Below are 57,671 nucleotides of genomic sequence, written 5' to 3' on the forward strand. Positions count from 1 at the left end.
ATTGCCCTGATCTTTATCTCTGTGTTCTTTCAAATTCTGACGGACGGCATTCTGCTGAAGCCGCTGAACGTCACCAACCTGATTCTGCAGAACAGCTACATTCTGGTGCTGGCCATCGGGATGGTGCTGGTCATCATCACCGGTCATATCGACCTGTCGGTCGGTTCGGTGGCCGCCTTCATCGGTGCATTGTCCGCGATCATGATGGTCGATATGGAGATGAATCCGGTCCTGGCAGTAGTAATCTCACTGCTGATGGGTGCGCTGGTCGGGGCCTGGCAGGGCTTCTGGGTTGCTTATATCAAAATCCCGGCGTTCATCGTCACCCTGGCGGGGATGCTGCTGTTCCGCGGATTGACAATGATCGTGCTGAACGGTCAGTCGATTGCCCCGTTTCCTAAGTCATTTCAGAAGATCAGCTCCGGCTTCATTCCAGATGTCGCCAGCGGCGGCTCGCTGAACATCCTGACGCTGATTATCGGCGTTGTCCTGTCGCTGCTGGTGATCTATCAGGAAATCCGCAGCCGCCGGGTTACGGTGAAGTACGGCTTTGACCAGTCTCCGGTCTGGATGTCCGTAGCCAAGGCTGCCGCGCTGGTGATCGTCATCAATCTGTTCACCTATGTTCTGGCGCAATATAACGGAATTCCGAATATCCTTGTGATTCTGCTGGTGCTGATCGTGATCTACTCCTTTGTAATGAACCATATGACGATGGGCCGGCATATCTACGCACTGGGCGGGAATGAGAAGGCGGCAAGCCTCTCCGGCGTCAAAACCAAACGTGTGACCTTCTGGGTCTTCGTCAACATGGGTGTCCTGGCCGCCCTGTCCGGTCTGGTGTTCGCAGCACGCCTGAACTCGGCGACACCTAAGGCCGGAACCAACTTCGAGCTGGATGCCATCGCCGCCTGCTTCATCGGCGGAGCCTCGGCCTCCGGCGGCATCGGGACCGTGGTCGGCGCTATTATCGGCGGGCTGGTCATGGGGGTCATGAACAACGGGATGTCGCTTGTCGGCCTCGGCGTTGACTGGCAGCAGGGCATCAAGGGACTGGTGCTGCTGCTGGCGGTGGGCTTTGATATCTATAACAAGTCGAAGACGGCGTGAAAATATTAGCGAGCCGGACCGGGACTGCGCAAGCAGGAGCGGCTCCGGCTTTTTTCGTCGCAGCTTGCAGCATCCGCCCGGGATATGGATAATAGCATCAAAGGTGCATTACCATTCTATGACGGATTCAGGAGGAAACAGATGCAGATTATTGCCATGCTGACGATGCTGATTGACCATGTCGGCCTGATTTTTTACCCGGGTGAGCTGGCCTGGAGATATGTGGGGAGAATTGCCTTCCCGATCTACTGCTACGCGCTGGTGCAAGGGCATATCCATACGTCCTCCCGGCCCCGTTATCTGCGGCGGCTGCTGGTTATCGCGGTGCTGGCCCAGATTCCGTATAACCTGGCGATTGATCCTGGCGGCTGGAATGTAGTATTCACGCTGCTGTTCTCTGCGCTTGTCCTCACGGTGCTGGATCTGCTGCCCAAGCTGTGGATGGGCATTCCGGTCGTAGTGGCGGCTGTGCTGCTGACGGATGCGCTGCCGCTGGATTACAACGCCTACGGGCTGCTGCTGGTGCTGATCTTCCGGTACACCCGCTCCTACTGGCTGGTGCTGGCGCATATGGCGCTGAATGTATTTTATCTCTTCTATTATAATTGGCTGGTGCAGCTGGCCAGTATTGTGCCGACGATTCTGATTGCGCTGACGCCGGGCTTCTGGACGCTGCTGGAGAAGAGACGCCTGCCGCGCTGGGTCTGGTGGAGCTTTTATCCGGCACATTTAGCTGCTCTTGCTCTGGTAAAGTTTCTCATGTTCGAAGATTGGGTATTTATAGATTGGCGGAGTTTATTCAGCGTGTAAGGTGTCAATGATTTCCTGCGCTGTATTTACAAATCCCCTCTCCTTTGAGATGATGGATACGTTGCCAAATTATGAGCTAGAGGAGACATGCTATGAAGAAAATGAAAGCAAGAACCAAATGGCTGGTGCCGATTCTCGCCCTGCTGCTGATTCTGTCCGGCTGTCAGGCCGTCGGCGGTTTCGATGTCAATAAGGCGTTGCTTGGGGATATCGATGTGAAATCGTCGGAATCCAGCACTACGATGAGCCTAAGCGCTGTACCGGCAGCAGGCATCAGTGCAGAGGACCAGGAAGTTGTCGATCTTATTAATTCTTTATCCCTTACACTCGGTCATGTGAAGATGCAGGATAACACGACTCTCTCAGCAACAGGAGTTGTCGGTTATAAGGAACTGAAGATTCCGTTCTCCCTCTACATGGACCAGAAGAACATGGTCTTTACTGCAGAAGGCGCGAAGCAGCCGTTCTATATCCCGCTGGCGAGCAATGAAATGCTGCTTGGCCTGGAAGTTACTGATCCTGCCAAGACCATGGAATTCTCCAAGCTGGTCTCCCAGTTTGTGGTCAAGAATCTGCCGAATCCGGGTGCGATCAATGTATCGTCCGTATCGGAAGCGGTGTATGGCCAGCAGACCAGCTTGACGAAGCTACATACAGAAATAACCGGCGAAGAGTTCCCGGTATTGCTGAAGAGCTTCCTGAGATCGGTGTCCAAGGATACCGAAGGCTTCACTGCCCTGATCAGCGGATTCTATGATTATATGTATCCATTGCTCAAGGACAGAGCGGAAGATCTGAACAGCATCGGTCTGGGCGATATTCCGCTGGAAGACAAAGAAGGGGTAGTTACCGTAGTACATGATGCGGCCAAACTGGCTGTGGATGCCCTGCTGCTCGTCTATGACAAGCAATTGGAGAATCTGTATGAACAGACCCCTGAACTCAAGACTGTACTTGGCAAGGATACGAAGCTGAGTGTGGATATCTTCGTGGACAGCGGCTTCCATGTGCGCAAGCAGAACATGGAACTGAACGTGGCCCTGCCGTCCAGCAGTGACCTGCCGCTGCAGAGCATTAATCTGAAGGCAGCATCGGAGACCTGGAATGTGAACGGCTCTGTAACCGCAGATCCGATCTCTACAACCGGAGCCATCGATGCCACCAATCCGGAGATGACTCCGGGTGAGACCCTGAGAAACTTCGAGCCCGGCTCAGCGATGCATAAGATGCTCAAAGATGAGATGAAGATCACCTCCAAGAGCCTGATGATCGCGCCGGATGATGATTATTATTATCCGATCGTAGAAGATGGCACCACCTACGTACCGCTGCGTTATGTGGCCGAGGATATGGATGCCAAGGTGGAGTGGGATGCCCCTAACCGTGCCATCAAGGTAACCGATGATGTATACGGCGATCAGCTTGTATTCAAAATCGGTTCAGCCCAGGCAGTGATTGCCGGGACAACCGTGAAGCTTCCGCAGGCAGTATTTGTGGATGAATACGGAGATGCCTATGTGCCGCTGCGTGTACTGGCCCAAGGCCTGCACGCCACGGTGGAAGTGGATGAAGACGGTTATATCTGGATTGACCGTCCATAAGCTGTAAGCACTACAGGAAGACCGGAGCCCCTGAACGATCAGGCGGTTCCGGTTTTTTGGCGTAGACGGGAGTTAACAATTTGGTATGTAGATTAGGCTTGACATAATAGGTTTACTGCAATAGACTTAATTATAAGTAGAGGTCTATTGCAGTAAACTTATTAAGCACAAAGGCGGGATGAACGAAGTGGAGACCTATAAACTTTTCGATGCTGAATACAAATTTGCTTGCCTGGTCTGGGATCATGAGCCTATTAATTCGACAGAGCTGGTGAAGCTTAGCCTCTCCACCCTGGGCTGGAAGAAGTCTACGACTTATACCGTGTTAAGGAAGCTATGTGAACGAGGTGTTCTCAGGAACGAGGGTGCGATTGTTACGGCTATTATTCCGAAGGCGGAGGCCCAGCGCTATGAGAGTCAGACGGTGGTGGAGCGGACCTTTGGCGGGTCTTTGCCGCAGTTTTTGACGGCCTTTCTTGGAGACAAGAAGTTATCTGCGAAGGAGGCAGCGGAGCTGAAAAGGATTATTGAGGAGGCTTCCGAAAGACGATGACCCACTTGTGGATAAATATTCTGAATATGAGTATTACCGCCAGTTATGTGGCCGTTGCGGTGATGCTGGCAAGGATCATCCTGAAGCGTGCGCCCAAGCTCTTCTCTTATCTTCTGTGGTCGGCAGTAATCATCCGGCTGCTCCTTCCGGTCAGCTTCACCTCAAGCTTCAGTATTCTGGGGCTGGTGCAGCCCGCAGGCCATACGGGTACAGGGGTGATGGAATTCGTTCCGAAGAATATCGGATTTCAGCTACAGCCTGCGGTGGACACAGGGATTGGCGGTTCAGACAGCCTGATTAATAACCTGCTTCCCGCTGCGGCGCCGGCGGCAAGTGCTAACCCCGTGCAGCTTCTCCTGTGGGGCGGGAGCATCGTCTGGCTGACAGGCGTTGTAGCCTTGTTAATGTACAGCGTTATCTCTTACTTACGGATTGTGCGCAGAATCCGTACGGCAACCTTGGTGAGCGGCAATATTTACGAGAGTGACCAGATTGCTTCACCATTTGTGTGCGGATTTGTGAAGCCGAGAATCTATATTCCTGCGGGTCTTAGCGTACAGGAGCTGCCCTATATTCTGCTGCATGAGCAGACTCATATCCGCAGACGGGATTATCTGATTAAGCCCCTAATGTTTCTGCTGGTGATTCTCCACTGGTTTAATCCGCTGATGTGGCTGTCTTACCGGCTGATGAGCAAGGATATGGAAATGTCCTGTGATGAAGCGGTCCTCAGGAAGCTGGGTCCGCAGATCCGAAGCAGCTACTCCAGCTCTTTACTGGCCCTGGCTGTGCACAGAAGCGGTCTGGCCACCGGCAGCTCGCTGGCTTTTGGGGAGGGCAGTGTGAAGGCCAGAATCAAGCATGTTCTTGCCTACCGCCAGCCGACTTCGGCAAGTATCACAGGCTCCATCCTGGTGCTTGCCCTTATCATTGCAGGCTGTACGGCCAATCCTCAGCCGCTGGAGCCGCCGAAGCTCTATTCCGGTTACGCAGTGAAGCAGCTTCTGGAGAGCCAGACCCCATATGTCGGTAATAACAGCAAGGTATCTGAGCTGGTTGCCGGAATGCCGCTGCCGGATGGGCTGGAAGGGGCAGGTATTGAGCTGACCACGGGCTCCCGCCCTTACGGATTAACGGTCAATTACCTTATGAACGATAAGACAGGCATGTGGAACGAGGAGCTGGGGGCGCTAACCCGCGAGCCGCTGCTCAGCAATTCGGTGCTGCTCTTCAGCCTGATTGATAATGTAGATATCATCAACTACAGCTTAGCGGATGACGGAGTCTCGTACAGCTTCACCTTCACAAGAGAAGAGGCAGATGAACTTATCGGGGAAGACGTGCGGCAGTATGCCGGTGATGAAGCGGGACAGCGCAAGCTGATTGAGCGGCTGGCCAGCGTGTCTCTTGATGCCCAGCCGGCTGCGGTAGGTGAACAGATCTGACGGGAATTTTTACATGATGTCTGATTTCGGTTAATCCGGTTCTCCATCATAGAGGGTATACTGGTGGAACGTGAGCATGAAGCGGCTTACAGTTCAATAATAAGGGAGAAGGCGGGAATGCGGACAGAATCGCAGGCAGTGCCCGGGATGACACGGAAGGGCAAGGCCGGGGCCTTGCTGGAGGTGCTGCTTGTATCGGTTAAGCTCGGCCTGACCTCATTCGGCGGTCCCATTGCCCATCTGGGCTACTTCCACAATGAGTATATCCGCCGGCGGCGGTGGATGGATGAACGGAGCTATGCCGATCTGGTTGCACTGTGCCAGTTCCTCCCCGGTCCGGCCAGCAGCCAGGTGGGTATTGGCATAGGCATTGTACGGGCAGGCCTGCTGGGGGGCGTGGTGGCCTGGCTGGGCTTCACGCTGCCTTCGGTCCTGGCGCTGGTCGCCTTTGCAATCCTGCTGCAAGGCATGGATATTGGCCAGGCAGGCTGGATTCACGGGCTGAAGATTGTGGCTGTAGCAATAGTAGCCCAGGCTATTCTGGGCATGGGGCAGAAGCTGACTCCTGACCGGAGCCGGGTGACCCTGGCGGTGCTTGCCGCATCCGTTACACTGCTGTGGCATACTCCTTACAGTCAGGTGCTGACCATCGCCGCAGCCGGGATCGCCGGAATAGGGTTATACCGCTCACAGAAGCTGGAAGAGGCAGCTAAGCTTGATATCCCGGTCCGCCGGACTGTTGCAATTGCCTGTTTAGCTCTGTTTGGCGGATTGCTGATCGCACTGCCGCTCTTTAGGGGATCGGCGGAGGCGGGGGGACTGGCCATGTTTGACAGCTTTTACCGTTCCGGTGCGCTGGTCTTCGGGGGCGGGCATGTGGTGCTCCCGCTGCTGGAGCAAGAGGTTGTACCCCCGGGCTGGGTTAGCCGGGCCGACTTCCTGGCCGGATATGGCGCTGCGCAGGCGGTTCCCGGTCCGCTGTTCACCTTTGCCGGTTATCTTGGAGCGATGACAGCGGGAGTATCCGGGGCCATCGTGGCTATACTCGCCATCTTCCTGCCAGCCTTCCTGCTGGTAACAGGCGCACTGCCGTTCTGGAATGGGTTACGGCAAAGCCCGAAAGTCCAAGGTGCACTGATGGGCATCAACGCCGACGTGGTCGGAATTCTGCTGGCCGCCTGGTATGACCCGCTGTGGACCACAGCAATTCTGGCACCGGTGGACTTCGCCCTCGCAGCGATCCTGTTCGTCATGCTGGTGTTCTGGAAGCTGCCGCCTTGGGTGGTGGTTGTAGCGGGTGCAGCGGGCGGAGTGGTGATTGGCATGTTGTAAGCAAAAAAAGGCTTTTCCAGTAAGTCATTCATGACTGCTGAAAAAGCCTTTTTGTATGCACATTTTTTTCAAGACCTAATTCAACATAATAACAGAGCGCAAAGAAACAGTCTATATTTTTTTCGGGAGATAGAATACAGTGGGGTAGCCGGCAATACAAGAAGAAGCGGAGTGTTGTTCTTTGAAATTTCATTGTCATCTTGAGGCTGCGGACCTGCAGGAATATGTGAAACAGGTCTTCGGCAACAGTTATTCTGTCACCAAGGTCAGCAAGCTGGAAGGGGGAGCCCAGAAGGTGGTCTACAAGCTTGACTGCACCGGCGGATTCTCCTGCATCCTGTATGTGTGGGATCTTACGATGAATTATTTTCAAGAAGAGATTGCGAATGCCGAATTGAATGCCCAGTCCTATGGCAGCGGGTTATTTGAAATCAACAATAGATATCTATTTGAACATTCCATCCGGACACCACTCCTCTATGATATGAACAGGAGCCGGGAACAATATAACTTCGATTATGCACTCGTCGAGTATATCCCCGGAGAAGCTGCCGAAGCATATTTCGGACATCCAGATTCCAAGGCGAAGGATCTTATCTTCGAGCAGATCGGAGAGATGATTCGGACAATGCATGAGGGAGAGAGCGGAGTCTACGGCAAACCGGACCAGGTTCAAGCTGCCCTCAACCAAAGACCGTGCCATCTGAATCAGCTATACAATGGAATTGCCCAATTGTCTTATGCAGCAGAGCATCATGAAGTGATCCGCAAGAATCAAGTGAAGCTGCTCGACAAGCTGTACGAACTGGAAGCCAGAATAACACCCAGAAGGCGTTATGGATTTATCCATGGAGAGCTTGGACCCAATCATATTCTGGTGACGGGGGAGCAGCTGGAGCCTTGCCTGATTGATATTGAAGGCGCTGAATTCTATGATATTGAACATGAACACAGCTTCCTGGAGATGCGGTTTGGCGGGTTCTACTGCTATCTGAAGAATGACCGGCTGGATGATAACCGGCTGCGGTTCTATAAGTTCCACCATCATCTGTCCTTAATCTCAGGCGGGTTGAAATTACTTCTGAGAGGTTTCCCTGACCAGCAGCTCGCGAGAGCAATTCTGGATAGTCATACCGCATCTGCACTGCAATATATAGAAGGTTGATCCGCAAAGAACAAACTTGTAAGGAGCACATTGTTGCACATTTTGCATGATTTCTCTATCACAATTACCGGCTGTGGTACAATGTTGCATTAATTGCAGGAATTCCGGTGCAGAGAGCAAGTTAGAGCTGATTTTGTTGCATTTTGTGCAGGATTTCAGCATTTGACCGCCTATATAGAGCAGTATTGTTGCATTTTGTGCAGGATTTTTCAAAAATGTTCCTGGCTGCGAAGCATAGCCTCTCATCCTTACAGGGATGGGAGGCTATATACGTTTCTGGAGCGGACCCGCCGCACCCGCGGCAACGGCCTTATTCAGAGCCTGCTATTGCGTTGTCAGCACCATCTCCAGCGATATATTGCTCTGCCCGGAATGCTCGGTCATGCTGCGGATGTATCCCGACATGAAGCCGCCGTCCATGCGCTCCCACAGCTTGAAGCCGGGCATGGCCTTGATCTCCTCCAGTGAAGCTGCGGCGGTGCCGGCGAAATATTTCACATTGAGGCTCGACATCGTCTCGGCCATCGATTGCTTCTCTGCCTCAGTAAAGGGACTGTCCTGCAGTCTGCTCATGGCCTTCTCGTAAGAGTTCACGGCGAAGGTCTCTTCCGCATATCTTTTGAAATTCAGCAGGTTAGGATCGCTCTTGCCGCCCGCCTTAGCCCAGCCCTCCACATCCACCGCAGCCGTGTTATAGGTGACGCTTCTGGAGCGGGGATCAAAGGTCATGCGGCCGTACTGGTGCGGATTCACCGCCATGGCGCTTGTGGCAATATCATATACAGGCATGGCCGGATCAGCGGAATTCACTTCGGGATCCCGGCGGATATCCTGCATATGAATATGCCCGGATAATACAAGATTCAAGCCGTCCTGGCGAAAAGCCTTCAGCGTCTGCTGGCTGTTATTAAGCTTGAAGCCCGATACCGCCATCGAGGTATGACTCAGCACATTGTGATGCATCACGGTGATGATCGAGTCATGCTCCTGAGCGGCCAGCTTCACATTCTCATCGATCCATGTCAAGGTGGACGGCAGCAGGCGGCCGTCGGTCTGCGGGAAATTATACTCTTCATTATGCGCATACTGGGCACTGTCGATCATCAGCAGCCGGAGGCCGGGCGCTGCCTTCACCACATAGCTAAGGCTGTCAGTGTCGCGCGAGACCGCTTCCTTATAGCCGAAATCCCCATACAGGCGAAGGAAATCGTCAGGATTAATATGCGGTGCGACCACTTGCTTGTCCCCGCTGAACGATCTGGCCCAGGGATTGTTGATATCATGGTTGCCCGGCACAACATAGACGCTGGTTCCGGCCGCCTCGATCCGGTGCAGCTTGGCAGTCAGCTCCTTATGGCTGGCGGCCTCGCCGTTATTGGTGAGGTCGCCGCTGAGAATCAGGAAGTCCGGCTGCTTCTGTCCGGCTTCATAGACCAGAGCTTCAGCCAGCTCATCACTGTAAGGGAGCATTTTGCCGTCACCGCCTCTGACATAGGTCTGGAACGCCTGGCCGCCGTCTTCTAATGACTTCGCCAGATAGTGCGTATCGGTTGCGACCCAGAAGGAGACAGGCTGCGAAGCACCGGTTACGGGTGCGGCGACTGCCGGAGCAGCATCTGTACCGGGGGTAGCTGTGTCCCGGCAGCCGCTCAGCAGGAGGGCAGAGGACAACAGCAGGAATAAGACGAGTTTCAACTTGGATGTAGAGCCGTGAATCCGTGAAGAAGGCATAATGCCACCTGCTTTCTATATTTTGGCTGAATCATTGTAGCTTATTTGCGTCGCGGTTGTATATACGAAAAGTTAGCAGGCTGTTTCTAATCGGCTTGTCCGGCTTATAGAAATTAGTGGAAGGCGTATAAATTCAGCGAAACCTGCGACACTAAGAGCGGATAGGAGCAAGAGCGTCTGGTTACAGGAAAATGTTGTGAGTCCGCCTTGCTTTTACGCAGGAAAAGTGCTAAAATTTAAAAAAGTAAGTTACTTAACTTAATGGAGGTAGTTATTTTATGTCTAAGAGTTTTTTTGAAGCGGTAAAGGGCAGACGTTCGGTATATGCAATCAGTAAAGAGTCCCCTATCTCTGACGAACAAATTCAAAAGATTGTTGAAGAGGCCGTATTACATAGCCCAACCTCCTTCAATTCCCAGAGCTCCAGAGCGGTAGTGCTGCTGGGAGAGAACCATGATAAGCTGTGGGATATCACAGCAGAGACGCTGCGCAAGATCGTTCCGACTGAACAGTTCGAAGGCACTGCACAGAAGCTGTCTTCCTTCAAAGCAGGCTACGGCTCCGTGCTCTTCTTCGAGGATCAGGCTGTGGTGAAGCAGCTGCAGGAGAACTTTGCGCTGTATGCCGATAATTTCCCGATCTGGGCGAACCAATCCTCCGGGATTCTGCAATATGTAGTATGGACAGCCTTCGCTGAACAAGGTGTTGGCGCTTCGCTGCAGCACTATAATCCGCTGATCGACGATGAAGTGAAATCAACCTTCGGCATTCCGGCAGAGTGGAAGCTGATTGCCCAGATGCCGTTTGGCGGTGTGGTAACCCCTCCAGGCGAGAAGGAATTCCAGCCGATTGAAGAACGCGTGAAGGTTATCAAGTAAGTAAACTGCATAGAGACAGGTTTAGAACCTCCCTGATCCGGCTAAATATGATTATAGTCATATTGCCAGATCAAGGAGGTTTTTATCATGCCATGGAATAAGGACAACTACCCGGATTCACTGAAGAACTTCACTGCACCGGTGCGGAACAAGGCGGTGGAGATTGCCAATGCGCTGCTGGAGGATGGCTACGAGGAGGGCAGGGCGATTGCAATTGCGACCGCGCAGGCCAAGGAGTGGGGCGAGAATCACGACAAGCAGATCCGCAAAAAAGATCATTAAAATGGGAGCACGCCCCTTTCATGCCGGATATACAACAAGAGGACAGGCGGTTACCCGCCTGTCCTCTTTACATACAGAACTTATCGTTATTTCGCACCTTCAGTTGGAGCTGCTGAAGCTTCCGGCGCTTCGCTTTCAGCCGGAGGTGTAGAGGCATCCGGTTTGTCAGTCAGGGTGTTGGTGATCTTGGCATTCTTGGTCAGATCAGCCAGCCAGCCGGAGGACATCTGCTGTACCTTTTGAGCAGTCAGCGTCTTCTTGATCTCGTCTTTCTTCTCGGCCAGCGTGTATTCATGCGCTTCCTTGCGGTCAGTTACCTTGATGACGTGGTAGCCGTAATCCGATTTCACCGCACCGCTGGTTTCGCCGACCTTCAGCTTGAACGCTGCATCCGAGAATTCAGGGACCATGTCTCCCTTTTTGAAGAAGTTCAGGTCGCCGCCATTATCCTTGGAGCCGGTGTCTGCGGATTTCTCTTTGGCCAGTGCCGCAAAGTCTGCGCCTTCCTTAAGCTGCTTCACGATGGCTTCTGCTTCTTCCTTCGTCTTCACCAGAATGTGGGACGCGCGCACTTCCTCTTCCTGGTTGAAGCTAGCTTTGTTCTCATCGAAGTATTTGCTGATTTCTTCATCGGTAACGGTTACCTTCGGTTCGATCAGCTTACGGATCTCGACCTGCAGCGGCATCTGCTTCTTCAGGTCATCAATGGTCATCGAGCTCTGCTGCAAGGCGTTATTCAGCGCTTCCTCGCCGCCGAACTGCTTGGTCAGGTCTTCAATTTCCTGATTGATGTCTGCATCAGTAACGGTAATGTTGGCTTTCTTGGCTTCCTGGCCTACGAGCGTGGTCGTGATCAGGTTCTCCAGGGTGGTCTTCCCGCCGGCTTCAACCAATTTATCATACAGCTCGGCTTTGGTGATGTCCGTGCCGTTCACGGAAGCAACCGCTGTCTTGCTGTCATCTTTGCTGAAAGGCTGTACAACAAGCACTACAATCAGAGCCGCTGCGAGCACGAGCGAAGCAACCATCCAGCCCTTGCCGCCGCCGGCTGCAGCCGGTGCAGGGGGAGGAGTGCTGCCGCCGCCAACCTTATTCATCACAGGAACAGTTTCCTCTGCCTTCGGAGCTTCAGGCTTGCCGGGATCTTCAGTAGAAGCTTGTACAGATTCCTGCGGGATCAAGGCCTCTTCAGAGGAAGCCTCTTGGCCGGCAGGCTGAATCGGATCGCTGCTTTCGGGTGATACTGTGGAAGGTTCACCTTCCGGGGTATTGCTGTTTTCAAGGTGTTCATTTTCATTGAAATCTTTTTTGTCCATTATAATTAATGACTCCCTTCAATATAGGTGATGCCTGTCTTTCTACAACTTTACCAGAAAACAGGATTTCAAACCTTAAGAAAGTATAAAAAAGCACTGGTGCTTTTTAAGATTCCGTTAATAAACAGCAAAAACCGGAGCAGCCATGGGGTCTCCATGCGGCTCCGGCTCGATGTGAGGGCGGTAATCCGGCTTAAGAGCTGAGTCCTTTGAGCAGATGGCGGATACTCTCCTGCTTGCGTCTGGGGACGCGTACGGACTTGGCATACAAGCCCATTTCGCCGAAATAGATGCAGTCATCTTCAATGGAGCTGATCTTGTTAAGGTTGACATAACAGCCCCCGTAGACATGATAATAGCTGCTGTTTGACAGTAAGCGGTTTAGTTGCTCGGCAGTCATTCTCTTTTTGATATTGTAGTTTCTGCCGTGAAAAATGACCAGGTCGTGACCTCCGACCTTAAAGAACAGAATGTCTGTCTCCACCTCGAAGTCCTCGTATACATTTCTGGCTTCCAGCAGGCTGCTCATTCGTGTTCCCCCTTTATTATATTAACAGAGATGTTAGCGCTTTCATTATAGCATACTCTGCGGATTTTGAGAAGTCTTATTTTTGAAATGTTTTTTGTCATTTTTTCCGTTGCATTTGTCATCTCTCACGAAAAAATGTAAATTATAAAGATTAGAACTTGAAGGAGGAAGGCAAGATGACGGAACAAACCAAGCTGCTGCTGTTTACCGGCTCCTACGCTACAGCGGAGGACAGCGGCGTTCAGGTGTTTGCATTTGACGGTGAAGCGGGAGGGACGCTTGAGCGGCTGGATACTGCAGCAGGCCTGACGAACCCGACATTCGTGAATGTAGACCCTTCCGGGCTGAAGCTGTATGCCATTGGCGAGAAGCGCAGCGAAGAGGGTGGCAAGGAAGGGGAAGTGATTACCTTCGCCATAGATCCCGAGAACGGCAAGCTGACGGAGCTGGCACGGATAACAACCATGCCGTCGGCTGGCGCTGGGCAGACTACTACCTGCAATATTAACAGAGATGCGGACAGCCGCTATCTGGTTGTATGCAGCTATCACGGGGGATCGGTCGGAGTCCTCAAGCTGGATGCGGCCGGACTGCCCGAGAAGCTGACCGATACCGCCCAACATACCGGCCGCGGAGTCCTTCCGGGCCAAGACCGGCCGCATCCGCACTCGGCAATCTTCAGTCCTGATGAGCGGTTTCTGTTCGTATGCGATCTGGGGCTGGATCTGATCCGCAGCTACCGGTTGAATAAGGAAGCGGGTACACTGGAAGCCGTGCAGGATATCAAGCTGAAGGACGGAGCAGGCCCGCGTCATTTCGTATTCCACCAGGACGGCAAGTCCGCATACGTTATTAATGAGCTGGACAGCACGGTGACTTCCTTCCTGTATGATGCGGAGACAGGTAATTTGCAGACTGCCGCCACTGTGTCTACACTGCCGGATGGACAGGCTGCTGACGGCAACAGCTGCGCGGAGATCGCTTTCTCGAAGGACGGCAAGTATCTGTACGGCTCCAACCGCGGACACGACAGCATTGTGGTATACGCAGTCGATGCGGAGACCGCCGGACTGACGCTGGTGGAGCATGTGTCCACCCGGGGCGGGCATCCGCGCCACTTCTGTATCACACCGGACGGCGCTTACCTGATTGTGGCGAACCGGGACGGCAATAATCTGGTCGTCTTCTCTCTGGACCCTGCCAGCGGACGTCTGGCCTTCACCGGGCATACAGCGGAGCTGACGAAGCCGGTCTGTGTGATGCCTGCCGTCTTCCCCGCCTAAAAGGGGTTACGTCTGATCCTAAGCCTTGGACAACGGCAAAAGGAACACCGGAGCAGTGCTTCCGGTGTTCCTTTTGGCTTCGAGGACGGTTGATTGGGAATGTTGGGAGTAGGCAGCCGCGCAGGCGGCTTATTTCAGTGAGACGGGCTTCAGCGGCACTACAGTCGAGACTGCGGATTTGAAGAGCACATTCTGCCTGCCGTCCCCCTGGCCCTGCAAGGTAATTGTATAAGCATCATAAGAGGTTACCAGTCCCTGCATTTTGACTCCGTTCGTTGTAAAAATCGTCACGGGCATCTTGGTTGAGATGCACTGGTTCAACAAACGTTCCTGCAATTTTAGACTTTCCACTTGGGCAGCACTCCATCTGTATATAATATAATTTCTCCAGGTCATTATAACACGGGACAGACCTCCCCAGGAAATGTGTTACAGGCTAGACAAATAGACAAGGGGGCAGTTATGCTATATTATCGTTACTGGTCCAGGGGCTTCCGCCGGTTTCTCTGGTTTGCCCTGGCCTTCATTCTGATCGCCCTGCTTGTAAGGCTGGGCGGTGCGGCCGGCTTCGACCGTGCCGTGATCACCTTCGTGCAGTCCATGGAGTCTCCGCCGCTGACGGCGCTTGCCAAGGGCTTGTCCCTGGTCGGCTCCTCGAAGCTTGCCATCGGGATCTCGCTGGTGACCATACTCATCCTGTTCTTCGCGCTGAAGCACCGGCTGGAGCTTGTCCTGTTCCTGTGGGTCGGCCTCGGCTCGCAGCTGCTGAACACATTGCTGAAGCAATGGTTCCACCGCGAGCGTCCAAGCTTTCACCGCCTGATTGAACAGGCCGGATACAGCTTCCCGAGCGGACACTCGATGGCCGCGTTCTCTTTATACGGAGTCATAGCTTATCTCCTGTGGCGGCATATGCGCAACGGAAGCGAACGGGTTCTGCTGATTCTGTTCACGGTGCTGATGACCGGGGGGATCGGCTGGAGCCGGATCTACTTAGGCGTGCATTATCCGAGCGATGTCATCGGGGGATATGCCGCAAGCGGCGCCTGGCTGATGCTGTCTGCGGCCTGCTTCGAGGCTTACAGGAACCGGCAGGCGCGTAAGGAGTAGGGCCTATATACAGCAAGAAGGATGCCCGTACCTGACCGGCCGGGCATCCTTCTTGCTGTGAATATATGACAGAGCCGTTACGGGGCCTTCGTTGCAGCCGGTGAAGGCGACGGCTTCACCTGATGGAGCTGGGCGGTGCGGGCCAGGCTGCGCTTGATCAGCACCGGCAGGCCAGGCTTCAGCTTAACGGCGTCTTCCGGCTTCAGCTTCCCTTCCCTGACGAATTCATCCAGCTTGAGACTGGCGGCTTCGCTCAGCTTCTGGACATACTGCTCTTCGTTCCAGCCCTTCTTCTCCTGGGCCAGCCCGGGGAGCGTCTTGCCGGAGGCCAGGCTTCTGATCAGCTCGGAGCGGTCCATGCCGAGCAGCTTGGCCGACTCGTTCACAATGAAATGAGCGCCGGCTCTGAAGTTCCGCTCCCCGTGATGGTGATGGGGATGACCATGCTCCGGGCCGGCGTGGACGGAATCCCGCGGTGCGGCTGGCGTGGACCGGGGCGGCTGCTCAGCCCGGGCAGAGACTGGAGCCGCCACAAGCATCAGGGCTGCGGCGCAGACCGTTATTGCTTTTATACTTTTGATCAAGCGAAATCACCTCTTCTTAACGTTTAGAACTGCCCTGAAATTCGCCAGTACAGTTCATGGGTAATAATGTGTGTGCAATTATTAGGGATTCACCGAATGCCCTCAGGATATACATACATGATTAAGATCATCGGTACTATAATAAACACATGCTTCCGGGAGGGATGGAATTGGCTTTTGGCGCCCGCATACTTAAGACAGGAATGGCCGTTACACTTGCACTGTATCTGTCCGTTCTATTTAACTTTGCTTCTCCTGTAGGGGCAGCTATTGCGGCAATCTTTGCCATGCAGCCGTCCCTGTACAGATCGTGGCGGTATTTCCTGGATCAGATTCAGACCAGCACCATGGGGGCGGTGATCGCGCTGCTCGGCGGAATGGTGCTGTCGAACGAACCGATTGCGGTCGGGCTGGTATGTATTCTGGTGATTATGATCAGCATGAAAATGAACCGCGCCGACACGATCGGCCTGACGCTGGTCACAGTCATCTCCGTCATGGAGGCCTCCGGGCAGTGGCAATTTGCGTTAACCCGGTTCCTGCTGACATTGACCGGGATACTCTCAGCTTTTATTATCAATATATCTGTATTTCCGCCCCAGCCGCGCAAGCAGTATATCCAGCAGATCGAGAATGTGTTCACCAGCCTGTCGCTGCTGCTGCGGACTGCGGTCTCGCATGAGATGAAGGAGAGCGTCTTCCGGGATGAGAAGAACGGGCTGGAGGGCGCGATCAAGGCGCTGGCTGACAAATATGCCCTGTTCGAGGAAGAGCAGAAGCAGCTCAGAAGAGCCAAGTACAGCCAGACCAGACAGATGGTCGTCTACAAGAACCTGCTGAATTCGCTGCAAAAAGGGTATCAGGTGCTGGAGGCTATCGACCGCCATTATTTCCAGGCTGAACGCACAGAGCATACCGATGAGCTGTTCGACCTGCATCTGGAGCAACTGATCAAATACCATGAATATATTCTGCTGAAATTCGAGGATAAGCTGAAGCCGGGCGCGAATGATTCCGAGCCGCTGGCAGAGGACAATGACAACTTTCTCAAGGCGGCGATCAACGGCTATGACCCGTCAAAGGCGGGGCAGCTCCGGCTGTCAGTGGTGGCCGCGGCGATCTACGATTACGGCTACCAGCTGGAGCGCCTGGACAAGGTTGCCGACCAGATCAACCGGATGAACGGGGAAGACAAGGACAGCACTGAGCTTAGTGACAAAATGTAAACGGACGCCGTATTTAGCGAACAAGAGAGCTTTGCAAAGGGGATGAGATGCACTTGGATAAACATGATCGTGAATGGCAGGAGGAGCAGGAGCGTGTAACGGGAATTACCAGACTGTTATCCGGCCGTATTCGGCTGCTGTCGGAGGAGCTGGGGCTCCACCGGACGGATGTCGTGGATATGCGTAAGGACTTCTGGGAAGAGGTGACTGTGAACTTCAGCAGCCCGGACGATCTGGGGGAGACCTCAACCAGCCTGCGGCAGCAGGCCCAGATTCTGAACGAGCGTGAGCGCCATCACCTGCAGTCCAGCAAGGCGCTTAAGAAATATAAGAAGCTGGTCGTCTCCCCATACTTCGGGCGGATTGACTTCAAGGAGTCCGCAGACGAGCAGGCTGAACGGATCTATCTCGGCATCGGCTCACTGATGGAGGATGACGGGACCTTCCTGATCTATGACTGGCGGGCACCCATATCCAGCCTGTATTACGACGGCGCACCCGGTCCGGCGGCTTATGAGACGCCGGGAGGCCTGATTACCGGGACGATGGAACGCAAGCGCCAGTATGTGATAGACGATGGTGAAATTGAGGTGATGTTCGACACCGGCATGACCATCGGCGATGAGCTGCTGCAGCAGGTGCTGAGCCACAGCGCGGATGACCGGATGAAGTCGATTGTCGCCACCATCCAGAAGGAGCAGAACGCGGTCATCCGCAATGACCGCAGCCGGATGCTGGTGGTGCAGGGGGCTGCCGGCAGCGGGAAGACCTCGGCCGCGCTCCAGCGGGTAGCCTATCTGCTCTACAAGTACCGTGAGGTGCTTCAGGCGGATCAGATGCTGCTGTTCTCGCCAAACCCGCTCTTTAACAGCTATGTATCCACGGTGCTGCCGGAGCTGGGCGAGGAGAACATGCAGCAGACGACCTTCCAGATGTACCTGGAGCACCGTCTGGGGCAGGAATTCCAGCTGGAGGATGTGTTCAGCCAGACGGAGAGCCTGCTGAATGCCCCGGATACGCCGGAGGCCTCGATCCGCAGAGAAGGCATCGCCTATAAATCGTCCGTGGTGTTTCTGGATGTTATCCGGCGTTATGTGAACCTGCTGGAGCATGAGGGAATGCTGTTCAAGCCGCTGATGTTCCAGGGCCGGGCGGTGGTCAGCAAGGATGAGATGGTGCGCCAGTTCTACAGCTATGATCCGGGGATCAAGCTGGCGAACCGGATCGAGCTGATGACAGGCTGGCTGTTGAAGCGGGTCGCTGCATTCGGTGCGGAAGAGCGGAGTGCCGCATGGGTCGATGAGCAGATCGAGCTGATGGACAACAGCGATTATCAGCGGGCCTACAATATGATGCGCCGCAAGGGCGGAGGCCACAACGAGAGCTTCGATGATTATGAGATGGAGCGGGTGCTGCTCGCCCGGTATGTGGTCAGCCAGCGGCTCAAGCCGCTGCGCGGATGGACCAAACGCGGCCGCTTTGTAGATGTCAAGGGCCTGTACAGCAGGCTGTTCCAGAGCCGCGAATTCATCGGGAGCCTGGATAACCGCCAGCCGCTGCCGGATGCGTGGGAAGAGATCTGCGAATATACGCTGGGTGTTCTTGGCCGGAATGAGCTGGCGTATGAGGATGCCACTCCGTTCCTGTATTTGAAGGAGCTGAGCCAGGGGTTCCGCACGAATACGCTAATCCGGCATGTCATTGTCGATGAGGTGCAGGATTATTCCCCGTTCCAGCTCGAATTCATGCGCCGGCTGTTCCCGCGGGCCAAAATGACAGTGCTGGGCGACCTCAACCAGGCGATCTATGCCCAAGGGGAGGTGCTGGGCGATCTGGCCGGACTGGTCAGCATCTACGGGGAGGAGAACACCGAAGTGATCTCGTTGACCCGCAGCTACCGCTCCACCTATGAGATTGTCGAGTTCACCCGGGCGATGATTCCCGGCGGCGAGAAGATTATCCCCTTCAACCGGCGGGGCGAGGAGCCGCTGCTGACCGTGGTGGAGAGTGAAGCAGACCTGCTGTCTTCGGTGGAACAGGATGTGCTGGAGCTTCATGCCCGGGGCTATCACTATGTGGCGGTCATCTGCAAATCGGCTGAGGAGAGCGCACAGGTGCACAGCGCACTGGAGCAGAAGCTGGCGGTGCGGCTGGTGACGAAGGAAACGCCTAATTTCCAAAAAGGAACGCTGGTGCTTCCCGCTTATCTCGCCAAGGGTGTCGAGTTCGATGCGGTCATCATCTATGACGGTTCAGCCGCGAAGTATGGCCGTGAGCATGAGCGCAAGCTGTTCTATACCGCCTGCACCCGGGCCATGCATCTGCTGCATATCTACAGCCTGGGACAGCCCAGTCCGTTCCTGCCTGCTGCGGCACGTGATACGGTGGCGGCAGGTACACGCCAGAATTGAATACAAAGAAGCCGTCTGTGCATATCACGCAGGCGGCTTCTTCTTGTTATGACGGGATATGAGTTACAGCCGCGGGCTTATTCCCCCGGCCGGAGAGGAGTACTGTGAGATAGACAGCCAGCAGCAGTACAGGGGCAAGGATGGAATACCGGTACATGACCGCATAACTGCTGTACAACGCGATCACGCCGAGGAGCATGGAGCCGATGGCCACGCCCAGATCCAGAGAGTTGAAGAACATCCCGTTGGCGAAGCCGCGCTGCCGCGGTCCAACTGATTGGATCATCCAGGTCTGCAGTGCCGGCTGCATTGAGCCGAAGCCGACTCCGTAGCAGAGTGCGGCGGGGAACAGAGCCGCCGTAGATGATGCGTAGGACAGCAGCAGCAGGCCGGCGATGATGAACAGGCTCCCCGGAATCAGCAGGGCCGCCGGACCGAAGCGGTCATAGATTCTGCCGGAGAGCGGGCGGATAATGACGATCGCCACGACATTGAACAAGAAGAAGTAGGCGATATGCGGGAGCTGCCGCTCCGCGCCGTACAGTGCCAGGAAGCCCAGCAGTCCGCCGTATGATATGGACAGCAGGAAGTTAAGCAGGCAGGGCAGCAGCAGCTTGCGGAAGCCTCCGGAGGCGGGAGCAGGTGCCGCCGCAGGTTCCTTATGGCCATGCGGAAGGGAGCGGGTCAGGCGGATGGCCAGCGGCAGGATCAGCGCCAGTGCCGCCGCAGCGCCGAGCAGCAGGGAGCCGAAGCCCGGCCCCTGCAGCAGGCTTAGGCCGATGAGCGGACCGGCCGACATGGCCAGGCTGGTCGATAGGCCGAAGTAGCCCATGCCCTCGCCCATCCGGCGGACCGGGATGACATCGGAGGCCATGGTCGGGAACGCTGTGCTCGTCATGCCGAAGCCGATGCCGAACAGCACGCGCAGCAGCAGCAGGATAAGGATGCTGCCGGTGAAGTAATATCCGGCCAGCGCCGTCAGCAGAACGGCCAGGCCGAGGAAGATCAGCAGGTTGCGGCCGCCCTTCTCCATGGCCCGCGCCGAGAACAGGCGGGCAACGATGGCGCTGAGCGCAAACAGGCTGGTCACAAGGCTGACCTGCACTGATGTGCCATGCAGCGTGTCTTCAACATAGGCAGGCAGGGTGGACAAGGTCATTTGCAGTGCGGTGAATAACAGTAGATTGCAAAGGGTTAGAGTAACGAAGGATGAGGTCCATAACCGTTCGGGTGACTGTTTCAATGGTTCTAATGGTTTCAATGAGGTAGACTCCTATTCTTGATGTAGATTTCCAGTGTTGTGATAGATATGCTCCAGCATGCTGCGGAGCTCTTCAAGCTGCTGTGCACTCAGCCCGGCTACAGCCGCATTGGTGGCCTGGCGCTCCAGCGCAACCGTGCTTTCAATCAGCGCTCTGCCTTCTTCTGTGGCATAGAGCTGGAAGGCTCTGCGGTCTCCGGGATTAGGCGATTTGCGGATGAAGCCTTTCCGGAGCAGCAGCTCAACGATCCGGGCAGTGGTCGGCTGGTCTTTGGCGGCCGTATCAGCCACTTCCTTCTGGTTCATTCCGCTGCGGTCACAGATGATCATCAGGGTGGACCATTGCTCAGGGGTAATGTCGTACGGCTTCAGCGCCCGGGCGAAGCTGACGGATATCCGCCGGTGGGTCGAGCCCAGCAGGAAGCCGAGAAATTGCTGCGGGGAGGAACCGGATAAGGAGTTAGGCAAGGAATTGGATAAGGAATCGGATAATGGATTGGATAAGGAATTCGACATGGAATCGGACAAGTGATCATCCATAATGAACATGCTCCTTAGATATACTTGTTATAACAATTATAATTATGACAAGTAAATTGGTCAAGGGGTGATGGAGATCCTTGGTGGGGGAGAGAGGCAAATAAGTAAGCGGGGAGAGAGGGAGGGAATAGCTGTGGAAGCGTTAGTGCACACAGCTCGCGGAATGTGTTCGGTATTTCGCATACATTTGGTCCACGTGCCTGCGTCTCGCGGAATGTGTTCGGTATTTCGCATACATTTGGTCCACGTGCCTGCGTCTCGCGGAATGTGTTCGGTATTTCGCATACATTTGGTCCACGTGCCTCCGCCTCGCCGAATGTAATCGGTTTTTCGATTACATCCGCCCAAGTACCATCGCACCAGCGAAATGTAATCGTTTTTCCGTCTACATTTTCGTTTCCCGCACAGCAAAAAGCCCTCTCCGCATAAGCGGAGAAGGGCTTGGGAATTCAGTAAGCAGATATATTGATCTTAAGCCTTCGGAACAGTCTCCCAGTCCTTCAGGAACCGCTCGATGCCGTTGTCGGTCAGCGGGTGCTTCCAGAGGGAAGGCAGCAGCGAGCCAGGAATGGTTGCGATATGCGCGCCGGCAAGGGCGGCCTGCTCCACATGGGCAATGTTGCGGATACTGGCAGCGATGATCTCGGATTTCAGATCAAAGTTAGTCAGAATCGTCTTCAGTTCCTTGATCAGCTTCATGCCGTCTACACCGATATCGTCAAGGCGTCCGACGAACGGACTGATATAAGTAGCTCCCGCTTTGGCGGCCATCAGGCCCTGAGCTGCGGAGAAGATGAGCGTTACGTTGGTTTTGATGCCTTTCTTAGTCAATTCATAGCAGGCTTCCAGACCATCCTCAGTCATTGGCAGCTTGATGACCACGTTCGGAGCCCATTCCGCGATCTCGTAAGCTTCCTTCAGCATATCTTCGGCCTTGAGTCCGATAACTTCAGCGCTTACAGGACCGGGAACGATAGCTACGATCTCCTTGATGACATCCTTGAACAATCTGCCTTCCTTGGCGATCAGCGACGGGTTCGTCGTTACGCCATCCACCAATCCGAGGCGGGTGATGCGTTTGATTTCCTCAATATTTCCGGTGTCCAAGAAAAATTTCATTTCCAGAATCCTCCCTTGATTTCGTATGGATTGACAAAACATCAGGCTCCACTTCATTATGAGACATGCCAGGTCAAGTTTCAACTGTTAATTTGAATCTCTCAAAATAACTTTATGGAAGAGCGGCAGAAACCTTTTACCGGGCCAACGCCCGCAGGCTACTTCTGTCCATGGTCAATCCATGATAATATAGAAGCGGTATGTTTCATTTCAGGTATAGGCTGGTGAAAATAATGTTTACCTTAATCGCAGGCACCGTGCTGTTTCTGCTGGCCGCTGCCGGAATTATTGCCTACCAGAACAGCAGAATCCTCGCCGCGCAGAAGACGGACCATTCTATGGTGCCCGCCGGCAAACGGATGTATTCCGTCTATGATCAGAGCTTCACCCCGGAGACGGAGCTGCCGGAAGCGGTGCCGCTGTTTCAGTTCACGGCCGCAGGCGGCGGTACGGAAACCGCCCGTACCCTGTGCAGGGTAACCGCCGGTACTGGCGAGATGGCGTTATCCGAGGCGCAGCATTATATGCTGGGCATTCTCCGGCAGGCCGCGATTCAGGGTGGAGGAAGGCTGGAGACTGCGGCTTTTCCTGATAAAGCGGTCTATGCGGGAGAGAAGGAATTGATCAAAGCGCTGGCGGCGGCCGCGAAGGAGGAGGCTGAGCATGCAGATCACCGTGAACAGGGTAGTCCTGTTGGTTGAACAAGGCGATATCACCGCCTGGCAGGGCGAGATGATTGTGAATGCGTCCAATTCCGGCCTGTACGGAGGCGGAGGAGTGGACGGGGCCATTCACCGGGCCGGCGGCCCGCGGATCGCTGAGGAATGCGCCGAAATACGATGCCGGCAGGGCGGGATTCTTCCCGGTGAAGCCGCTTTGACGAGTGCGGGTCTGCTTGCTTTTCGCGGAGTCATACATACGGTTGGACCGATCTGGAAAGGCGGTTCCGCCGGAGAAGCTGCGGTGCTGTCCAGATGCTACAGAAGCAGTCTCGACCTGGCCTGTGCCCATGGGGTGCAGAGCCTGGCGTTTCCGAACATCAGCACCGGGATCTATAACTTCCCCAAGGCTCTGGCCTGCAGGACAGCGCTGGATTCGGTGACCAAATATGTGCGGGAGAAGGACCCGGCTGAGCTGCCGCTGCGGCGGATCGATTTCGTGTGCTTCGAGCATGATAACGCCGAGCTGTACCGGGCAGAATTAGCAGCTTATAGCTGAATAGGCAGTGTACACATCACTGACCGAGGCTGCGGCTCAGGCGTGATATTTGCCCACGGGAGCATTCAGCACCCATTCAAGCATCAGGGCCATGTCCTCTGCCCGGGTCAGCTGGACCTCCAGGCCCGCACGCTGCGGATCACCGGCCGGCAGGGCGGCAAGCCGCGATTCCAGCGATCTGCGCTGAAGTGTCAATTCGTTGATTTTGGACTGAATCTGGTTCTCGGTTCTCATCCGGGTTCCTCCTGACATGCAATTAGTATTTCCAACCATTATACCGGATAACTTGGAGGTAATAAAATGAGTATCAATGTGAAACAGCTGGCTGCCGAGAAAGCCGTAGAGTATGTGCAGGACGGCATGAAGGTAGGACTCGGTACAGGCTCTACCGCTTACTGGGCCATCAAGAAGCTGGGAGAGCGGGTCAGCGCGGGCTTACAGATTACTGCTGTAGCCACCTCTCAGGCATCCGAGGATCAGGCCCGGGAGCTGGGCATTCCACTCGTCTCCTTCGGCGAGGTGGACCGCCTGGATCTGACTATTGACGGCGCGGATGAGCTGGATGGGGAGCTGCAGCTTATCAAGGGCGGCGGCGGAGCGCTGCTGCGCGAGAAGATTGTCGCGACGGGCAGTGACCGGATGATTGTTATCGCCGATGAGAGCAAGGCGGTCACTACGCTCGGCAAGTTCCCGCTGCCGGTCGAGATCGTGCCGTTCGCCTGGGAGTGGACAATCGCCGATCTGGCCAAGCTGGGCTGCAAGCCGGAGCTGCGGCGCAGCGGGGATAGCCTCTATAAGACGGATAACGGCAATTACATTGCGGACTGCCATTTCGAAGCCATTGCCTCGGCGCCTGAGCTGGCCTTGTCGCTCCAGCGCATTCCCGGTGTAGTGGAGCACGGCCTCTTCATCGGCATTGCCAGCATGGCGGTTATCGGCAAAGGCGACGGTACGATTGAAATTGTAGAAGGTGGCCAGCATCACTAATCCGCATCCCCGGCGCAGAAAGGGCAGGGCTTCCACTACGGCAGGCAGGCGCACATTACCGCCGGGACGGCGGTTTCTGGTATGGCTGCTGCTGATTGCTTACAGCGCCATGCTGCTGTATTGGATGTTCCTGGGCTTCGGCCGGACCGTTCAGCTTGACGGTCCGCTCCGGTATAATCTGGAGCCGCTCCGCACGGTGCGTCTGTTTTTCGATATGAATAATGGCCTGTCGTATGCGAGCCGGCTGGTCAATCTGCTGGGGAATGTGGCGGTGTTTGCGCCTGTAGGCTTCTTGCTTCCGCTTGCAGTATCCCGCTACTATTCCTGGTTCCGGTTAACGGTGATGTCCGCGTGCTGTATCATGGTACTGGAGCTGGCGCAGATGCTCCTGCATGTCGGGAGCCTCGATATCGACGATCTGCTGCTGAACCTGCTGGGTGTATGGGCCGGTTATGCACTGCTGCGGCTGGTAAGGGGATAACGGATGCCATTGGTACCCGGTATAGAGAAGGAGGATTTTAACTAATGTTGATCGATGTGAAGCCGCTCGCAGGAACACCTGAGGTGAATGAGCTGCTGGGCTATGCGGTGATGGATGACCCGGATGCGCTGGAGCGCACTACGGCTGAGTATAAGGAGCTTGCCGCCCTGCAGCTCTGCGGTTGGGAAGAGGGAGGGCTGCTGGTCGGGATTACCGGCTATGAAGAGACAGAGGACGGATCGCTCGATATCCGTCATATCGCGGTGCTGCCGGAGAACCGGGGCAAGGGCTATGCCCGGGGGATGATTCTGGAGCTGCTGACCGCACGTCAGCCGCGTTATGTAGTGGCCGAGACGGAAGACGAGACCGCCGCCGACTTTTACCGCAGCCTGGGATTCATGGTATACAGTCTGGGCGAGAATGCCGCCGGTATTGAGCTGTTCCGCTGTGTCTACGAGGTTGAAGAGTCAGAAGATGAGGATTAAGAAGTATAATACTTGAAGCAGCCATTCTGTGTACTTAACGGTGCAGGGTGGCTGTTTTTTTGTTTATGAAAAATAGGTTGACTTTTGCAGAAAAGGACAATATAGTTTTACTGTGAAACTGTTCTACACGTGAACTATACGATGGAAAGGAGAGGAACCGGCTTTGAAGAAAAATGCAGAGGAATGGATCAACCGCTATATAGATGCTTACAGGGTGGTCACCCGGCAGATTAATGCGAAGCTCAGGGATACTTTTGGCGAATTGCTGACGAGTGACCAATTCCTGATCTTAAGGCTGATCGGCGCGCAGGAGAAATGCACCTCCACCTATCTGGCCGAGGCTGTAGCGGTAGGCAAAAGCTCGATCACGGCGATCATCAACCGGCTGGATGAAGCGGGCATGATTCAGAGAACACGGGACGAGAATGACCGCAGGCAGGTGTATTTAACGATGACGGAGCGGGGAAAGGAGGTCTATCTGACCTCAGAGAAGCAGATGCAGGAGGTTATCTCGCCGTATCTGTTCCACTTCGATGATAAGGATATTGAGCATTTCATTGTGATGTTCGAGAAGCTGGCATTTCTGATGCAGGAGCCGGGAGGGAGAAGCAATTGAGAACGATTTTGAAGGCAAGATGGGTCATTATTGCGGTATGGCTGGCGGTGGCGGTTGGGTTATTCCTGAGTGCCCCGCCGATGTCGGAGCTGGTGCGCGAGAAGGGGCAAATCTCCGTTCCGGCAGGCTACTCCTCCTCAAGAGCCGCTGAGATTATGAAGGAGGTGGCGGCCGCCAAGAACGGGGAGACGGTGCATCAGGTGGCGCTGGTGTTCCATAAGCCGGAAGGGCTGACGGACGCTGATACTGAGAGCATCAAGCAAGGGATCGAGCAACTGGCCGGGGAGAAGGAAGCCCTGCAGCTCAGCACGGTGACCGATCCGTTCTCGCAGCCTGAGCTTAAGGATACGCTGGTGGCCAAGGACGGCAAAACGATCATGGCCGCCTTATCGGTGCAGGGCGGAGAAGAGGCGGTAAAGGAGCTTCCGGCCAAGACGGCTGCCCTGCTGGATAAGGTTACGGCAGAGCACTATATGACCAGTGAAGGCCTGATTACGGAGGATACGGTTGCCAGCTCGGAAGCCGGGCTCAAGAAGTCGGAGTACATCACGGTCGTGTTCATCCTCCTGATCCTGTTCGTGGTGTTCCGCTCATTCGTGGCTCCATTTGTCCCGCTGATCACGGTGGGGCTAAGTTATATCGTGTCCCAGTCGGTGGTGGCTTTCCTGGTGGACCGGTTCGACTTTCCGCTGTCCACCTTCACCCAGATTTTCATGGTTGCCGTCATGTTCGGGATCGGGACCGACTACTGTATCCTGCTGATCAGCCGCTTCAAGGAGGAGCTGGTCCAGTCTGAGGATACCAAGAGCGCTATTATCGCGACTTACCGCAATGCAGGCAAAACAGTCTTCTTCTCGGGACTCGCAGTGTTCGTCGGCTTCGTGGCAATCGGCCTGTCCCAGTTCATGCTCTACCGTTCTGCAGTGGCGGTGGCAGTCGGTATCGCGGTGATGCTGCTGGCACTAGTGACGGTGGTACCGTTCTTTATGGCTGTGCTTGGTCCCAAGCTGTTCTGGCCGTCGCGCGGCAAGCTGGAGCATAGCGAGAGCCGGCTCTGGGGAGCGGCAGGCTCGTTCTCGCTGAAGCGGCCTTGGGCTGCGCTGCTGATTGTGGCGGCGATTGTGGTGCCGTTCCTGCTGACCTACAGCGGGAAGCTGAGCTTCAACAGCCTGGATGAGATCGGGCCGAATTACGCCTCAGTCAAAGGGTTCAATATCATCGCAGACAGCTTCGGTCCGGGTGAATCCATGCCGGGCAAGCTTGTCATCAAGAATGATGACCGGATGGATAATGCGGAATATATAGGTCTTGCCGAGAAAATCAGCCGCGAGCTGCAGAAGGTGGACGGCGTCAAGGCGGTACGCAGCATGTCGCGTCCGACCGGCGAGCAGATCAATGACTTCCTGATCCCTACCCAGGTCGCTACCTTAGCTGACGGTCTGGATCAAAGCAATGAAGGCTTAGCCAAAATTCAGAACGGGCTGAGCGAAGCGAGCAAGCAGCTGAAGGATAACGGACCGAAGCTGGCTGAAGCTGCCTCAGGCAGCGCCAAGCTGACCCAAGGGACGGTTGAGCTGAAAAAAGGCATTGCCGCGCTGGGTGACGGCTTGACGAAGATCGAGCGCGGCATCCGCAGCGGCTCCGCCGGAGCCGGCGAGATCAAGGCGGGCCTCTCGCAGGCGGCGGCCAGCGCGAAGCAGCTGGCGGATGCGAATGCCGCACTGCTGGAGGGCTACAAGAAGATCGGCAGCGGGCTGAACGCGCTGGATGGCGGGCTTAGCGGCCTGCAGACCCAGCTTCAGGCCGTGGCGGATGCACTGACCGGTCTGGGCGGCGCGTTCACGGGACTGGAGGCTGCTCATCCCGAGCTGCAGCAGGATGTGAATTACCAGACCATTAAGGGTACGGTCACCCAGAGCGGCACCGGCGCTGCTAAGCTGGCGGGCGGACTCGGCCAGATCTCGGATCAGCTGGGTGGTGCTGCTGCCGGATTAACAGAAGCCAATGCCGGTTATACCAAGGCGGCCGCAGGGCAGGCGGCGCTGGCGAAGGGCCTGAACCAGCTTATAGCCGGTATCGGCCAGCTGCAATCCGGCCTCAATCAGGCCGCAGACGGCCAGGGGCAGATTGTCGGCAAGATTCCGTCCATCACCAGCGGCCTGGATCAGCTGCAGGGCGGCCAGAAGCAGCTTGCTGACGGCTTCGGTGAGCTGACCGGCCAGCTCGGCCAGCTGACCGACGGCCTTACACAGAGCGCGGACGGCCTGGGCCAGATCACCGGCGGCCTCAGCTCCGCACAGGATTATCTCAAGCAGATTGAGGCACTTAAGGACGATGAGCTGAGCGGGTTCTTCGTACCGGCCGAAGCGCTGGAAGCCAAGGGCATTCAGCAGGTATTCGACAACTACCTGTCGGGAGACCGCAAGGTCATGACGCTGGATGTTGTTTTTGCCGGCAACCCGTACAGCTCTGAGGCGATTGACAGTGTTCCGCAGATACAGGCAGCGGTAGACCGTGCGGTTGCAGGCACCAAGCTGGAGAATGCGGAAATCGCCATGAGCGGTGTGACCAGCATTTACAATGACATGCAGCAGATTTCCAATGAGGACTATACGCGCACCGTTATTCTGATGCTGGCCGGCATTCTTCTCATCCTGATCGTACTGTTCCGTTCGGTCATTATGCCGCTGTATGTTATTGTCTCGCTGCTGATTACCTACTTCACGGCGCTTGGCATCACCGAAGCGATCTTCGTGCATCTGCTGAACTATTCGGGCATCACCTGGACGACGCCGTTCTTCAGCTTCGTCATGCTGATTGCCCTTGGGGTAGACTACAGTATCTTCCTGATGGACCGCTTCAATGAGAACAAGACCTGGGATGTGCGTGAAGCCATCCTGCACGCTATGCGCAACATGGGAACGGTCATTCTGTCCGCCGTGATCATCCTGGGCGGAACCTTCGCCTCGATGTATCCGTCCGGGGTGCTGTCGATGATGCAGATTGCCACGGTCGTGCTGTCCGGTCTGGCGCTGTACGCCCTGGTCTTCCTGCCATTCTTCGTGCCGGTAATGGTGCGGATGTTCGGTAAGGCCAACTGGTGGCCGTTCACTCCGGCGACGGGCGAGGACCAGCCTAGATCTCTGGATGTGTAACGTTCTGTAATATATGATAGGACACAGCAAAAGAGCAGACTTTCGCTACTAAGCGGAGTCTGCTTTTTGCTGTTGGGGAAATTATGATTTACATCTGCCGGAGAATAAGTGCTGTTTACGAAGGAGAAGGCTGAAATGTATGCGGAAAACCGAATTCGTGTTGCTGTTCATGAACAGCGTAGAAAAAATATTTGCAACAAGGTAACCTTAAGCCTCTGTGCCTCATCTAATCAGCTATAGTGACAAAGTTAGCCGGGATGCAGCAGCTTCCTGAAGGAAGGGGAGATGGGATTTGGACAGAGAGCAAGAAGACCTCGTCAGGCGTGCGCAAGCAGGTGATCATGAGGTTTTCATTCAGTTGCTGAAGAACCTTGAAAGAAGAATGTACAGTGTAGCTAAATCCATTGTCAGAAATGACGAGGATGGTGCAGATGCGATGCAAGAGACGATACTCAAAGCCTATAAATCGCTATCTGCCTTGAAGGACGCAGCTTTCTTCAACACTTGGATCTTTCGGATTCTGATTAACGAATGCAATATGATTCTGCGCAGACGAGAGCGTGTGATAGTTGTGCCTGAGCCTTCTGAGAGAAATCATCCGTCGTCTCCACCGGAGAAGGACATGGACCTTCATAACGCCATCAGCAGACTTGAAGAAATCTCGCGGACGATTGTAACGCTTCACTACTATCAGGGGTTGACACTCCAGGAGATTGCCGGGTTGCTGGAGCTGTCGGAGGGTGCCGTCAAGACCAGGCTGCATAGAGCCAGGAGAACGCTGCATCAATACCTTACAGAACCTGTAGAAAGGAAGATGAACGGATGAATCAACATGAATTAGAGGATCGGCTGGCAGGCCTCAGGGAAGAGCAACTCCCCGATCTGCCGGACCTTGTGCAATCTCGAATGCAGAGGGCTTACCAGCTGATTCGTGAAGAGAGGGAACCTGAACGAAGTTCACGCAGCAGGAAACCGCGTACCTTGCGGTCCCGGATATGGAAGATTGGAGCATTGATGGCCGGAGTACTGATACTGACAGTAAGCCTCGGATTTGTGTCTCCGGCTATGGCAGAAACGCTGAGAACTATTCCGTTCCTTGAGAGTATATTCCGGTTGGCCGGGGACAAGGGATTGCAAAAGGCCAGTGAGAGCAGCATAACAGAGGATATCAGGCAGACCGTTACACAAGGCGGGATGACGCTAACCGTATCGGAACAAATGTATGACGGAAGCCGTCTGTCGCTGGTGCTGACCCGGTCGAAGGGCGTGTATACGCACAAGTCTTTTTCAGATACATGGGCTATCCCTGATCCGAAGACAGGCCGTCTCAACCGGCCCATCGATTTCTATGTCAACGGAGAGCTTGTTAATACGGGAGTGGAGATTGCACCCGGCGGGCCGGAGGCCCCCGATTCTGTCATTGTTACAGCTCTAAATTCAGGGAATTTGCAGCTTCCGGGCAGCTTTGATTTCAAAATGTCTGTCTATCTTCCCGGATTTGCCGACCCGTTCATTTTTGAGTTCCCCGTAACCCGCCAAGTACCGGAGAGCTTCGTTCTTACACCGGATATCCTGAAAACTCATGATCACATTAATCTGATGATTAAACGGCTGGAGGTAAGTACTACTTCAACTCAGCTGACGGTAGAACTACAAGGAGAACCAGGGGCGCACATTACGGCTATAGAAGCAAACATTCCGGACAAATATAAGGTGAATGGTCACTTCCCGGTCCAGTTTGAACTTTCAGACGAGCAAGGGCGGGAAGTTAAGGGGCTCGGCAGCACCGGCGGGACGGGCGAAGGCAATTTCTTATTCCATAATTTTAACTATGAACCGTTTGAGACGATCCCGGCCCGTATCACCATTAAGCCTGCCATTTGGAAGGATGGACAGAAGCTGTACATTCCCGAGCTGGAGATCACTGTTCCGGTAAAATAACACAAACAGCCTCCGGTCCCCGCAATTCACTTGGGCCGGAGGCTGTTTATGTTGGAATTATAGCGAAGATACCTATCGCATCTTCGCAAAATAACTGCGCAGCGCCCAGCCGCGTTCCTGGCGCTTCTTATATTTGGGCAGGGAGCGGTAGACGGCCAGCGATTCGTTAAAAGCAAGCTTGGCGTCCTCCGTCCGGCCCAGTGCCTTGTACATGGAACCGGCCAGATAATAAGCTTCGCTGGAGGAGGACTGGATCTCCTGGAACTGGCTCACATAATGCAGCGCCCTGTCCTGGTCCACATGGCGGAAGATCTCGGCCAGGCGGAGATAAGGCTGCCCGTATTGCGCCCGGCGGTTGATGTCCAGCCCCTTGAGCATCTGGGCTTCGCCTTCGGCAAGCTGCCCCAGCTTCAGGTTGGCGTAACCCAGCTCCACCCAGTATTCCGCAGAGGTCTCGTAACGGTCGGCAATGGCCGTCAGCAGCTCTTTGGCTTCGCTGTAGCGCTTGCGCTCAATCAGCAGCCGGGACAGATCGAACTTGGCGGATACATCGTTCGGGTTCTGGGCAATGGTCAGACGCAGCCTGGAGATCTGGCGGCTGCGCCGGAAGGGCTTGGCGAAGCTGGGAAGAATGCCGACATAACGGCGGTCCAGGAAATACAGGACGACAAGCAGGATGATCAGTGCGAGAAACGGATTACCGAGCAGCCGGTACAGCAGCAGGAAACCGATAAATTTCATCATGAGTTATGAATTCCCTCCATTACAGTTATGTACATAGTAGCTTCCTGCGGGCAGATGAGCAGCAGGGCAATTATACCATATCCTCCTTTTTCAAGGCCATGCCTAAAAGCAGAGACGGTATCTCCCCGGCAGCCCTGCTGTATTTGACAGTCTGCCGGAGGAAGTCTTAAGCTGTGGGTATAGCCAAATTGTCCCATTACTATATTAGCTTGTGTAGAAGCTTGTATTCAATGAATCTGCTGAGAGAAGGAAGAAGAATGAAGACACTTGCGAGTGAAGTCAGACTGCGTCCGCTGGGCCAGTCCGAATTGTCCGTATCGCCGCTGGGCCTCGGCTGCTGGCAGTTCAGCCGGGGGAGCGGCATCGTAGGCCGGTATTGGAGCAATCTCAGCGACGCAGATATTCTGGAGATTGTGCGGGTCAGCCTGGAAGGCGGCATGAACTGGGTGGATACGGCAGAGATCTATGGCGGCGGCAAATCAGAGCAGGCCCTGGCCCATGTGCTCGATCAGCTCCATAAGGAAGGCAGTCCCCACGCCGCTCCGCTGATCGCGACCAAGTGGTGGCCGCTGCTGCGGACCGCAGGCTCAATTACCGCCACGATTGACCAGCGCGTCGCTGCTCTGGGCGGAAGAGGCATCGATCTGTATCAGATTCACCAGCCGTTCTCGTTATCCTCCATTGCCAGTGAGATGAAAGCGATGGCCGGACTGGTGAAGGCAGGCAAGATTCGTTACGTCGGTGTCAGCAACTATTCGGCCAAGCAGATGACCGAAGCGCACCGGTTGTTAAGCACGTACGGCCTTCATCTGGTCTCCAATCAGGTCAAATACAACCTGCTGGACCGCAGTATCGACCGGAACGGCACCATGGCTGCGGCCAAGGAGCTGGGCATCTCGATTATTGCCTATTCCCCGCTTCAGCAGGGCATCCTCACCGGCCGCTTCCATAATGATCCTTCGCAGGTGGCTGCTGTCTCGCGCTCCCGGCGGATGATGTCCGGCCTGGATGACAAGAGCCTGGCCCGCAGCAAGCCGCTAATATCTTCCCTGACTGCGCTGGCTGACAAATACGGGGTGACCCCCGGGCAGATTGCGCTGAACTGGCTGATTCATTATCATGACGACACTGTAGTTGCCATTCCCGGCGCGTCCAAGGCCCGCCATGCCCGCGAGAATGTCAGCGCTATGACCTTCGTGCTGGAGCGGGAGGAGCTGGAGCTCCTGAATGAGGCCTCCTGGGCTGCCTTAAAGAAGTAGCCGGGAACAATCTATACGTCTGGTGGTGAACCCATATATGAGCGAAAAGTGCTGGCTGGTGGTGCAGTATCCCCTAAAGAGTGCCAAGGGAAGCCAGCGTGATGAATGGCTGAGAAGCAAAGTGACGGAATACCTGAACCTGTTCCTAGAAGAGGCGGAGCTGGGTTACGTAGACGGTTATGATATGGGGAGAAGCGTGGCCGACCCGGGTAAATATGTGCTTAACCTGTTCTGTGTAGTGGCCGATGAACAACGCGGAATCGCCCTCGTCAAAAAAGTACTGAAAGAGCACAGGCTGGATTATACACGGATCACCATCGCGACCATGCTTTATGGGGATGGAGACGGAGGCACGTATACTTTGAAGTATGCCTCTAAGAAGGGCGTGACGGAGTTTTCGTTATAACAGGCAAGTGCGAAGCTTTATGCAAAATACGATGATAGCGGCGGGTCCTGACTTAGATTTAAGTCCGGGTCCGCCGCTATTTTTGCATAATCATCCAAAGGTTTCGAGAAAAACTGTTTAGGATTGGAAAGAGCGGTTTATATAAGGGGTAAGATGCTTCGCAGTCACGCAAATATGAGTCAAGACTATGGAGGGAGGTTGAACCTTAATGAGTATGAGCGTACATAATCTTATGGCTTTTAATCATAAGTTTTTTAGACCTCAGCCTGTGCCCGAGCTCAAGATGCAGCGGCATGACGACAAAGCCAAGAGCTTCCAGGATGTCCTGGAGGAGAAGCTGAGCGCATACGGAGACAAGAAGAAATAATCTGTTAACGGCTTGGACTACTATACACAACTGATAATACACGCATATACGCAAAAAATAACGCGGCCTAATATATCACACAGAAACAGGTGCCTTCCTTAACCGGAAGGCACCTGTTTGCGCTGTGATAACACTGGCTGCTATGTAACCGGATTAGCGTCTGCCCCGGACCCGCTTCGACTTCCGGAGCTTGGGCTCGGCGCCCGGCGGCTGCTTCTGAATCCATCTCAGATAGGCAGCGATTTGCGGATCGCTGCGGAGACGGTCCAGGGTCGTGAGTTCAAGCGCCACAAGATCATTATTGGTATACAAGGCATGAATCTGCCGGTGGCAGGCCTTGCATAATTGCGCAGTGCCAAGCAGCGTGCCGCCCAGCTCGCGGGGCGTCAGATGATGCACGGTTGTTGCCAGAGGCGAGCGGCCGCACAGCTCACACGTATCCGGGGCGCCGGGCTTCACCGGTCAGGACCGCACTTCAAAGAATTCGCAGCGGCTGCGCGGATAATAGGTCAAATCACTGACGCGGGACTGGATCACTACATCCGAATCAGTGAACCGCACGATGGTCGCGCCGGAATTCACCAGATGGTCGTCCTGGAACACACGGACAGGCAGCTTGCGGTCCACTGCTTCCTGCAGATCGCGGTCGGTCAGCAAGGGACGGTTAATAGGCATAAGGGGGAATCTCCTTTACAGATATCTAGGAATCATTGCGGGTTCCAATGCTCTACTAGCATACCCTTGCCTGGACTACAAATCCATATTGCCCGGACTGCTAATGAAGGCCTCCCTCGTAGAATCCCCTCCCTCACTTATCCGTCTTCTTCAGCGTATAGGAACACACCGCCTGCTTCCCCTCCACATCATATTTAAGCGTCAACGTATCCTCTGATCTGGAGGCATTGATCTGGAAGGGCTGGGCATCGCGGTTGGTAATCTTGATTTCGATCGTATCATCCTTCTCATAAGAATAAGTGCCGTACGACATTTCAACGACATTGCCGTTTGTTGCTTCAGTAGAGACGCCGCCGCCCCCGTTGACCGGATTCTTCATGAACCGGAAGCCGGTATAGCAGCCTTCACTGCCGGAGCTCAAGGCCCAGCGGCCTTCCACCTCTGTCTGGCCCGAGCGCTTCATGAATCCGTAAGTGGATACAGCTGCAACCAGTAAGACGGCTAGAGCGATTAGGTATTTCCATTTTTTCATAGGCGAAACTCCCTTCAATTTACTAATTTCCTACCCTCTGGCATAAGGGGTAAATCAAGAATCGGAATAATTTCCACCATAAATCAGCAATTTGCCACCTCAAAAACAAACATTCCCCTACGGTACACTTATTCATATAAGAGAAACCTATGAGAGGGGTACAGGGAATGAACAAAGCGAAATACCTTACGCTGACGCTGGCTTCCATCATACTCACAGGTTCACTCGCAGCGGGCGGGGCAGACAACACCAGCGGAACCATTGCCGCGAATGAATATACCGGGGAGGCTGCAACAGATATTGCGGCGGCTGCAGGGGCAGGGACGGAGAAACAGCCGCAGACCGGGCCGCAACCGAAGGTGGAGCTGACCTTCTGGACACTCGGCGGCACAAATTATGAGGATCTGGCCGGTGCTTACACTAAGGAACATCCGGATGTGACGATCAAGGTGCTGAAGGCGGATGACGGAAATGCGCTGCACCAGAAGCTGTCTGCGGCCTTCGCGGCAGGCACTGGAGTGCCCGATATTTATCAGCTTGAGGCCGGTCTTGTGGACCAGTATCTGGCAGAGCAGGACCAGTTCTATAATCTGAACGAGCTTGGGGCCGGGGACATCGAGGCAGATTACCTGAAATGGACCTGGAGACAGGCCTCGTCTGCGGACGGAAGCTTCCAGCTTGGACTGCCGGCAGATATCGGGCCTACTGTGGTGTTCTACCGCAAGGACCTGGCTGAAGCCGCCGGCCTGCCCGGCGATCCGGAAGGCTTCAGTGCAGCGATTGATACATGGACCAAATTCGCTGCCGCAGCGAAGGCCGTCAAGGAGAAGACCGGCAAATCATTCTCCGGGCTGGCGGACCTGACGTATAATGCGCTGCGCGACCAGTCGGTGGATGAAATCTATTACAGCAGGGCGGACGGCAGCTTCTTCGGTGATACGAATCCTTATGTGCAGCGGGCGTATGACTACACGGCCAAGGGTATTCAGGAGGGCTGGATCAGCTATGCGGACATCCGGTCGCCGGAGTGGGAGCAGGGGCTGCGCAGCGGCGAGTTCGCCGCGGTGGCCGGACCGGCGTGGCTGGCCGGGACCCTTAAGCAGAGTGTACCCGCTTCTGTGGGAGAGTGGAGAATTGCCCAGCTGGCAGAAGGGGCCGGTAATTGGGGCGGCTCGTATATGACGCTGCCTAAGGCGGGGAAGCACCCTGAGGCAGCTTATGCCTTTATTGCATGGCTGGTGAACAAGGAGAACCAGCAGGAATCTTTTGCTGCACAAGGCCTGATTCCATCTATTCCGTCCCTCTACAGTGATCCTGCATTCGCGGCTCTCCGCGATGACTTCTTCGGCGGCCAGCAGACTGGAGCCGAATTCGGCAAGGCAGCCAGCCGGGTGAAGCCGGTCTATTACGGGCCGCTGCACGAAGAGACGGACGCCCTGTTCAAGCATGCGCTCGGCAATGTGCTGGTGAAGGGAGCCAATCCGGCGCAGGAGTGGCGTTCAGCAGTGAAGCAGGCGCGAAAGCTCGCAGCAGCAGGGGAGAATCGTTGACTCTGACGTCTGCGTTTGCACCGGTGTGATTTGGTACAAGTTCCGGACAGGAGATCAGGCGGAGGGTGGAGAATATTACAACACAGAGACAAGCAGGAGGAAGGTACTGTACATGAAGCTCCGCCGCAAAATCTTGCTCGCAATCATTCTCCTGGTATTCATTCCCGTAATCGTCATGGGCACTGTGACGTATGTGAATTTCTCGAACGCCATGGAGAAGAAATCCAATAACTTCTACTGGATCTCCCTGAAGGAGACCGACCGGAAGCTGAAGTTTGCATTGAGCGAGATTACCTCAACCACCAATTCGGCCATTACACAGCCCCCGATCCAGCAGGCGCTGAAGCAGCAGAACTTCGTGCTGACCTATGACAACAAGCAACTGATTAACAATCTGCTGTTTGTGCAGCCGATGATTACCTCCTTCAGTATCTATGGCAAAGACCGGCTGATCTATCAGTACAATGCGCCGATGTCTTTTGCCGAAATGGAACGTCAGGTCTGGTTCGGAGCGATGGAGCGGGCGGAGGGGCGTCCGGTGTGGTCCGGTCCCGGCGAGAACGGCTCGGCTGCCGCAGGCAAGCCTGTGCTGGTGCAGGCCAGAGTGATCAAGGACTTCTACTCGCTGGAGGATATCGGCTATCTGGTGGTGTATGTGAAGCCGGATCTGCTGGACCAGATTTTCTGGGAGGCGGCTACCCTGAGAGAAGGGGATATTCTGCTGGTGAACAAGCACGGCAATATCGTCTTCAACAAGTCGGGGGAGCATATCGGGGAGCGGACGGAGTTCCCTTTTCTGCAGGAGAATTATGTTCAGGAACAGGACTATTACATCGATAACTATCAGGATAAAAGATCGCTGATCACCTTCCTCCCCTCCGACAACTCGGACTGGTATCTGGCCGCGATTACACCGATGGATCTCATCTCCGCCGAATCAGCCTCCATCCGCAATCTGGCGGTTATTCTCGGGGTTGTTTCGCTGTTGTCCGCTTTTCTGTTCGACCGTTATTTCATCCGCAGGCTGGTCCGGATCATTAACAGCGCGGTGAACGGGATGAAGCGCGTCAAGCAGGGGATCTTCATGCCGATTGCCGTACCGCTGCGTGCCAATGATGAGAGCGACTCGCTGATCGACGGCTTCAACCGGATGAGCTCACAGATCAATGAGCTGATTGAACAGGTGCAGGCCGAGCAGAGCAGCAAGAAGGAGGCGGAGCTGAAGGCGCTGATGGCGCAGATTAATCCGCATTTTATCTATAATTCCCTGGAATCCATTAACTCAATGGCCGTGATTGCGGGCAACAAGGATATCAGCCGGATGGTCGTCTCGCTCGGAAGACTGCTGCGGATCAGCATCAGCCAGAACCAGGAGCTGATTCCGCTGCAGATGGAGTTCGAGCATGTCCGCCATTATCTGGATATCCAGAAGTTCCGCTTCGGGGAGAAATTCCTGTATGAGCTGGAGCTGCCGGATTCGCTGAAGTACGTGATGACGCAGAAGCTGATTGTCCAGCCGATCGTTGAGAACGCTTTATATCATGCCATTGAGCATATGGAGGAGCAGGGCACCATCACGGTGAGCGCGCAGGAGAACGGCAATGATGTCATTATTATTGTGAAGGATAACGGACCGGGCTTCGATCTTGCGGTGCTGATGAGCGAGTGGAACAAGGAGCGCCCGAATCCCAAGAAATACAGCGACAGCGGGGTGGGGCTGAAGAATGTGCATGAGCGCCTGAATATCCGGTTCGGCCATCCGTATGGGATTATGGTCTGCTCGTCCCCCGGGTTCGGGTCCACCATTTGTATCCGGATTCCGAGGATTCAGCCAACATGAGAAGGGGAGAACGCATGAACAAGGAGCGGAAGGCGGCCGGCTGGCTGACCAATTGGGGGTGGGTGCTGCTCTACATCCTGCTGATGGCCGGTGCGGTCGGGTTCATTCTGCAGGAGAAGAGCGGACAGATTGAGGAGTACCCTCCCGAGAAAATCACCTTAACCTTCCGCCACTTCTGGATCAAGGAGCATGACCGCCCGCTGCTAAGCATCTTTGAGGAGGTGGTCAAGGCTTATCAGGAGAGCCACCCGAATGTGAAGGTGAACTTCGAAGGGCTGGACCAGACCATCCACCGCGAGCAGCGGCTGAAGAGCGAGATGGTGACCGGCACGCCGCCGGATATGTTCGTGCTGTTCGGCGGGGCAGAGATTGAGCCGTATGTCCGCTCGAACCGGCTGATGGACCTGACGGCATTCACGGAAGAGAACGGGCTGAAGCAGCAGTTCAAGGACCTTCATCTCTGGACCTTTAACCAGCATATCTATGGTCTGCCGATTGAAGGCAATGCGGAGCCGCTATACTATAACAAAAGGATCTTCGAGCAGTTGGGGCTTACGGTTCCCCGCACGCTTGCGGAGCTCGATCAGGTGATCGGGAGGCTTAACGCTGCGGGGTACATCCCGTTCGCGCTGGGCAATGAGGACCTGTGGCCTGCCGGAGTGTTCGCCCATTACCTGATGGACCGCTATGCCGGTCCCGAGCTGATTCAGGAGCTGGTGAGCGGAGTGCCGGGGGTGAGCTTCCAGAGCAGCGGATACCTGGAGGCCTTCCGCCATCTGAACCGCTGGATCGGCGAAGGAGCCTTCAGCGGGGATGCCAATAATGTGTCCACAGAGAACGCTGTTAAGCTGTTCACCGGGGGCAAAGCGGCCATGTACCTGAACGGCAACTGGGATATCAATCTGTTCTCCGGCCCCGCCGCTCCGGCTGACTTCCAGAACCAGGTCGGGGTGATGCCGTTCCCGGCCCGTGTTCCGGGGAGCGAGGCCTCTATCGCCGGGGGCTACACGATCGGGATCGGGCTGTCTTCGAGCCTTACCGGGGCGAAGCGCGAGGCCGCGCTGGAGCTGATGAAGGCTTTCTATACAAAGGAAGTTCAGACCCGGATCGTCTATGAGGGGCTGCGGATTCCCTCGATACGGATCGGCTTCGATCCTCAGAAGACGGGGCCGGTCTTCGCCCAGGTTATGGAGCTGATGGAGCAGAATAACCAGAGCTTCGTACCCTACGACAATCTGCTGTCGCCAGAGGTCAAAACAACCTTCCTCAGCGTCATCGAAGAGATGATCGACAAGAAAATACAGGCGGATACAGCCCTGAAGGAGCTGCAGACCGCATCCAAGCAATACTGGAATCTGATCCGCAGTTCAGCCGGTCAATAGATCTGGAGGCATGAGATAATGGAAGCTGACGATAAATATAAGGTGCTGCTCGTCGATGATGAGCCGCTCATACTGCGCAGTCTGAGGGTTGCTGTCCCGTGGGAGGAGCTGGGTCTGACGATTGCCGGCGAAGCGAAGAACGGAGAGACTGCTCTGCAGCTTATACAGGAGACCTCGCCGCATATTGTAATCAGCGACATCCGTATGCCGGTGCTGGACGGGATCGCCCTGATGAAGCAGGTGCTTCCGCGCAGCGCCCAGCTGATCTTCATCTTCATCAGCGGCTACGGGGAATTCGAGTATGCCCGGGAGGCGCTGCGTGCCGGTGCGTTCGACTATCTGCTGAAGCCGATTGACCATGAGGAGCTGACGGACATGCTGGTGAGGGCCCGGGAGCGGCTGGACCGCCAAAGGGAGAACGAGCAGATGCTGCTCTCGGTGCAGACCCTGTCGCTGCTGGCCCGCGAGCGGATGCTGGCCGAGTTCACGCTCGGCAATCCGCGTCCGCTGCAGCACCTGAAATGGCTGGAGAACAGCGAGCTGGAGCAGGACTATTTCATGGCGGTCGTCCGCCTGGATGATTACGCCGGACTTACCGCCAGATGGAGCGCGGAGGAGAAGCAGCTGTGGCTGTTTGCCGTCCGCAACATTCTGGAGGAGTGGTCGATGCAGCACGGCGCGCTGTCGGTGTTCCCGTTCTACAACGGGGAGTGGATTCTGCTCTTCCCGGCTGGCGCTGCTGCTAACCGCAAAGAGCTGGGAGAGCAGCTGATTGGCGGCATCCGCCGGTACGCCAAGCTGGATTGCTCTGTCGGCATCAGCCGTACCACCCGGGGGATTGACCAGTTAAGCACGGTGTACCCTTTGGCGGCCCAGGCGCTATATCAGCGCTTCTATTCGGGAGAAGCCGGTGTGTTCATCGATGAAGAGACGGCGGCACCCGGCAGCCGCGAGGTGAAGTATCCGAAGGAGCTGGAGCTGGCGCTGATGGAGAGCATCCGCACGCTGAACCTGGAGCGCATGCTTACGCTGTTCGATGAGCTGGCAGTCTTCATTGAAGCCCAGGCTCTGCCGCAGAAGCTGGCCGGCCACCTGATTCTGGAGCTGAGCGTGGTGCTGTACCGGCAATTCGAGCATCTGAACACGCACGGTGAGTGGTCGGTGGAGAGCCTGCTGACCAAGCTGAACGATCTGGGTACGCTGTCGGGAATGATTGAGGCGCTCAAAACAGAGTTCCGCGAATGGCTGGAGCAGAGCCACAAAACCGCAGCCCGGGAGGACGGGCGGAGCATCATCGAGAAGGCCAAACGGTATATTGAATCCAATTACCACAAGGATCTCAGTATTGAGGAAGTATCTGAGGTCGCGGATCTTAGCATCAGCCACTTTTGCACTCTGTTCAAGCAGATCTCCGGCTACACCTTTCTGGAATTCGTCACCCATTGCCGGATGGAGAAGGCCAAGTACATTCTGCGCAGCAGCAGTGTGAAGGTCTACCAGGTCGCGCCGCTTGTCGGCTACCAGGACCCCAGGTATTTCACGCAGGTGTTCAAGAAGGCGACCGGCAAGACGCCAACGGAGTACCGTGAGGAGCATGTGAAGCAGGTTTGATTGAAGTTACAAACCAACTATGACAAATGTCATACACCAGGGTTGATGTTTATGACTTACGGGGGTGACACTTTCTTCTTTATAATGGAAGTAGATGAAGTGTCCCTAGAATGGATGCATCCGAGGAGGAACCGATCCCGATGACCACCCCCCAGCTTCCCGGGCTTTCCAGCCTGAAAAAAAGTGTAGCTCCCTACGAACAAACGAGCCGCAAGACGAGCATAAGACAGATGATCAATACACTGGTGCCGCTGGTGCTGTTATGGGCCGCTGCCTATTTTAGCCTAAACGTCTCCTATGGCCTTACCCTGCTGTTTGCGATTCCGGCGGCCGGGTTCGTGATCCGCACGTTTATTATTTTTCATGACTGCTGCCACGGGTCGTTCTTCAAGAACCGCAAGGCGAATGATATTCTCGGAACGCTCACCGGTGTGCTGACTCTGGTCCCTTACCGCCAGTGGAAACGCAGCCACTCGATCCATCATGCCGGCAGCAGCAATCTTGACAAAAGAGGCATCGGCGACATCTGGATTATGACCGTGGACGAATACAAGGCGGCGAAGCCGCTGGAGCGGCTCTTCTACCGGATCTACCGCAACCCGCTGGTGATGTTCATCCTCGGACCGATTGCTGTATTCCTGATCCAGTACCGGTTCAACGTCAAAGGGGCCAGACGCAAGGAACGGATGAACACCTATCTGACAAATGTCCTGATCGCTGCTCTCTACACCGGGCTGATTCTGGCCATGGGCTGGCAGGCGTTCCTGCTGGTGCAGCTGCCGATTGTGTTCGTGTCCGGGTTCCTGGGCATCTGGCTGTTCTATGTACAGCACCAGTTCGAGCATACCTACTTCGAGCACGATGAAGAATGGAGTTATATCAACGCGGCCGTAGAGGGAAGCTCCTATTATAAGCTGCCGAAGCTGCTGCAATGGATCACCGGCAATATCGGCTTCCACCATGTGCATCACTTAAGCCCGAAGGTGCCGAATTACAATCTGGAGCTGGCCCACAACGCGACCCCGCCGCTGCAAAAAGCAACCACCATCACGCTCGGCACCAGCCTCCAGGCGCTGAAATACCGTCTGTGGGATGAGCAGCGCAAGGCTTTTGTCAGCTTCAGGGAAATGAAGCAGCTCCAGCGCCAGAGCAAGCCCGCCGCAGCTGAGAGGCTGAAGGTGATCAAGCCGGGGCTTCAGAGTGAATAGAACGGTTACGAGCGAGAAAGACTTCCCCGGCGTGCAGGAGGCCGGAGCGGGTCTTTCTTTTGATATGAAGCCAGGGTCCCTCTTGCAGATTGCGGGAAGATATGTGCTAAAATGGGGGTATACTCTTACTGGCAAAAGGATGGCTGACATGCAGAAGTGGCATCACATTTTTCATAAAAGCACCGGGCTGAGCCCTTATGTATGGGTCGTATTCTATATACTCCCCTTCTATTTCATCTTCCGTTCCTCCTCAGCGGACCGCTGGGTGTACGGCTTTGTGATGATAATCTGCTTCTTCGCCTGTTATGTGCTGTCGTTCAAGTCGAAGGGCTGGCTGGTCTATTTCTGGACGGTCGGGCAGATGGTGGTCTCGATCACGATGACGCTGCTGTTCGGGTATATGTATTTTGCACTGTTCCTGGCCTTCTTCATCGGGAATATCCAGAAAAGAACTGCCTTCTTCACGCTCTATCCCATCCATCTGCTCACCACGATTGTATCGATTAACTATGAGCTGATTATGCGCAATCCTGTGTTCCTCTCGCAGCTGCCTTTCGTGCTGGTCAGTATTATTGCTGTTGTGCTGCTCCCGGTCACCACCTATAACCGCAATAACCAGGACCGGCTGCAGGGACAGCTGGAGGACGCCAACAAACGGATCTCCGAGCTGGTCATTATGGAGGAACGCCAGCGCATCTCGCGGGATCTGCATGATACACTGGGACAGAGGCTGTCGCTGATCGGACTCAAAAGTGACCTGGCCGGCAAGCTGATCGCCAAGAATCCGGCCCAGGCGCTGGTCGAAATCAATGACGTCCGCAACACCGCGCGTAGTGCGCTGAAGGAGGTCCGGGAGATGATTACCCAGATGCGGGGCATCCGGCTGGAAGACGAGCTGGTGCGCATCCGGCAGCTGCTCCAGGCGGCAGAAATTGAATATGTGCTGGAGGGAGAGCCGGATCTGTCGCATACGTCGCTGATTACCGAGAATGTGCTGAGCATGTGCATGAAGGAAGCCGTGACGAACGTAGTGAAGCACAGCGGCGCGTCCCTCTGCCGGATCGGGATGGAATCTACCCGGACGGAGCTGGTCATTAAGGTAATGGACAACGGCGGGGGCATTGAGGCGAACCGGCTATACCATAAGGGCCATGGGCTGCAGGGTATGAAGGAACGGCTGGAATTCGTCAACGGTTCAATGGAAGTGACTCAGGAGGAAGGAACGACAGTGGTTATTAAGGTGCCGAATGCTTCTCAGCAGCCGGACATGGAGGTGAACGCGCAATGATATCAATTGTGATCGCGGAGGATCAGCGGATGCTGCTCGGGGCGCTCTCGGCGCTGCTCGACCTGGAGGAGGATATGCAGGTGGTGGGCAAGGCGGGCGACGGGGAAGAAGCCGTCAAGCTGGTGAAGCAGCTCCAGCCGGATATCTGTATTATGGATATTGAGATGCCTGCGATGACAGGGCTGGAGGCGGCGGAGGCGCTGAAAGGGGCAGGGTGCAAAATCATGATTCTGACCACCTTTGCCCGGGCAGGCTATTTCGAGCGTGCGGTCAAAGCCGGAGTGGATGCCTATCTGCTCAAGGACAGCCCAAGCGAGGAGCTGGCGCTGTCGATCCGCAGTGTCATGGACGGCAAACGGATGTATGCGCCGGAGCTGATGGACGAGGCCTACAGCAATGAAGCGAACCCGCTGACCCAGCGCGAGAAGGAGGTGCTGGGGCTGATCGCCGACGGCAAGAATACGAAGGAGATTGCGAGCCAGCTCTACATCACCACCGGCACGGTCCGCAACTACATCTCGGTGATTCTGGACAAGCTGGATGTCGGCAACCGGATTGAGGCGATTACGCGGTTCAAGGAGAAGGGCTGGTTCAAATAATAGAAGGTTACGGTTATTTCGCAGGCGGCGGCTCTCCGGCAGGAGGGCGGCCGTTTCTTTTCAAAATATAAGAATTTATTTTATATGTTCCACACGATAACTTATCCTTATATTTCGCGCTGAAACGGAGCAGTCCTTATAAAGGACGGCAATGCCGTTTCCACTTGATACAGGAGGTTTAACCAGGGCCAACGCTTCATATTTTATAGGACCTATTTACTGTTTTTATTGTGGAAGCGCTTGCATAATTGGAACAGCTGGACAGATTTGCTAATATAAATGCAAACATGTGATCCTATTTGTGATCTTTTCATGTCAAGTTGGGTAATGAATAGATGAGCTTCATGCAGGCTTACTCATACTGCCTGTATCTTAATTTTGCCGGGAGGGATCAGATTTGCCAGAGCTTACTGCAACGTACGTCGATTCACTTGCGCCTAATGCCGCCGCCATCAAGAACGGTCAGGGGCTGGTCCGCAAAAAGAGCTTCATAGAGCTCCACCAATCCGAGAATGGAGACCTGCTGTTCGGCACATGCGCCGGGAGCGGCAAGACGCCTTATGAATGCTCCGTTGATTTCGTCGTCCCCGACAGCCCGGTTTTCCGCTGCAGCTGTCCCAGCCGCCAGTTCCCCTGCAAGCATGCGTTAGGTCTGCTGTATGCGTACACGGACGGTCTGACCTTCACCCCAGCTCCGGTACCCGAGGATATTGCCGGGAAACGTGAGAAGGCGGAGAAGCGGGAGGAGAACAAGGCGAAGCAGGCGGCCGAAGGCGCAGAGCCCAAGCCGAAGAAGGTCAATAAATCTGCCCTGAAGAAGAAAATAAACGCACAGCTGGAAGGGCTCGATCTGCTGGAAAAGCTGGTGCTCTCCTTCGTCCGCAGCGGCCTGTCCACAATCGACAAGTCTGCGGCCAAGACGATCCAGGGGCATGTGAAGCAGCTTGGCAACTATTATCTGTCCGGTGCGCAGATTGAGCTGCGCCGCTTCGCGAACCTGATGTTCTCCGGGAAGGATCAGGAACAGAACTATACATATGCGATGGAGCAGCTGACCCGGCTTCACGCATTCATCAAGAAAGGGCGCGCCTATCTGCAGGCCCGGAGCGGGGACCCTGAGCTGGCGCTGGATCATGAATCCACCATCGATGAATGGCTGGGCCATGCCTGGCAGCTGAGTGAGCTGAAGGAATACGGGATGGTGAAGGAGGGCGCGGAGCTGCTGCAGTTATCCTTCTACAGCTACAATGATGCCGCCCGCCAGGAATTCGTGGATCTCGGGTACTGGCTCGACCTTACGGCGGATGGAGGCCAGATCCACCGGACCTTCAATTACCGTCCTTACAAGGCGGCCAAGCTGATGCGCGAGGAGGACAGCTTCTTCGAGATCGCTGTCGTTCCCCAGCTCTATACCTATCCCGGCGGGATGAATGCACGGATTCGTTACGAGGCGATGACCACAAGAGCGGTGCAGAGTGCTGATCTTGCGCGCGTAGCCTCCCAGGCTCACCGCTCCTATGCGGAGGCGGTCAAGAAGGTGAAGAATCAGATCAAGAATCCGCTGAGCGACAAGCAGCCGGTGCTGCTGCTTCACGCCGCGTCACTGGGAATAACTGAGAACGGCCAATATGTTATGACTGACAGCGAGGGGACCCGTCTGCTCCTGGAGGATCTTCCGTCCATGCCGCAGGGCAGCACTGCTCTGCTGCCGCTGCTGCCGGAGGAAGCCCGCCAGGACTGCACGGTGCTGGTCATGTTCGAGCATGATCTGGATCAGGGACGCCTGCGTGTTCAGCCGCTTACGGTCATTAAGGGCGAAGAGATCATCCGTCTATTGTATTGACAGGAGGGACGTCCATGAGCACAGCGTTATTACAGGAGCTGCATCAGGAATTCAGAAGACTGTATATCGCCGGAAGCGGATTGGCGGCCGGAGATTTCCGCCTGAAGCGGCTGCTCCCGCAGCTTCAGCAGCTTGGGGAACGGTCGCCGGTCTTTAAGAAGCTTGGCGAGGGAGCAGCTGCGCTGCTGGAGCCTGCGGACGCAGACGAAGCTGCCCTAGGTGCTGCATTGCTGGAGCATACGCTGCTGCTGGAGTCTGTGCTGTATACCCAGGGGAGCATGAACGTGGAGGGCACTCCCGGCCCCCTGCCTGTGCAGAGCTTCCGTCTTGAGACGAAGCAGCCCTACCGGAAGCTTGCACCCGTGCTGGAGGCGCTCAGCACGACAGGGAGCGGCAGATATGAGATTGTCGAGGATGCCTTCCAGCAAGGCGTCTTCCAGGATCTGCGCCTCCTGCCGCTAGCTGTCTCTGCACTGAATGACCCGTATTCGGAGCTGGCGGACTATGTGAAGGAGCATATTCTTCCTTCCTATGGTCCGGGGATTGGCGTTTACCTGCTGGAGAGCTTCAATCCGGCCGGGGGACGGAGCGAGGCACGCAAGCTGGAGGTCATCGCTAACACAGGTGCCGCCGGGCATCTGGAGACGGTTTATCATGCTGCGGAGAGCGGCAGCGATGAGGTCAGAGTGGCCGCTATCCCCTGCCTGGCAGGGGATGAGAAATATACGCCCGTCCTGCTGGAGTGGGCCGCAGACAAGAAGAAGGCGATTCGCGAAGCGGCTTATAAGGGACTGGCAGCAGGCGGGAGCGAGCAGGGGGCCGAGCGGCTCTACGAGGCTTTCTGTGACGGGAAGGACCGTGAGATGGTTGCCGAGGTACTCGCTAACCGGCCCGCTGCCCTGGCCGTGGAGAAGCTGGCAGACTTGTTCATGGAGAAGCTCCGCCAGGCGCCGCAGGATAACGGAGATCCGCAGCAGACAGAGGCGGCCTGGACAGAGATACAGCATCTCACGAGAGCGCTGCTGATGGCCCGCAGCCGCAAGCTCGATGAAATCTACAGCTATGTGATCAGCGGGTATGACCGCTTCCTGGCGCTGGGCTGGAGGCTGCTAATTACTCTGGCAGCCAGATACAAGCAATCATCAGCGACAGAGGCCAGCCTGAGGGAGCTGCAGGAACTGGCAGAGCGTGACTATAACTATCTGCTGTATTATTTCCGGGCGGCCCGCAGGATGATGAATCCGCGTGAGATATATAACCAGTTTGCCGGAGGCTTTAAAGCCAGGCTGCTCTCCTTCGTGAAGAAGGAAGCTGCACAGCGGGAACAGGCACTGATTGACATTCTGGACCGGGTGATTATTAATCCCCGGGCACCATACAACTACAGGACAGTGGATACCTATCAGAGGATGACCCCCGAGGAGATAGAAGCTTCCTGGGACCCGCGCTGGCTGGACTGGTTCATTCAGCGGGACGCGCTGAATCCGGTGTGCAGCTTCGCCCGGCCGGGACATCAGGGCGTGAGGGATTATCTGCTGAAGAAGCTGAAGACACCCCCGCAGCCCAATGATGACGAGGTTCTTTCTAACATTTTTACAGGACTTGAACGTGCAGGAGTTCCCGAACCGGAACGCCTTGAGCTGCTGATGGCGGCCCTGGAGAACGGCAGCTTCGAGCATACGAACCAGTTCAGCCCACCGCTGACCCGGCTGATGGAGCGGTTCCCGTCCGGCTACCGTTCCCGGCTGGAGGCTGTCGCTCCGAGATACCCGTTCGTAGCCAAACGGCAGCTGGAGCATCTGCTCAGCACCATCAACTAATCATAATCACTAGGGAGGACCGTCCATGAGTACAGCTTTATTACAGGAGCTTCATCAGGAATTCAGAAGATTATATATAGCCGGAAGCGAGCTGGCCGCCGGAGATTTCCGCTTGAAGCGTCTGCTTCCGCAGCTTCAGCAGCTGGGAGAGCGTTCCCCGGTCTTCAAGAAGCTTGGAGAGGGAGTGGAGACGCTGCTGGAGCCTGGAGGTGCTGAAGGGGCTGCCCCGGGCGCCGCATTATTAGAGGTTACACTGCTGCTGGAGTCCGTGCTGTATACGCAGGGAACGGTTCAGGCCGAGGGCACTCCCGGCCCTATCCCTGTGCGAAGCTTCACGCTGCAGACGAAGCAGCCTTACCGGAAGCTGGCACCTGTGCTTGAGGCGCTCAGCACGACGGGGAGCGGCCGGTATGAGGTCGTTGTGGATGCCTTCAAGGAAGGCGTGTTTCAGGATCTGCGCCTGCTGCCAGTGGCCGTATCTGCGCTCAATGACCCGTATTCGGAGCTGGCTGAATATGCCAAGAACAAGATTCTTCCTTCCTATGGTCCGGAAATTAGCAGCTATCTGCTGGAGAGCTTCAATCCCGCAGGGGGACGGAGCGAGGTGCGCAAGCTGGAGGCGATAGCGGCTGCGGGCGCTTCCAGCCATCTGGATGTCATTGTTCATGCCGCCGAGAACGGCAGCGATGAGATCCGGGCGGCTGCCATCAAGTGTCTTGGCGGCTATGAGGAATATACAGACGCGCTGCTGGAATGGTCAGCCGACAAGAAGAAGGTCATCCGTGAAGCTGCGTACACAGCGCTGGCGGCAGGCGGATCGGCACGAGGGGCAGAGCGGCTCATTGAGGCGTTCATTCAGAAGAAGGACCGCGAGATGTTAGCCGGCGTGTTGGCAGACGGTGCTCCTGCTGAGGTGTATGCCAGGGTGACAGCATTGTTCATGGAGGAGCTGCAGGCCGCACCAGAGAATACGGCCGGCAAGAAGGTTACCGAGAAGGCCTGGGAGGAGCTGACTCCCTTCCTGATTACGCTTTACCACGTAAAAACTCCTGAACTGGATGCAATCTTTAGTTATGTCCTTAAGGAGTATAATCGTTATATATCACTGGGTTGGGTTCCTCTGTTTGACCATGCGGCCCGATACAAGCAGGAATCAGCGGATAGCGCCGCGCTCGAAGAGCTCGCGGAGCTGGCGCAGCGCAGCGTGCGGCATCTGCCGAATTACTTCCATGCCGCTAAGCGGACGGTCAGCCCTCAGGAGGTGTTCGATCGGTTCGGAGGAACGCTCACCGACACTAAGCTGATCGGCCAGGCCGCCAAGCAGGCGGCCCAGCGCTCGCAATTGCTGGTCCATACGATTGAGGAGCAAGCTGTAGACCTTTATTGGGACTATGAGGTCCGATGGGATGCCTCGGGTGTCAGGCAGTATAACAAGAAGATGCTGTCGGCTGAGGAGGTTGCGGCAGAATGGGACCCCCGGTGGCTGGACTGGTCCATTAAGCAGGATGCCCTGAATCTGGCCTGCGTCTTTGCCCGGCCCGGACATCAGGGAGTGCAGGATTACCTGAAGGGCAAGCTGGTAGGGCCGTTCAAGCGGTACACCTATGACCGTCTCGCCAATATTTTCAAAGGACTGGAGCGGGCAGACCTCCCTGAGCCGGAGCGGCTGGAGCTATTGATGTCCGCGCTTGAAGAGAACAATGTCCGCAATCTGTATACCTTTGACCATTACCTGTTCGGGATGATGGAACGTTTCCCGGCCCGCTATGCAGACCGGCTGAAGGAGATTCTGCCCCGGTTCAAATATGAATGCAAGCGGCAGCTGGAATATATATACGATCAGCTGGTGAGTAAGCTGTAAGGGCTGCATTACTTAGAGTCATAGGACTGTAGAGAATGATCTTGTTAAATATACGTAAAAGTATACGTAAAAGGAAAAGTGACGGAGGGGAATTTTGGAACTGTAGGAGCGATAGCGTCCGCCTTTGTGTTTGAATTTCTACCGCGGCATGCGGTTTGATTCAGGAAATTTAAACACAACAGCGGCCGAAAGTCCAAACATTCTCTGGAGTCACGGCTATCCCATAACAGAAAAATACAAGTGCATTCTATATTAAAAAGAAGTTGACCCGGCTGGACGGGGATCGATAAAGGAGAGGTGTATATATGTCAACAGAACAAGGTCAGCTTCAGGATTACATGCGTCTGCCGGCTGAAATCCTGTACCGCGAAGAGCTGGAGGCGCTGCGCAAGGAGGATTCCGGGCGTATTCCTGCCGGATGGCAGATGTCCCCGCGTTCCGTCCTTACATTCATCGCTGGCGGCAAGGCGGGCAAGACCGTGATTACCCCCAAGTATATCGGCAATACGCGGCTGATCGAGATGGCGGTAGCCACACTCGTTACCGACCGGGCCCTGCTCCTGATCGGGGAGCCGGGCACGGCGAAGTCCTGGTTGTCCGAGAATCTGGCGGCAGCGATCTACGGCAACTCCGGCATGGTTGTTCAGGGAACCGCCGGAACCAGCGAGGAGCAGGTCCGTTATTCCTGGAACTACGCCATGCTGCTGGCCAACGGTCCAACGCCGGAGGCGCTGGTCAAGAGCCCGATTATGCGGGCGATGGAGGACGGCGGGATTGCGCGGTTTGAAGAGATCTCCCGCTGCGCGTCTGAGGTTCAGGATGCGCTGATCTCCATCCTCTCGGAGAAGACGATCTCTGTACCGGAGCTGGGCAAGGAGACCAGTGCCCGCAAGGGCTTCTCCATTATCGCCACCGCCAATACGCGCGACCGCGGCGTCAACGAGATGTCTGCGGCTCTGAAGCGGCGCTTCAATATCATTGTGCTGCCAGCGCCGTCCGACCTGGAGACGGAGCTGTCCATCGTGAAGAAGCGGGTGGGGGAGATTGCCTCCTCCTATGAGCTTCAGGCGGCGGTTCCGGCTGACGAGGCGCTGCTGAAGGTCGTAACAATCTTCCGCGAGCTGCGCAGCGGCATGACCCTTGATAAGAAGGAGAAGGTCAAGACTCCGGCTGGCGTCATCTCTACGGCTGAAGCAATCTCACTGCTGACAAACAGTATGGCACTGGCGGCCAGCTTCGGCAGCGGTGAGCTGACGGATGAAGATCTGGCGGCCGGGCTTCAAGGAGCGATTGTGAAGGATGATGATAAGGATAAGCTGGTCTGGAAGGAATATCTGGACAACGTCATGAAGAAAAAAGGAGCGGACTGGCGCGGACTCTATCAAGCCTGCAGGGAGATGAACGAGTGAGCAGGGCAGCGGTTGCCGGCGTCCATGTCTTTGGGGTGCGGCATCTCTCTCCGGGCGGGGCCAGCCATGTGCTGGACTACCTGAACGAGCTGCAGCCGACCGCTGTGCTGATTGAAGGCCCCGGTGATGCCAGCGCAGAGATCCGCCATCTGACCCATGCGCAGACGAAGCCGCCGATAGCGATTCTGGCCTTCACGGAAGAGGTTCCGGTGCGGACCGTGCTATGGCCGTTCGCGGTGTATTCCCCTGAATATCAGGGGATGAAGTGGGCGCAGGCGAATGGGGCGGAGGCCGAATTCATCGATCTTCCCTCCTCCGTGACGCTGGGCCTCCAGGAGGGGCTGCGTAAGGGTGTCCCGCAGCATCCGCAGCGTCCGGAGCTTAAGCCGGCTGCGCATGAAGAGGGCGAGCCGGCGGAGGACGAACTCCGGGAGCCGGAGTCGGTCTATAGCCGGATTGCCCGGCTTGCCGGTGAACATGACTATGATATGTACTGGGAGCGCAATTACGAGCACAACATGAGCAGCGGAGCATACCGCGCAGCGATCCTGGCGTTCTCGGCTGAGATGCGCGGGCTGTCGGAGTCTGCTGAACGCGCGGAGCAGCCGCGCGAATACGCCTATAATGCCCTGCGGGAGTCATATATGCGGCGGCGGATTCTGCAGAAGATCAGCGAGGGCCACCGGCCGGAGAAGATTGTGGTGATCTGCGGCGCTTATCATGCGGCTGCGTTAACCGATCTCAGCGATGCCATGAGCGATGAGGAGCTTGCGGCACTGCCTTCCCCCGCCACCAAGCTGACGCTGATGCCTTATTCGTATTATAAGCTCTCCAGCATGTCGGGGTATGGTGCGGGCAACGCAGCTCCCCATTACTTCCAGCTGATGTGGGAGCTGATGGCCTCCGGCCGGCCGGAGGAGCTGCCCCACCGCTACCTGTCCTCTGTGGCCCGGCTGGTGCGCCGCTCCGGGACGCACCGCTCTACAGCCGAAGTGATCGAGGCCGTTAGGCTGGCCGAGTCGCTCGCGGCGCTCCACGGCGGCAGCGCGCCGGTGCTGCGCGATCTGCGCGATGCCGCGCAGACGCTGCTCGGCCACGGCGATCTGGCCGCCGTGGCCGATGCACTGGCCCGGGTCGATGTCGGAACGAGCATCGGCAGCCTGGCGGACGGCGTCAGCCAGACGCCGATCCAGGATGACCTGAACCGGCTGCTGAAGCGCTACAAGCTGGAGAAGTACAAATCGACTGTAGCGGCCGATCTGGCGCTGGACTTGCGTGAGAACCGCCGCGTGTCGAGTGAGGAAGCGGCTTATCTTGATCTGCACCGCTCCGTGCTGTTCCACCGGCTGGAGCTGCTGGGCATCCACTTTGCACGCAATGTGCCGACCGGCCAGACCGGAGCGACCTGGGCGGAGCACTGGGTTCTTCAATGGGCGCCGGAGGTGGAGATTGAGGTCGTGGAGTCCACCCTGCTCGGCGAGACGATTGAAGTGGCCGCAGCCTATGTACTGCGGGAGAAGCTGCGGGAATGCCGCTCGATCAGCGAGGCGTCAGCCCTGATCGTGACGGCCTGCGAATGCGCCATGACCTCGCAGATGGAGGAGAGCAGCCGGGTGCTGCAGAGCCTTGCGGTGGACAGCCGCGAAGTGGTATCGATTGCGGCTGCTGCCCGGGAGCTGTCCAAGATTATCGGCTATGGCGATATCCGTAAGGTGGATACCGCTCCGTTCGTACCGCTGCTGGAGGAGCTGTTCCGCCGGGGCTGCCTGTTCCTGCTGGATGCCAGCGGCTGCAATGACGAGGCGGCTTCGCTGATGATTACGGCGATGAATGATCTTAATCTCATCTCGCAGGAGCATGATGAGATTGCTGATACCGCTCTGTGGCTGCAGGAGCTGCTGCAGCTGGCCCAGCGGGATGACCGCAACCCGCGCCTGTCCGGCTTCGCCTGCGCGATCCTGATGGAGCGTGCGGCGATCTCTGCCGCAGAGGTGGCGGCGGAGGTATCGCGCCGCCTGTCGCCGGGCATTCCGGCAGATCTGGGGGCGGGCTGGTTCGAGGGCCTGTCCATGCGCAACCGCTACGGCCTGCTGTCCAGGATGAGCCTGTGGGAGCAGCTGAATGATTATATCAATGCGCTGGAGGATGAGGAGTTCAAGCGCGCCCTGGTCTTCCTGCGCCGGGCGTTCAGCACCTTCTCTCCGCGGGAGAAGACGATGATCTCCGAGCTGCTGGGCGAGCTGTGGGGCGTGAACAGCGAGCAGGCCGCTGAGATTCTGACAGGTGAACTGAAGGAGGAGGAAGCCAAAATGCTGGATGATCTGAACGATTTTGACTTCGATGATCTATAGATGGCAGGCGGGGAATTGAAGGATACCGGGCTGGACAGCGTCATTTCACGCTGGCGTCTGATTCTGGGCCAGGAGGCGGAAGCCTCCCTGTCCGCCTGCTCCGCAGGCGGCGGGCAGCTGCTTAGCGAAGAAGAGATGATTATGGATGCCGCCCTGGAAGCCATATATAATGAGACGGGTGCAAGCGGGGCAGACGGCAACGCAGGCATGGGCACAAATCGCCGGGGCGCCGGCTCCGGCCGTTCCGCGATCAATCTGTCCAAGTGGCTCGGTGATGTGCGCAGTCTCTTCCCGGAGGATGTGGTCTCGGTGATACAGAACGATGCGATGGAGCGCAAAGGCTGGAAGCAGCTGCTCTTCGAGCCGGAGCTGCTGGCTGCCGTGAAGCCTGACATCCAGCTTGTCGGCACGCTGCTTGCACTAAAGGGCAAGATTCCCGAGAAAACCAAAGAAACGGCAAGAATGCTTGTCCAGGCGCTGGTGGATGAGCTGGTCAAGCTGCTGGAGACCGACATCCGCCGCGCGGTCACCGGAGCGCTCAACAAGCGGCAGCATTCACCGCTCCCTTCCCTCAGCGGGCTGGACTGGAAGCGGACGATTGAGCGCAACCTGAAGCATTACGACGCCGAGCGGCAGATCATTATCCCTGAGCGCTTCTTCTATTTCGACCGCGCCCGCCGCAGCAAGGAATGGACAGTGATCGTGGACATTGACCAGAGCGGCTCGATGGCCAGCTCCGTGATCTGGGCTTCCGTGATCGGTTCGATCTTCGCCAGCATCCCGGCGCTCAGCACCCGGGTCGTGGCCTTTGACACCGAGGTGGTGGATCTGACCGAGCAGTGCGCGAATGATCCGGTTGATATGCTCTTCGGCATTCAGCTCGGCGGCGGCACAGATATTAACAAGTCTGTGAAGTACTGCGAGCAGTTCATTGAAGAGCCGAAGAAGACGCTGTTCATCATCATCTCGGACCTGTACGAGAACGGCAATCAGGCCGGACTGGTCCGCCGGATGCGCGAGCTGCGCGAATCGGGTGTGCGGACCATGACGCTGCTGGCCTTGTCTGATGAAGGCAAGCCTTATTACGATGAGCGGCTGGCCGCCCAGCTTAGCCGTGACGGCACCCCTTGCTTCGCCTGTACGCCGGCGAAGCTGCCGGTTCTGGTCGAAGGGGCGCTGAAGGGCCAGGATCTGGGCGAGCTGGCGAAGCGTCTGGGACTCGGCCGGTAATTTCTGATCAGCGGACAGGAAACAGTTACTTTACAATCACATATTGTGTAACATGCCGCTATCATTTATAATCGGTTATTAAAAAGCACCTTTACCTAGGCGCTGCTTGAAAGGAACTGAATGTCTTATGTCAAGGAAGTTGAGAGCGGGTATTGTTGGCGGTACCGGAATGGTCGGCCAGCGTTTCATTGCACTTCTTGAGAATCATCCATGGTTTCAGGTAACGGCTATCGCGGCCAGCGCCAATTCGGCCGGCAAGTCCTATGAGGAGTCCGTCCAGGGCAGATGGAAGCTGTCCACGCCTATGCCTGAGGCGGTCAAAGGCATCCTGGTTCAGGACGCCTCCAAGGTAGAAGAGGTGGCTGCGGATGTAGACCTGATCTTCTGTGCTGTCGATATGAAGAAGGAAGAGATCAAGGCGCTGGAAGAAGCTTATGCGCGTACCGGAACTCCGGTAATCTCCAACAACTCGGCGCACCGCTGGACGCCGGATGTTCCGATGGTGATCCCTGAGATCAACCCGGAGCATCTTGAGGTTATTGCCCAGCAGCGTAAACGCCTGGGTACAGAGACCGGATTCATCGCTGTGAAGCCGAACTGTTCCATCCAGAGCTACATGCCTACCCTTCATGCGCTCCATGAGTTCAAGCCGTCCAAGGTAGTCGTTACGACATACCAGGCGATTTCGGGCGCAGGCAAGACCTTCACCGACTGGCCGGATATGGTGGATAACGTCATTCCGTTTATCGGCGGAGAAGAAGAGAAGAGCGAGCAGGAGCCGCTGCGGATCTGGGGCCAGGTTACTGGAGAGGGCATTGTTCCAAGCGAGCAGCCGGTTATTACTACACAGTGTATCCGTGTGCCTGTAGCCGACGGCCATATGGCGGCAGTCTTCGCCTCCTTTGAGCAGAAGCCCTCCAAGGAAGAGATTCTCGAACGCTGGAGCAGCTTCCAGGGCCGTCCGCAGCAGCTTGGTCTGCCGAGCGCGCCTAAGCAGTTCATCACTTACTTCGAGGAAGAGAACCGTCCGCAGACCCGGCTGGACCGTGATATTGAACACGGCATGGGCATCTCTGCAGGACGTCTGCGTGAGGATTCGCTGTACGATTACAAATTCGTCAGCCTGTCCCACAACACGGTTAGAGGGGCTGCCGGCGGTGCGGTGCTGATCGCTGAGCTGCTTAAGGCTGAGGGATATATTCAGCCCAAGTAAGCCATTCTAAGCCCTTGATGATTACGCTTGATGCAGCCTGCCGGAGCTTCTCCGCGCAGGCTGTTTGCAGTTTCGCCTGACAGAGCCTCCTTAATCATGGTAAGATTTGATTTGGAAGCGTATCAGGTGTTCCTTATATACTATGGTGATTATGGTGCGGAAGCAGGGACAATCATGAGAATTGACAAGTATATCAGCGTGACGGGCCTGTACCCGCGGCGGGAGACAGCCCGCCTGATTGCCGCCGGGCGGATCACGATTAACGGAACTGGCTGTGCAGCGGGGGCTATCGTGGAGCCGGGTGATATAGTAGCCGTTGACGGCGTGACGGTTACCCCGGACCGGGGGGAACGCGTCTATTTGGCCCTAAACAAGCCAGCCGGGATTACCTGTACAGCTGACCGGCAGGTGGAAGGGAATATCGTGGATTATGTCGGCTATCCCTCGCGGATCTTTGCAGTCGGGCGGCTCGACAAGCAGTCGGAAGGGCTGATTCTCATGACCAACGACGGCTCGATTGTGAACCGGATGATGCGCGCGGAGCATCATCATGAGAAGGAGTACACCGTTACGGTGGACAAGCCGGTCACAGCGGATTTTTTGCAGGAGATGGCAGACGGTGTAGAGATTCTGGGAACCCGGACCCGGCCTTGTCTCACCCGGCAGCTCGCGGAGAAGGAATTCTCCATCGTGCTGACCCAGGGGTTGAATCTGCAGATCCGCCGGATGTGCAAAGCGCTGGGCTACCGGGTGCTGCGCCTGGAGCGTATCCGGATTATGCATCTTACACTTAGTGGCCTTTCCCGGGGAGAATGGAGAATGCTAACCCTGGAGGAATTGGCCGAGCTCCATACCAGACTGGAGGGATAACCTGCGATCACAACTTTTAGGAGGATGACATGCGGATTATTAGCTTATTGATAGCATTAGCGCTGATAGCGGGGTGCAGCGGGACAGGTGGCGGCGGCAAGGCGTCCAGTCCGTCAGCGGTGCCGGCAGCTTCCCCTTCAGCAGATTCACAAGCGGCAACACAGGATACGCTGGTGGAGGATGAAGCGGCGGCAGCGCTTGCCGAAGCTTCATCAGAAATTGCCGATGAGTACCCTGGCTTCGTACATATGGATGCGGTACAACTGAACGGGCAGGTCTTTCAGGTGTACTACTGGAACAAGGGAGATTTCGCATATACGCAGTTTGCCATAGTCAAAGAGGGTAAGATGGTCTTCGACAGCAAGAAAGCCGGACTGGTTCTCGAAGGCGGGAGCATCTGGAATGAGGCTGAGGAGATGTGGGCGGAAGCGGTGGTGCAGAACA

The 57,671-nt window shown here is 55.8% G+C and carries 54 protein-coding genes (2 of these 54 only partly in view); 41 read left to right on the plus strand and 13 right to left on the minus strand.

Translation table 11 applies throughout. The annotated features are described in order from the left end of the window. The 7 genes from mmsB to MHI24_RS29590 all read left to right on the plus strand — a co-directional run. A protein-coding gene (gene mmsB, locus MHI24_RS29560; protein WP_340023121.1) for a multiple monosaccharide ABC transporter permease crosses the window boundary here: on the plus strand, nt 1–1,110 show its 3' portion. It extends 54 nt beyond the left edge of the window; only the last 1,110 of its 1,164 coding nucleotides appear in the window; its start codon lies beyond the left edge, outside the window; the stop codon is at nt 1,108–1,110. A 141-nt stretch (nt 1,111–1,251) separates the two neighbouring features. Further along, nucleotides 1,252–1,920: a TraX family protein gene (locus MHI24_RS29565; RefSeq protein WP_340023122.1), complete on the plus strand. Its 669-nt coding sequence runs from the start codon at nt 1,252–1,254 to the stop codon at nt 1,918–1,920. A gap of 92 nt (nt 1,921–2,012) precedes the next feature. Then, a complete protein-coding gene (locus MHI24_RS29570) occupies nt 2,013–3,521 on the plus strand; it encodes a copper amine oxidase N-terminal domain-containing protein (protein WP_340023123.1) in 1,509 nt (502 codons plus the stop codon). A 187-nt stretch (nt 3,522–3,708) separates the two neighbouring features. Further along, nucleotides 3,709–4,074 carry a BlaI/MecI/CopY family transcriptional regulator gene (locus MHI24_RS29575; RefSeq protein WP_340023124.1) on the plus strand — a complete coding sequence of 122 codons (366 nt, stop codon included), beginning with the start codon at nt 3,709–3,711 and terminating at the stop codon, nt 4,072–4,074. Next, on the plus strand, nt 4,071–5,519 hold the full coding sequence (locus MHI24_RS29580) for a M56 family metallopeptidase (protein ID WP_340023125.1): 1,449 nt from the start codon (nt 4,071–4,073) through the stop codon (nt 5,517–5,519). The genes MHI24_RS29575 and MHI24_RS29580 overlap by 4 nt, the downstream gene beginning before the upstream one ends. Nucleotides 5,520–5,636: 117 nt before the next feature. Beyond that, nucleotides 5,637–6,851 (plus strand): chromate transporter, encoded by a 1,215-nt coding sequence (locus MHI24_RS29585; RefSeq protein ID WP_340023126.1) that lies wholly within the window; start codon nt 5,637–5,639, stop codon nt 6,849–6,851. A gap of 226 nt (nt 6,852–7,077) precedes the next feature. Further along, nucleotides 7,078–8,016, plus strand: coding sequence for a phosphotransferase (locus tag MHI24_RS29590; RefSeq protein WP_340026836.1), 939 nt, complete (start codon nt 7,078–7,080; stop codon nt 8,014–8,016). Between the two features lie 324 nt (nt 8,017–8,340). Here MHI24_RS29590 and MHI24_RS29595 read toward each other — a convergent pair whose 3' ends face one another. Then, a complete protein-coding gene (locus tag MHI24_RS29595; protein ID WP_340023127.1) occupies nt 8,341–9,747 on the minus strand; it encodes a metallophosphoesterase in 1,407 nt (468 codons plus the stop codon). A gap of 278 nt (nt 9,748–10,025) precedes the next feature. Between MHI24_RS29595 and MHI24_RS29600 the strand changes: the two genes are divergently transcribed. Together MHI24_RS29600 and MHI24_RS29605 are read left to right on the plus strand one after the other, a co-directional pair. Continuing rightward, a complete protein-coding gene (locus MHI24_RS29600) occupies nt 10,026–10,625 on the plus strand; it encodes a nitroreductase family protein (RefSeq protein ID WP_340023128.1) in 600 nt (199 codons plus the stop codon). 87 nt (nt 10,626–10,712) lie between these two features. Then, nucleotides 10,713–10,907 (plus strand): DUF2188 domain-containing protein, encoded by a 195-nt coding sequence (locus MHI24_RS29605; protein WP_340023129.1) that lies wholly within the window; start codon nt 10,713–10,715, stop codon nt 10,905–10,907. A gap of 86 nt (nt 10,908–10,993) precedes the next feature. Here MHI24_RS29605 and MHI24_RS29610 read toward each other — a convergent pair whose 3' ends face one another. Both MHI24_RS29610 and MHI24_RS29615 read right to left on the minus strand, forming a co-directional pair. Then, entirely contained in the window at nt 10,994–12,223 is a 1,230-nt protein-coding gene (locus MHI24_RS29610) for a peptidylprolyl isomerase (RefSeq protein ID WP_340023130.1), read from the minus strand. A 193-nt stretch (nt 12,224–12,416) separates the two neighbouring features. After that, nucleotides 12,417–12,752 carry a LytTR family transcriptional regulator DNA-binding domain-containing protein gene (locus MHI24_RS29615; protein ID WP_340023131.1) on the minus strand — a complete coding sequence of 112 codons (336 nt, stop codon included), beginning with the start codon at nt 12,750–12,752 and terminating at the stop codon, nt 12,417–12,419. Nucleotides 12,753–12,928: 176 nt separating this feature from the next. On the opposite strand from MHI24_RS29615, the gene MHI24_RS29620 reads away from it, so the two are divergent. Then, nucleotides 12,929–14,035: a lactonase family protein gene (locus MHI24_RS29620; protein WP_340023132.1), complete on the plus strand. Its 1,107-nt coding sequence runs from the start codon at nt 12,929–12,931 to the stop codon at nt 14,033–14,035. 129 nt (nt 14,036–14,164) lie between these two features. On the opposite strand, the gene hfq is transcribed toward MHI24_RS29620, so the two are convergent. Beyond that, a complete protein-coding gene (hfq, locus tag MHI24_RS29625; protein ID WP_051478328.1) occupies nt 14,165–14,386 on the minus strand; it encodes an RNA chaperone Hfq in 222 nt (73 codons plus the stop codon). A gap of 111 nt (nt 14,387–14,497) precedes the next feature. On the opposite strand from hfq, the gene MHI24_RS29630 reads away from it, so the two are divergent. Further along, nucleotides 14,498–15,145, plus strand: a complete 648-nt coding sequence (locus MHI24_RS29630) for a phosphatase PAP2 family protein (RefSeq protein WP_340023133.1) — start codon at nt 14,498–14,500, stop codon at nt 15,143–15,145. Between the two features lie 77 nt (nt 15,146–15,222). On the opposite strand, the gene MHI24_RS29635 is transcribed toward MHI24_RS29630, so the two are convergent. Next, complete coding sequence (locus MHI24_RS29635; protein ID WP_340023134.1) at nt 15,223–15,729, minus strand: hypothetical protein; 507 nt, start codon at nt 15,727–15,729, stop codon at nt 15,223–15,225. A 170-nt stretch (nt 15,730–15,899) separates the two neighbouring features. Between MHI24_RS29635 and MHI24_RS29640 the strand changes: the two genes are divergently transcribed. Then, complete coding sequence (locus tag MHI24_RS29640) at nt 15,900–16,955, plus strand: aromatic acid exporter family protein (protein WP_340023135.1); 1,056 nt, start codon at nt 15,900–15,902, stop codon at nt 16,953–16,955. Between the two features lie 53 nt (nt 16,956–17,008). Continuing rightward, on the plus strand, nt 17,009–19,366 hold the full coding sequence (gene helD, locus MHI24_RS29645) for an RNA polymerase recycling motor HelD (protein ID WP_340023136.1): 2,358 nt from the start codon (nt 17,009–17,011) through the stop codon (nt 19,364–19,366). A 46-nt stretch (nt 19,367–19,412) separates the two neighbouring features. On the opposite strand, the gene MHI24_RS29650 is transcribed toward helD, so the two are convergent. The 3 genes from MHI24_RS29650 to fsa all read right to left on the minus strand — a co-directional run bounded on the left by MHI24_RS29650 (nt 19,413) and on the right by fsa (nt 22,286). Further along, nucleotides 19,413–20,609 (minus strand): MFS transporter, encoded by a 1,197-nt coding sequence (locus MHI24_RS29650; protein WP_340026837.1) that lies wholly within the window; start codon nt 20,607–20,609, stop codon nt 19,413–19,415. Nucleotides 20,610–20,639: 30 nt separating this feature from the next. Then, complete coding sequence (locus tag MHI24_RS29655) at nt 20,640–21,167, minus strand: MarR family transcriptional regulator (protein WP_340023137.1); 528 nt, start codon at nt 21,165–21,167, stop codon at nt 20,640–20,642. Nucleotides 21,168–21,638: 471 nt separating this feature from the next. Beyond that, nucleotides 21,639–22,286, minus strand: a complete 648-nt coding sequence (gene fsa / locus MHI24_RS29660) for a fructose-6-phosphate aldolase (RefSeq protein ID WP_340023138.1) — start codon at nt 22,284–22,286, stop codon at nt 21,639–21,641. Between the two features lie 233 nt (nt 22,287–22,519). Here fsa and MHI24_RS29665 point away from each other — a divergent pair, with 233 nt between their 5' ends. Further along, nucleotides 22,520–22,987: a hypothetical protein gene (locus MHI24_RS29665; protein ID WP_340023139.1), complete on the plus strand. Its 468-nt coding sequence runs from the start codon at nt 22,520–22,522 to the stop codon at nt 22,985–22,987. After that, on the plus strand, nt 22,950–23,504 hold the full coding sequence (locus MHI24_RS29670; RefSeq protein WP_340023140.1) for a macro domain-containing protein: 555 nt from the start codon (nt 22,950–22,952) through the stop codon (nt 23,502–23,504). Before MHI24_RS29665 ends, MHI24_RS29670 begins: the two co-directional genes overlap by 38 nt. A 36-nt stretch (nt 23,505–23,540) precedes the next feature. Here the strand turns inward: MHI24_RS29670 and MHI24_RS29675 are convergent, their stop codons facing one another. Beyond that, entirely contained in the window at nt 23,541–23,738 is a 198-nt protein-coding gene (locus tag MHI24_RS29675) for a hypothetical protein (RefSeq protein ID WP_340023141.1), read from the minus strand. A 72-nt stretch (nt 23,739–23,810) separates the two neighbouring features. Between MHI24_RS29675 and rpiA the strand changes: the two genes are divergently transcribed. The 7 genes from rpiA to MHI24_RS29710 all read left to right on the plus strand — a co-directional run bounded on the left by rpiA (nt 23,811) and on the right by MHI24_RS29710 (nt 31,169). Next, nucleotides 23,811–24,491, plus strand: coding sequence for a ribose-5-phosphate isomerase RpiA (gene rpiA, locus MHI24_RS29680; RefSeq protein WP_340026838.1), 681 nt, complete (start codon nt 23,811–23,813; stop codon nt 24,489–24,491). Beyond that, entirely contained in the window at nt 24,475–24,972 is a 498-nt protein-coding gene (locus tag MHI24_RS29685) for a VanZ family protein (protein WP_340023142.1), read from the plus strand. Before rpiA ends, MHI24_RS29685 begins: the two co-directional genes overlap by 17 nt. Before the next feature lie 44 nt (nt 24,973–25,016). Continuing rightward, nucleotides 25,017–25,457 carry a GNAT family N-acetyltransferase gene (locus MHI24_RS29690; RefSeq protein ID WP_340023143.1) on the plus strand — a complete coding sequence of 147 codons (441 nt, stop codon included), beginning with the start codon at nt 25,017–25,019 and terminating at the stop codon, nt 25,455–25,457. Nucleotides 25,458–25,620: 163 nt separating this feature from the next. Beyond that, nucleotides 25,621–26,073: a MarR family transcriptional regulator gene (locus MHI24_RS29695; protein WP_340023144.1), complete on the plus strand. Its 453-nt coding sequence runs from the start codon at nt 25,621–25,623 to the stop codon at nt 26,071–26,073. Further along, a complete protein-coding gene (locus MHI24_RS29700) occupies nt 26,070–29,228 on the plus strand; it encodes an MMPL family transporter (RefSeq protein WP_340023145.1) in 3,159 nt (1,052 codons plus the stop codon). Before MHI24_RS29695 ends, MHI24_RS29700 begins: the two co-directional genes overlap by 4 nt. A gap of 292 nt (nt 29,229–29,520) precedes the next feature. Further along, nucleotides 29,521–30,054 carry a sigma-70 family RNA polymerase sigma factor gene (locus MHI24_RS29705; protein WP_340023146.1) on the plus strand — a complete coding sequence of 178 codons (534 nt, stop codon included), beginning with the start codon at nt 29,521–29,523 and terminating at the stop codon, nt 30,052–30,054. A gap of 188 nt (nt 30,055–30,242) precedes the next feature. Further along, entirely contained in the window at nt 30,243–31,169 is a 927-nt protein-coding gene (locus MHI24_RS29710; RefSeq protein WP_340023147.1) for a DUF4179 domain-containing protein, read from the plus strand. Nucleotides 31,170–31,241: 72 nt separating this feature from the next. On the opposite strand, the gene MHI24_RS29715 is transcribed toward MHI24_RS29710, so the two are convergent. Further along, on the minus strand, nt 31,242–31,913 hold the full coding sequence (locus tag MHI24_RS29715; protein WP_340023148.1) for a tetratricopeptide repeat protein: 672 nt from the start codon (nt 31,911–31,913) through the stop codon (nt 31,242–31,244). A 257-nt stretch (nt 31,914–32,170) separates the two neighbouring features. Between MHI24_RS29715 and MHI24_RS29720 the strand changes: the two genes are divergently transcribed. From MHI24_RS29720 to MHI24_RS29730, 3 genes are all read left to right on the plus strand, one after another. Continuing rightward, nucleotides 32,171–33,172, plus strand: a complete 1,002-nt coding sequence (locus tag MHI24_RS29720) for an aldo/keto reductase (protein ID WP_340023149.1) — start codon at nt 32,171–32,173, stop codon at nt 33,170–33,172. Between the two features lie 37 nt (nt 33,173–33,209). Beyond that, on the plus strand, nt 33,210–33,578 hold the full coding sequence (locus MHI24_RS29725; protein ID WP_340023150.1) for a hypothetical protein: 369 nt from the start codon (nt 33,210–33,212) through the stop codon (nt 33,576–33,578). 208 nt (nt 33,579–33,786) lie between these two features. Then, nucleotides 33,787–33,945 (plus strand): hypothetical protein, encoded by a 159-nt coding sequence (locus tag MHI24_RS29730; protein WP_238649870.1) that lies wholly within the window; start codon nt 33,787–33,789, stop codon nt 33,943–33,945. A gap of 153 nt (nt 33,946–34,098) precedes the next feature. Here MHI24_RS29730 and MHI24_RS29735 read toward each other — a convergent pair whose 3' ends face one another. From MHI24_RS29735 to MHI24_RS29745, 3 genes are all read right to left on the minus strand, one after another. Then, the gene (locus tag MHI24_RS29735) at nt 34,099–34,404 is read right to left on the minus strand and encodes an HNH endonuclease (RefSeq protein WP_340023151.1); all 306 of its coding nucleotides are present in this window, start codon (nt 34,402–34,404) and stop codon (nt 34,099–34,101) included. Between the two features lie 3 nt (nt 34,405–34,407). Continuing rightward, nucleotides 34,408–34,620: a hypothetical protein gene (locus MHI24_RS29740; protein ID WP_340023152.1), complete on the minus strand. Its 213-nt coding sequence runs from the start codon at nt 34,618–34,620 to the stop codon at nt 34,408–34,410. 133 nt (nt 34,621–34,753) lie between these two features. After that, on the minus strand, nt 34,754–35,152 hold the full coding sequence (locus MHI24_RS29745; protein ID WP_340023153.1) for a hypothetical protein: 399 nt from the start codon (nt 35,150–35,152) through the stop codon (nt 34,754–34,756). A 167-nt stretch (nt 35,153–35,319) separates the two neighbouring features. Here MHI24_RS29745 and MHI24_RS29750 point away from each other — a divergent pair, with 167 nt between their 5' ends. The 16 genes from MHI24_RS29750 to MHI24_RS29825 all read left to right on the plus strand — a co-directional run. Beyond that, nucleotides 35,320–36,702 (plus strand): extracellular solute-binding protein, encoded by a 1,383-nt coding sequence (locus tag MHI24_RS29750; RefSeq protein ID WP_340023154.1) that lies wholly within the window; start codon nt 35,320–35,322, stop codon nt 36,700–36,702. Between the two features lie 112 nt (nt 36,703–36,814). After that, nucleotides 36,815–38,542, plus strand: a complete 1,728-nt coding sequence (locus tag MHI24_RS29755; RefSeq protein WP_340023155.1) for a sensor histidine kinase — start codon at nt 36,815–36,817, stop codon at nt 38,540–38,542. 14 nt (nt 38,543–38,556) lie between these two features. Further along, a complete protein-coding gene (locus MHI24_RS29760; protein ID WP_340023156.1) occupies nt 38,557–39,924 on the plus strand; it encodes an extracellular solute-binding protein in 1,368 nt (455 codons plus the stop codon). Between the two features lie 18 nt (nt 39,925–39,942). Continuing rightward, nucleotides 39,943–41,535 carry a response regulator gene (locus MHI24_RS29765; RefSeq protein ID WP_340023158.1) on the plus strand — a complete coding sequence of 531 codons (1,593 nt, stop codon included), beginning with the start codon at nt 39,943–39,945 and terminating at the stop codon, nt 41,533–41,535. Between the two features lie 140 nt (nt 41,536–41,675). Next, entirely contained in the window at nt 41,676–42,743 is a 1,068-nt protein-coding gene (locus MHI24_RS29770) for a fatty acid desaturase (RefSeq protein WP_340023159.1), read from the plus strand. Nucleotides 42,744–42,891: 148 nt separating this feature from the next. Further along, the gene (locus tag MHI24_RS29775) at nt 42,892–44,031 is read left to right on the plus strand and encodes a sensor histidine kinase (protein WP_340023160.1); all 1,140 of its coding nucleotides are present in this window, start codon (nt 42,892–42,894) and stop codon (nt 44,029–44,031) included. Next, complete coding sequence (locus MHI24_RS29780) at nt 44,028–44,630, plus strand: response regulator transcription factor (protein WP_340023161.1); 603 nt, start codon at nt 44,028–44,030, stop codon at nt 44,628–44,630. Before MHI24_RS29775 ends, MHI24_RS29780 begins: the two co-directional genes overlap by 4 nt. A gap of 397 nt (nt 44,631–45,027) precedes the next feature. Further along, the gene (locus tag MHI24_RS29785) at nt 45,028–46,473 is read left to right on the plus strand and encodes an SWIM zinc finger family protein (RefSeq protein ID WP_340023162.1); all 1,446 of its coding nucleotides are present in this window, start codon (nt 45,028–45,030) and stop codon (nt 46,471–46,473) included. Nucleotides 46,474–46,487: 14 nt separating this feature from the next. After that, complete coding sequence (locus MHI24_RS29790; protein WP_340023163.1) at nt 46,488–48,293, plus strand: HEAT repeat domain-containing protein; 1,806 nt, start codon at nt 46,488–46,490, stop codon at nt 48,291–48,293. 25 nt (nt 48,294–48,318) lie between these two features. Beyond that, entirely contained in the window at nt 48,319–50,154 is a 1,836-nt protein-coding gene (locus MHI24_RS29795; RefSeq protein ID WP_340023164.1) for a HEAT repeat domain-containing protein, read from the plus strand. 305 nt (nt 50,155–50,459) lie between these two features. Next, nucleotides 50,460–51,563 (plus strand): AAA family ATPase, encoded by a 1,104-nt coding sequence (locus MHI24_RS29800; protein WP_340023165.1) that lies wholly within the window; start codon nt 50,460–50,462, stop codon nt 51,561–51,563. Next, nucleotides 51,560–53,914, plus strand: a complete 2,355-nt coding sequence (locus MHI24_RS29805; protein ID WP_340023166.1) for a DUF5682 family protein — start codon at nt 51,560–51,562, stop codon at nt 53,912–53,914. Before MHI24_RS29800 ends, MHI24_RS29805 begins: the two co-directional genes overlap by 4 nt. After that, a complete protein-coding gene (locus MHI24_RS29810; protein ID WP_340023167.1) occupies nt 53,915–55,144 on the plus strand; it encodes a VWA domain-containing protein in 1,230 nt (409 codons plus the stop codon). A 127-nt stretch (nt 55,145–55,271) separates the two neighbouring features. After that, nucleotides 55,272–56,357 carry an aspartate-semialdehyde dehydrogenase gene (gene asd, locus MHI24_RS29815; protein ID WP_340023168.1) on the plus strand — a complete coding sequence of 362 codons (1,086 nt, stop codon included), beginning with the start codon at nt 55,272–55,274 and terminating at the stop codon, nt 56,355–56,357. Between the two features lie 174 nt (nt 56,358–56,531). Beyond that, on the plus strand, nt 56,532–57,227 hold the full coding sequence (locus tag MHI24_RS29820; RefSeq protein ID WP_340023170.1) for a pseudouridine synthase: 696 nt from the start codon (nt 56,532–56,534) through the stop codon (nt 57,225–57,227). Between the two features lie 29 nt (nt 57,228–57,256). Beyond that, nucleotides 57,257–57,671, plus strand: partial view of a hypothetical protein gene (locus MHI24_RS29825; protein ID WP_340023171.1) — the 5' end (the start) only. 527 nt of this gene lie beyond the right edge of the window; 415 of the gene's 942 nt are visible here — the first part of the coding sequence; the start codon lies at nt 57,257–57,259; its stop codon lies off the right edge, out of view.

It is taken from the genome of Paenibacillus sp. FSL K6-1096, from assembly GCF_037977055.1.
Classification (GTDB): domain Bacteria; phylum Bacillota; class Bacilli; order Paenibacillales; family Paenibacillaceae; genus Paenibacillus_AQ.

Excerpts from the sequence above, each read along its gene's own strand:
- asd (WP_340023168.1), top strand. The coding sequence starts at position 55,272 with ATGTCAAGGAAGTTGAGAGCGGGTATTGTTGGCGGTACCGGAATGGTC.
- MHI24_RS29810 (WP_340023167.1), top strand. The coding sequence starts at position 53,915 with ATGGCAGGCGGGGAATTGAAGGATACCGGGCTGGACAGCGTCATTTCA.
- MHI24_RS29615 (WP_340023131.1), bottom strand. The coding sequence starts at position 12,752 with ATGAGCAGCCTGCTGGAAGCCAGAAATGTATACGAGGACTTCGAGGTG.
- MHI24_RS29715 (WP_340023148.1), bottom strand. The coding sequence starts at position 31,913 with ATGATGAAATTTATCGGTTTCCTGCTGCTGTACCGGCTGCTCGGTAAT.
- MHI24_RS29730 (WP_238649870.1), top strand. The coding sequence starts at position 33,787 with ATGAGTATGAGCGTACATAATCTTATGGCTTTTAATCATAAGTTTTTT.
- MHI24_RS29630 (WP_340023133.1), top strand. The coding sequence starts at position 14,498 with ATGCTATATTATCGTTACTGGTCCAGGGGCTTCCGCCGGTTTCTCTGG.
- MHI24_RS29710 (WP_340023147.1), top strand. The coding sequence starts at position 30,243 with ATGGCCGGAGTACTGATACTGACAGTAAGCCTCGGATTTGTGTCTCCG.
- MHI24_RS29750 (WP_340023154.1), top strand. The coding sequence starts at position 35,320 with ATGAACAAAGCGAAATACCTTACGCTGACGCTGGCTTCCATCATACTC.
- MHI24_RS29655 (WP_340023137.1), bottom strand. The coding sequence starts at position 21,167 with ATGGATGATCACTTGTCCGATTCCATGTCGAATTCCTTATCCAATCCA.
- MHI24_RS29595 (WP_340023127.1), bottom strand. The coding sequence starts at position 9,747 with ATGCCTTCTTCACGGATTCACGGCTCTACATCCAAGTTGAAACTCGTC.
- MHI24_RS29585 (WP_340023126.1), top strand. The coding sequence starts at position 5,637 with ATGCGGACAGAATCGCAGGCAGTGCCCGGGATGACACGGAAGGGCAAG.
- MHI24_RS29720 (WP_340023149.1), top strand. The coding sequence starts at position 32,171 with ATGAAGACACTTGCGAGTGAAGTCAGACTGCGTCCGCTGGGCCAGTCC.
- MHI24_RS29620 (WP_340023132.1), top strand. The coding sequence starts at position 12,929 with ATGACGGAACAAACCAAGCTGCTGCTGTTTACCGGCTCCTACGCTACA.
- MHI24_RS29800 (WP_340023165.1), top strand. The coding sequence starts at position 50,460 with ATGTCAACAGAACAAGGTCAGCTTCAGGATTACATGCGTCTGCCGGCT.
- MHI24_RS29605 (WP_340023129.1), top strand. The coding sequence starts at position 10,713 with ATGCCATGGAATAAGGACAACTACCCGGATTCACTGAAGAACTTCACT.
- MHI24_RS29745 (WP_340023153.1), bottom strand. The coding sequence starts at position 35,152 with ATGAAAAAATGGAAATACCTAATCGCTCTAGCCGTCTTACTGGTTGCA.
- MHI24_RS29780 (WP_340023161.1), top strand. The coding sequence starts at position 44,028 with ATGATATCAATTGTGATCGCGGAGGATCAGCGGATGCTGCTCGGGGCG.
- MHI24_RS29600 (WP_340023128.1), top strand. The coding sequence starts at position 10,026 with ATGTCTAAGAGTTTTTTTGAAGCGGTAAAGGGCAGACGTTCGGTATAT.
- MHI24_RS29820 (WP_340023170.1), top strand. The coding sequence starts at position 56,532 with ATGAGAATTGACAAGTATATCAGCGTGACGGGCCTGTACCCGCGGCGG.
- MHI24_RS29740 (WP_340023152.1), bottom strand. The coding sequence starts at position 34,620 with ATGCCTATTAACCGTCCCTTGCTGACCGACCGCGATCTGCAGGAAGCA.
- MHI24_RS29725 (WP_340023150.1), top strand. The coding sequence starts at position 33,210 with ATGAGCGAAAAGTGCTGGCTGGTGGTGCAGTATCCCCTAAAGAGTGCC.
- MHI24_RS29570 (WP_340023123.1), top strand. The coding sequence starts at position 2,013 with ATGAAGAAAATGAAAGCAAGAACCAAATGGCTGGTGCCGATTCTCGCC.
- MHI24_RS29775 (WP_340023160.1), top strand. The coding sequence starts at position 42,892 with ATGCAGAAGTGGCATCACATTTTTCATAAAAGCACCGGGCTGAGCCCT.
- MHI24_RS29670 (WP_340023140.1), top strand. The coding sequence starts at position 22,950 with ATGCAGATCACCGTGAACAGGGTAGTCCTGTTGGTTGAACAAGGCGAT.
- MHI24_RS29610 (WP_340023130.1), bottom strand. The coding sequence starts at position 12,223 with ATGGACAAAAAAGATTTCAATGAAAATGAACACCTTGAAAACAGCAAT.
- MHI24_RS29675 (WP_340023141.1), bottom strand. The coding sequence starts at position 23,738 with ATGAGAACCGAGAACCAGATTCAGTCCAAAATCAACGAATTGACACTT.
- MHI24_RS29565 (WP_340023122.1), top strand. The coding sequence starts at position 1,252 with ATGCAGATTATTGCCATGCTGACGATGCTGATTGACCATGTCGGCCTG.
- MHI24_RS29765 (WP_340023158.1), top strand. The coding sequence starts at position 39,943 with ATGGAAGCTGACGATAAATATAAGGTGCTGCTCGTCGATGATGAGCCG.
- MHI24_RS29580 (WP_340023125.1), top strand. The coding sequence starts at position 4,071 with ATGACCCACTTGTGGATAAATATTCTGAATATGAGTATTACCGCCAGT.
- MHI24_RS29690 (WP_340023143.1), top strand. The coding sequence starts at position 25,017 with ATGTTGATCGATGTGAAGCCGCTCGCAGGAACACCTGAGGTGAATGAG.
- MHI24_RS29665 (WP_340023139.1), top strand. The coding sequence starts at position 22,520 with ATGTTTACCTTAATCGCAGGCACCGTGCTGTTTCTGCTGGCCGCTGCC.
- MHI24_RS29755 (WP_340023155.1), top strand. The coding sequence starts at position 36,815 with ATGAAGCTCCGCCGCAAAATCTTGCTCGCAATCATTCTCCTGGTATTC.
- MHI24_RS29795 (WP_340023164.1), top strand. The coding sequence starts at position 48,319 with ATGAGTACAGCTTTATTACAGGAGCTTCATCAGGAATTCAGAAGATTA.
- MHI24_RS29760 (WP_340023156.1), top strand. The coding sequence starts at position 38,557 with ATGAACAAGGAGCGGAAGGCGGCCGGCTGGCTGACCAATTGGGGGTGG.
- MHI24_RS29770 (WP_340023159.1), top strand. The coding sequence starts at position 41,676 with ATGACCACCCCCCAGCTTCCCGGGCTTTCCAGCCTGAAAAAAAGTGTA.
- fsa (WP_340023138.1), bottom strand. The coding sequence starts at position 22,286 with ATGAAATTTTTCTTGGACACCGGAAATATTGAGGAAATCAAACGCATC.
- MHI24_RS29790 (WP_340023163.1), top strand. The coding sequence starts at position 46,488 with ATGAGCACAGCGTTATTACAGGAGCTGCATCAGGAATTCAGAAGACTG.